The sequence below is a fragment of the Lentilactobacillus kisonensis DSM 19906 = JCM 15041 genome, assembly GCF_001434135.1.
GTDB classification, from domain to species: Bacteria; Bacillota; Bacilli; order Lactobacillales; family Lactobacillaceae; genus Lentilactobacillus; species Lentilactobacillus kisonensis.
The window spans coordinates 1-55,277 of the sequence record NZ_AZEB01000010.1 but is presented as its reverse complement, the minus strand read 5'-3'; the positions used below and the strand labels follow the sequence as shown (position 1 = coordinate 55,277).

At 41.6% G+C, this 55,277-nt stretch carries 65 protein-coding genes and 1 other annotated feature (1 of these 66 running past the window's edge); of the genes, 43 read left to right on the top strand and 22 right to left on the bottom strand.

Translation table 11 applies throughout. The features are described 5' to 3' along the window. Nucleotides 1-548: the 3' portion of a CPBP family intramembrane glutamic endopeptidase gene (locus FC98_RS06775; protein ID WP_008856487.1), read on the top strand. The gene continues 223 nt to the left of window position 1, outside the view; only the last 548 of its 771 coding nucleotides appear in the window; its start codon lies off the left edge, out of view; it ends in the stop codon at nucleotides 546-548. A 420-nt stretch (nucleotides 549-968) separates the two neighbouring features. On the opposite strand, the gene FC98_RS06770 is transcribed toward FC98_RS06775, so the two are convergent. The 3 genes from FC98_RS06770 to thrC are packed head-to-tail and all read right to left on the bottom strand — an operon-like array spanning nucleotide 969 to nucleotide 3,763. Then, on the bottom strand, nucleotides 969-1,403 hold the full coding sequence (locus FC98_RS06770) for an ACT domain-containing protein (RefSeq protein ID WP_008856488.1): 435 nt from the start codon (nucleotides 1,401-1,403) through the stop codon (nucleotides 969-971). Beyond that, a complete protein-coding gene (gene thrB / locus FC98_RS06765; RefSeq protein ID WP_008856489.1) occupies nucleotides 1,381-2,286 on the bottom strand; it encodes a homoserine kinase in 906 nt (301 codons plus the stop codon). Before thrB ends, FC98_RS06770 begins: the two co-directional genes overlap by 23 nt. Then, nucleotides 2,258-3,763, bottom strand: coding sequence for a threonine synthase (thrC, locus tag FC98_RS06760; RefSeq protein ID WP_008856490.1), 1,506 nt, complete (start codon nucleotides 3,761-3,763; stop codon nucleotides 2,258-2,260). Before thrC ends, thrB begins: the two co-directional genes overlap by 29 nt. A gap of 106 nt (nucleotides 3,764-3,869) precedes the next feature. On the opposite strand from thrC, the gene FC98_RS06755 reads away from it, so the two are divergent. Both FC98_RS06755 and FC98_RS06750 read left to right on the top strand, forming a co-directional pair. Next, nucleotides 3,870-5,051 carry a homoserine dehydrogenase gene (locus tag FC98_RS06755; RefSeq protein WP_008856491.1) on the top strand — a complete coding sequence of 394 codons (1,182 nt, stop codon included), beginning with the start codon at nucleotides 3,870-3,872 and terminating at the stop codon, nucleotides 5,049-5,051. Continuing rightward, nucleotides 5,048-6,373: an aspartate kinase gene (locus FC98_RS06750; protein WP_008856492.1), complete on the top strand. Its 1,326-nt coding sequence runs from the start codon at nucleotides 5,048-5,050 to the stop codon at nucleotides 6,371-6,373. Before FC98_RS06755 ends, FC98_RS06750 begins: the two co-directional genes overlap by 4 nt. A gap of 284 nt (nucleotides 6,374-6,657) precedes the next feature. On the opposite strand, the gene FC98_RS06745 is transcribed toward FC98_RS06750, so the two are convergent. Then, nucleotides 6,658-7,488 (bottom strand): LysR family transcriptional regulator, encoded by an 831-nt coding sequence (locus FC98_RS06745; protein WP_008856494.1) that lies wholly within the window; start codon nucleotides 7,486-7,488, stop codon nucleotides 6,658-6,660. A 234-nt stretch (nucleotides 7,489-7,722) separates the two neighbouring features. Here FC98_RS06745 and FC98_RS06740 point away from each other — a divergent pair, with 234 nt between their 5' ends. Then, the gene (locus FC98_RS06740) at nucleotides 7,723-8,706 is read left to right on the top strand and encodes a TDT family transporter (protein WP_008856496.1); all 984 of its coding nucleotides are present in this window, start codon (nucleotides 7,723-7,725) and stop codon (nucleotides 8,704-8,706) included. Between the two features lie 72 nt (nucleotides 8,707-8,778). Here the strand turns inward: FC98_RS06740 and FC98_RS06735 are convergent, their stop codons facing one another. Further along, complete coding sequence (locus FC98_RS06735) at nucleotides 8,779-9,303, bottom strand: GNAT family N-acetyltransferase (RefSeq protein WP_040471366.1); 525 nt, start codon at nucleotides 9,301-9,303, stop codon at nucleotides 8,779-8,781. Nucleotides 9,304-9,427: 124 nt separating this feature from the next. Beyond that, nucleotides 9,428-9,598, bottom strand: a complete 171-nt coding sequence (locus FC98_RS14660) for a hypothetical protein (RefSeq protein ID WP_008856498.1) — start codon at nucleotides 9,596-9,598, stop codon at nucleotides 9,428-9,430. Nucleotides 9,599-10,239: 641 nt separating this feature from the next. Between FC98_RS14660 and FC98_RS06730 the strand changes: the two genes are divergently transcribed. The 5 genes from FC98_RS06730 to brnQ all read left to right on the top strand — a co-directional run bounded on the left by FC98_RS06730 (nucleotide 10,240) and on the right by brnQ (nucleotide 17,030). Beyond that, nucleotides 10,240-11,247, top strand: a complete 1,008-nt coding sequence (locus tag FC98_RS06730) for a ketopantoate reductase family protein (RefSeq protein WP_056949345.1) — start codon at nucleotides 10,240-10,242, stop codon at nucleotides 11,245-11,247. Next, complete coding sequence (locus FC98_RS06725; RefSeq protein WP_008856501.1) at nucleotides 11,244-12,461, top strand: aminotransferase-like domain-containing protein; 1,218 nt, start codon at nucleotides 11,244-11,246, stop codon at nucleotides 12,459-12,461. Before FC98_RS06730 ends, FC98_RS06725 begins: the two co-directional genes overlap by 4 nt. 406 nt (nucleotides 12,462-12,867) lie before the next feature. Then, nucleotides 12,868-13,524 (top strand): helix-turn-helix domain-containing protein, encoded by a 657-nt coding sequence (locus FC98_RS06720; protein ID WP_008856502.1) that lies wholly within the window; start codon nucleotides 12,868-12,870, stop codon nucleotides 13,522-13,524. Nucleotides 13,525-13,767: 243 nt separating this feature from the next. Then, nucleotides 13,768-15,162, top strand: coding sequence for an MFS transporter (locus FC98_RS06715; protein ID WP_420805286.1), 1,395 nt, complete (start codon nucleotides 13,768-13,770; stop codon nucleotides 15,160-15,162). Nucleotides 15,163-15,296: 134 nt separating this feature from the next. After that, nucleotides 15,297-15,558 (top strand) — a binding site (T-box leader). An 83-nt stretch (nucleotides 15,559-15,641) separates the two neighbouring features. Further along, nucleotides 15,642-17,030, top strand: coding sequence for a branched-chain amino acid transport system II carrier protein (gene brnQ, locus FC98_RS06710; protein ID WP_008856504.1), 1,389 nt, complete (start codon nucleotides 15,642-15,644; stop codon nucleotides 17,028-17,030). Nucleotides 17,031-17,162: 132 nt separating this feature from the next. On the opposite strand, the gene FC98_RS06705 is transcribed toward brnQ, so the two are convergent. The 3 genes from FC98_RS06705 to FC98_RS06695 are packed head-to-tail and all read right to left on the bottom strand — an operon-like array spanning nucleotide 17,163 to nucleotide 19,180. After that, nucleotides 17,163-18,371, bottom strand: coding sequence for a CPBP family intramembrane glutamic endopeptidase (locus FC98_RS06705; protein ID WP_155805106.1), 1,209 nt, complete (start codon nucleotides 18,369-18,371; stop codon nucleotides 17,163-17,165). Nucleotides 18,372-18,392: 21 nt separating this feature from the next. Further along, nucleotides 18,393-18,629: a helix-turn-helix domain-containing protein gene (locus FC98_RS06700; RefSeq protein WP_172633917.1), complete on the bottom strand. Its 237-nt coding sequence runs from the start codon at nucleotides 18,627-18,629 to the stop codon at nucleotides 18,393-18,395. An 8-nt stretch (nucleotides 18,630-18,637) separates the two neighbouring features. Next, entirely contained in the window at nucleotides 18,638-19,180 is a 543-nt protein-coding gene (locus tag FC98_RS06695) for a hypothetical protein (protein WP_156637242.1), read from the bottom strand. Nucleotides 19,181-19,551: 371 nt separating this feature from the next. Between FC98_RS06695 and FC98_RS14655 the strand changes: the two genes are divergently transcribed. Beyond that, nucleotides 19,552-19,731, top strand: coding sequence for a hypothetical protein (locus FC98_RS14655; protein ID WP_008856508.1), 180 nt, complete (start codon nucleotides 19,552-19,554; stop codon nucleotides 19,729-19,731). A gap of 145 nt (nucleotides 19,732-19,876) precedes the next feature. On the opposite strand, the gene FC98_RS06690 is transcribed toward FC98_RS14655, so the two are convergent. Further along, entirely contained in the window at nucleotides 19,877-20,440 is a 564-nt protein-coding gene (locus FC98_RS06690; protein ID WP_054654879.1) for a nucleotidyltransferase family protein, read from the bottom strand. Nucleotides 20,441-20,469: 29 nt separating this feature from the next. Further along, nucleotides 20,470-21,318, bottom strand: coding sequence for an Rgg/GadR/MutR family transcriptional regulator (locus tag FC98_RS14225; protein WP_082602802.1), 849 nt, complete (start codon nucleotides 21,316-21,318; stop codon nucleotides 20,470-20,472). 83 nt (nucleotides 21,319-21,401) lie between these two features. Between FC98_RS14225 and FC98_RS06680 the strand changes: the two genes are divergently transcribed. The 3 genes from FC98_RS06680 (at nucleotide 21,402) to FC98_RS06670 (ending at nucleotide 23,995) form a co-directional block, all read left to right on the top strand. Then, entirely contained in the window at nucleotides 21,402-21,980 is a 579-nt protein-coding gene (locus tag FC98_RS06680; protein ID WP_050806264.1) for a flavodoxin family protein, read from the top strand. After that, a complete protein-coding gene (locus FC98_RS06675; protein WP_054654875.1) occupies nucleotides 21,961-22,917 on the top strand; it encodes a zinc-binding dehydrogenase in 957 nt (318 codons plus the stop codon). The genes FC98_RS06680 and FC98_RS06675 overlap by 20 nt, the downstream gene beginning before the upstream one ends. Before the next feature lie 250 nt (nucleotides 22,918-23,167). Then, a complete protein-coding gene (locus tag FC98_RS06670) occupies nucleotides 23,168-23,995 on the top strand; it encodes a C40 family peptidase (RefSeq protein ID WP_008856515.1) in 828 nt (275 codons plus the stop codon). A 159-nt stretch (nucleotides 23,996-24,154) separates the two neighbouring features. On the opposite strand, the gene FC98_RS06665 is transcribed toward FC98_RS06670, so the two are convergent. Further along, nucleotides 24,155-25,051, bottom strand: a complete 897-nt coding sequence (locus FC98_RS06665; RefSeq protein ID WP_056949343.1) for a 3-hydroxyacyl-CoA dehydrogenase — start codon at nucleotides 25,049-25,051, stop codon at nucleotides 24,155-24,157. A 257-nt stretch (nucleotides 25,052-25,308) separates the two neighbouring features. Between FC98_RS06665 and FC98_RS06660 the strand changes: the two genes are divergently transcribed. The 19 genes from FC98_RS06660 (at nucleotide 25,309) to FC98_RS06570 (ending at nucleotide 41,164) form a co-directional block, all read left to right on the top strand. Beyond that, nucleotides 25,309-25,932, top strand: a complete 624-nt coding sequence (locus tag FC98_RS06660; protein WP_008856519.1) for a hypothetical protein — start codon at nucleotides 25,309-25,311, stop codon at nucleotides 25,930-25,932. 482 nt (nucleotides 25,933-26,414) lie between these two features. Further along, nucleotides 26,415-26,801 (top strand): GntR family transcriptional regulator, encoded by a 387-nt coding sequence (locus FC98_RS06655; RefSeq protein WP_008856521.1) that lies wholly within the window; start codon nucleotides 26,415-26,417, stop codon nucleotides 26,799-26,801. Beyond that, entirely contained in the window at nucleotides 26,785-27,498 is a 714-nt protein-coding gene (locus tag FC98_RS06650; protein WP_056949342.1) for an ATP-binding cassette domain-containing protein, read from the top strand. The genes FC98_RS06655 and FC98_RS06650 overlap by 17 nt, the downstream gene beginning before the upstream one ends. Before the next feature lie 4 nt (nucleotides 27,499-27,502). Continuing rightward, the gene (locus FC98_RS06645; RefSeq protein WP_235803597.1) at nucleotides 27,503-28,291 is read left to right on the top strand and encodes an ABC transporter permease; all 789 of its coding nucleotides are present in this window, start codon (nucleotides 27,503-27,505) and stop codon (nucleotides 28,289-28,291) included. A gap of 70 nt (nucleotides 28,292-28,361) precedes the next feature. Next, a complete protein-coding gene (locus FC98_RS06640; RefSeq protein ID WP_054654871.1) occupies nucleotides 28,362-29,249 on the top strand; it encodes an ABC transporter ATP-binding protein in 888 nt (295 codons plus the stop codon). Next, a complete protein-coding gene (locus FC98_RS06635) occupies nucleotides 29,239-30,000 on the top strand; it encodes an ABC transporter permease (RefSeq protein ID WP_008856525.1) in 762 nt (253 codons plus the stop codon). Before FC98_RS06640 ends, FC98_RS06635 begins: the two co-directional genes overlap by 11 nt. A 29-nt stretch (nucleotides 30,001-30,029) precedes the next feature. Further along, nucleotides 30,030-30,794 carry an ABC transporter permease gene (locus FC98_RS06630; RefSeq protein WP_040471352.1) on the top strand — a complete coding sequence of 255 codons (765 nt, stop codon included), beginning with the start codon at nucleotides 30,030-30,032 and terminating at the stop codon, nucleotides 30,792-30,794. A 260-nt stretch (nucleotides 30,795-31,054) separates the two neighbouring features. Beyond that, on the top strand, nucleotides 31,055-31,807 hold the full coding sequence (locus FC98_RS06625) for an ABC-2 family transporter permease (protein WP_235803596.1): 753 nt from the start codon (nucleotides 31,055-31,057) through the stop codon (nucleotides 31,805-31,807). A 308-nt stretch (nucleotides 31,808-32,115) separates the two neighbouring features. Beyond that, complete coding sequence (locus FC98_RS06620) at nucleotides 32,116-32,730, top strand: helix-turn-helix domain-containing protein (protein ID WP_155805110.1); 615 nt, start codon at nucleotides 32,116-32,118, stop codon at nucleotides 32,728-32,730. Nucleotides 32,731-32,855: 125 nt separating this feature from the next. Continuing rightward, a complete protein-coding gene (locus tag FC98_RS06615) occupies nucleotides 32,856-33,743 on the top strand; it encodes an ABC transporter ATP-binding protein (RefSeq protein WP_054654865.1) in 888 nt (295 codons plus the stop codon). Then, a complete protein-coding gene (locus FC98_RS06610) occupies nucleotides 33,733-34,491 on the top strand; it encodes an ABC transporter permease (RefSeq protein WP_054654863.1) in 759 nt (252 codons plus the stop codon). The genes FC98_RS06615 and FC98_RS06610 overlap by 11 nt, the downstream gene beginning before the upstream one ends. A gap of 27 nt (nucleotides 34,492-34,518) precedes the next feature. After that, nucleotides 34,519-35,271 (top strand): ABC transporter permease, encoded by a 753-nt coding sequence (locus tag FC98_RS06605; RefSeq protein ID WP_008856531.1) that lies wholly within the window; start codon nucleotides 34,519-34,521, stop codon nucleotides 35,269-35,271. Nucleotides 35,272-35,470: 199 nt separating this feature from the next. Next, entirely contained in the window at nucleotides 35,471-36,031 is a 561-nt protein-coding gene (locus tag FC98_RS06600; RefSeq protein WP_054654859.1) for a helix-turn-helix domain-containing protein, read from the top strand. Between the two features lie 25 nt (nucleotides 36,032-36,056). Continuing rightward, nucleotides 36,057-36,788 carry an ABC transporter ATP-binding protein gene (locus FC98_RS06595; RefSeq protein ID WP_054654857.1) on the top strand — a complete coding sequence of 244 codons (732 nt, stop codon included), beginning with the start codon at nucleotides 36,057-36,059 and terminating at the stop codon, nucleotides 36,786-36,788. Between the two features lie 5 nt (nucleotides 36,789-36,793). Next, the gene (locus FC98_RS06590) at nucleotides 36,794-38,206 is read left to right on the top strand and encodes an ABC transporter permease family protein (protein WP_056949340.1); all 1,413 of its coding nucleotides are present in this window, start codon (nucleotides 36,794-36,796) and stop codon (nucleotides 38,204-38,206) included. 141 nt (nucleotides 38,207-38,347) lie between these two features. Beyond that, a complete protein-coding gene (locus FC98_RS06585; RefSeq protein ID WP_056949355.1) occupies nucleotides 38,348-39,079 on the top strand; it encodes an ABC transporter ATP-binding protein in 732 nt (243 codons plus the stop codon). A 5-nt stretch (nucleotides 39,080-39,084) separates the two neighbouring features. After that, nucleotides 39,085-40,473: a hypothetical protein gene (locus FC98_RS06580; RefSeq protein WP_235803595.1), complete on the top strand. Its 1,389-nt coding sequence runs from the start codon at nucleotides 39,085-39,087 to the stop codon at nucleotides 40,471-40,473. Nucleotides 40,474-40,545: 72 nt separating this feature from the next. Continuing rightward, nucleotides 40,546-40,749 (top strand): type II toxin-antitoxin system HicA family toxin, encoded by a 204-nt coding sequence (locus tag FC98_RS06575; RefSeq protein WP_054654853.1) that lies wholly within the window; start codon nucleotides 40,546-40,548, stop codon nucleotides 40,747-40,749. A gap of 28 nt (nucleotides 40,750-40,777) precedes the next feature. Continuing rightward, the gene (locus FC98_RS06570; protein ID WP_008856537.1) at nucleotides 40,778-41,164 is read left to right on the top strand and encodes a type II toxin-antitoxin system HicB family antitoxin; all 387 of its coding nucleotides are present in this window, start codon (nucleotides 40,778-40,780) and stop codon (nucleotides 41,162-41,164) included. 185 nt (nucleotides 41,165-41,349) lie between these two features. Here FC98_RS06570 and FC98_RS06565 read toward each other — a convergent pair whose 3' ends face one another. Continuing rightward, nucleotides 41,350-41,901: a GNAT family N-acetyltransferase gene (locus FC98_RS06565; protein ID WP_040471357.1), complete on the bottom strand. Its 552-nt coding sequence runs from the start codon at nucleotides 41,899-41,901 to the stop codon at nucleotides 41,350-41,352. Between the two features lie 187 nt (nucleotides 41,902-42,088). Between FC98_RS06565 and FC98_RS06560 the strand changes: the two genes are divergently transcribed. The 5 genes from FC98_RS06560 (at nucleotide 42,089) to FC98_RS06545 (ending at nucleotide 44,468) form a co-directional block, all read left to right on the top strand. Then, nucleotides 42,089-42,694, top strand: a complete 606-nt coding sequence (locus FC98_RS06560; RefSeq protein ID WP_050806265.1) for a helix-turn-helix domain-containing protein — start codon at nucleotides 42,089-42,091, stop codon at nucleotides 42,692-42,694. Between the two features lie 521 nt (nucleotides 42,695-43,215). Continuing rightward, nucleotides 43,216-43,485 (top strand): 30S ribosomal protein S14, encoded by a 270-nt coding sequence (gene rpsN / locus FC98_RS06555; RefSeq protein WP_008856541.1) that lies wholly within the window; start codon nucleotides 43,216-43,218, stop codon nucleotides 43,483-43,485. Between the two features lie 28 nt (nucleotides 43,486-43,513). Continuing rightward, nucleotides 43,514-43,633 (top strand): putative metal homeostasis protein, encoded by a 120-nt coding sequence (locus FC98_RS14650; protein WP_156637238.1) that lies wholly within the window; start codon nucleotides 43,514-43,516, stop codon nucleotides 43,631-43,633. Between the two features lie 251 nt (nucleotides 43,634-43,884). Beyond that, nucleotides 43,885-44,076 carry a hypothetical protein gene (locus tag FC98_RS06550; protein WP_008856543.1) on the top strand — a complete coding sequence of 64 codons (192 nt, stop codon included), beginning with the start codon at nucleotides 43,885-43,887 and terminating at the stop codon, nucleotides 44,074-44,076. A 29-nt stretch (nucleotides 44,077-44,105) separates the two neighbouring features. After that, nucleotides 44,106-44,468, top strand: a complete 363-nt coding sequence (locus FC98_RS06545) for a DUF5626 family protein (protein WP_008856544.1) — start codon at nucleotides 44,106-44,108, stop codon at nucleotides 44,466-44,468. Here FC98_RS06545 and FC98_RS06540 read toward each other — a convergent pair. Together FC98_RS06540 and FC98_RS06535 are read right to left on the bottom strand one after the other, a co-directional pair. After that, nucleotides 44,461-44,982 carry a helix-turn-helix domain-containing protein gene (locus FC98_RS06540; RefSeq protein WP_008856545.1) on the bottom strand — a complete coding sequence of 174 codons (522 nt, stop codon included), beginning with the start codon at nucleotides 44,980-44,982 and terminating at the stop codon, nucleotides 44,461-44,463. The two genes, FC98_RS06545 and FC98_RS06540, sit on opposite strands and share 8 nt — an antisense overlap. Before the next feature lie 134 nt (nucleotides 44,983-45,116). Further along, the gene (locus FC98_RS06535) at nucleotides 45,117-45,689 is read right to left on the bottom strand and encodes a helix-turn-helix transcriptional regulator (RefSeq protein ID WP_008856546.1); all 573 of its coding nucleotides are present in this window, start codon (nucleotides 45,687-45,689) and stop codon (nucleotides 45,117-45,119) included. Nucleotides 45,690-45,977: 288 nt separating this feature from the next. On the opposite strand from FC98_RS06535, the gene FC98_RS06530 reads away from it, so the two are divergent. Continuing rightward, nucleotides 45,978-46,334, top strand: a complete 357-nt coding sequence (locus tag FC98_RS06530; protein ID WP_008856548.1) for a DUF6483 family protein — start codon at nucleotides 45,978-45,980, stop codon at nucleotides 46,332-46,334. A 12-nt stretch (nucleotides 46,335-46,346) separates the two neighbouring features. Here FC98_RS06530 and FC98_RS06525 read toward each other — a convergent pair whose 3' ends face one another. From FC98_RS06525 to FC98_RS06505, 4 genes are all read right to left on the bottom strand, one after another. After that, on the bottom strand, nucleotides 46,347-46,694 hold the full coding sequence (locus FC98_RS06525) for a hypothetical protein (RefSeq protein WP_054654845.1): 348 nt from the start codon (nucleotides 46,692-46,694) through the stop codon (nucleotides 46,347-46,349). Beyond that, the gene (locus FC98_RS14645; RefSeq protein ID WP_054654843.1) at nucleotides 46,684-47,007 is read right to left on the bottom strand and encodes a hypothetical protein; all 324 of its coding nucleotides are present in this window, start codon (nucleotides 47,005-47,007) and stop codon (nucleotides 46,684-46,686) included. The genes FC98_RS06525 and FC98_RS14645 overlap by 11 nt, the downstream gene beginning before the upstream one ends. A 131-nt stretch (nucleotides 47,008-47,138) precedes the next feature. Beyond that, nucleotides 47,139-47,426, bottom strand: a complete 288-nt coding sequence (locus FC98_RS06510) for a hypothetical protein (protein ID WP_008856551.1) — start codon at nucleotides 47,424-47,426, stop codon at nucleotides 47,139-47,141. A gap of 267 nt (nucleotides 47,427-47,693) precedes the next feature. Next, nucleotides 47,694-47,876 (bottom strand): hypothetical protein, encoded by a 183-nt coding sequence (locus tag FC98_RS06505; protein WP_008856553.1) that lies wholly within the window; start codon nucleotides 47,874-47,876, stop codon nucleotides 47,694-47,696. A gap of 200 nt (nucleotides 47,877-48,076) precedes the next feature. On the opposite strand from FC98_RS06505, the gene FC98_RS06500 reads away from it, so the two are divergent. Beyond that, nucleotides 48,077-48,703 (top strand): SAP domain-containing protein, encoded by a 627-nt coding sequence (locus tag FC98_RS06500; protein WP_008856554.1) that lies wholly within the window; start codon nucleotides 48,077-48,079, stop codon nucleotides 48,701-48,703. Nucleotides 48,704-48,834: 131 nt separating this feature from the next. Here the strand turns inward: FC98_RS06500 and FC98_RS06495 are convergent, their stop codons facing one another. From FC98_RS06495 to FC98_RS06485, 3 genes are all read right to left on the bottom strand, one after another. Beyond that, nucleotides 48,835-49,221, bottom strand: coding sequence for a DUF805 domain-containing protein (locus FC98_RS06495; protein WP_008856555.1), 387 nt, complete (start codon nucleotides 49,219-49,221; stop codon nucleotides 48,835-48,837). Between the two features lie 288 nt (nucleotides 49,222-49,509). Further along, entirely contained in the window at nucleotides 49,510-51,084 is a 1,575-nt protein-coding gene (locus tag FC98_RS06490) for a hypothetical protein (protein WP_056949337.1), read from the bottom strand. Next, complete coding sequence (locus FC98_RS06485; RefSeq protein WP_056949336.1) at nucleotides 51,077-51,844, bottom strand: ABC transporter ATP-binding protein; 768 nt, start codon at nucleotides 51,842-51,844, stop codon at nucleotides 51,077-51,079. The genes FC98_RS06490 and FC98_RS06485 overlap by 8 nt, the downstream gene beginning before the upstream one ends. Before the next feature lie 589 nt (nucleotides 51,845-52,433). On the opposite strand from FC98_RS06485, the gene FC98_RS06480 reads away from it, so the two are divergent. The 4 genes from FC98_RS06480 (at nucleotide 52,434) to FC98_RS06465 (ending at nucleotide 55,199) form a co-directional block, all read left to right on the top strand. Continuing rightward, on the top strand, nucleotides 52,434-53,018 hold the full coding sequence (locus FC98_RS06480; RefSeq protein WP_040471364.1) for a helix-turn-helix domain-containing protein: 585 nt from the start codon (nucleotides 52,434-52,436) through the stop codon (nucleotides 53,016-53,018). Nucleotides 53,019-53,069: 51 nt separating this feature from the next. Continuing rightward, a complete protein-coding gene (locus tag FC98_RS06475; protein ID WP_008856561.1) occupies nucleotides 53,070-53,975 on the top strand; it encodes an ABC transporter ATP-binding protein in 906 nt (301 codons plus the stop codon). After that, complete coding sequence (locus FC98_RS06470; RefSeq protein ID WP_054654835.1) at nucleotides 53,975-54,742, top strand: ABC transporter permease; 768 nt, start codon at nucleotides 53,975-53,977, stop codon at nucleotides 54,740-54,742. Before FC98_RS06475 ends, FC98_RS06470 begins: the two co-directional genes overlap by 1 nt. A gap of 142 nt (nucleotides 54,743-54,884) precedes the next feature. Beyond that, a complete protein-coding gene (locus FC98_RS06465; RefSeq protein WP_008856564.1) occupies nucleotides 54,885-55,199 on the top strand; it encodes a rhodanese-like domain-containing protein in 315 nt (104 codons plus the stop codon). Nucleotides 55,200-55,277: the final 78 nt, after the last annotated feature.

The following is a 55,277-nucleotide window of genomic DNA, read 5'->3' as shown; positions in this document are numbered from 1 at the left end:
TATGGTTAGTGATATTTGGCCTTACCGTTATCGCAATATTATGGCTGGAGGACTGGCCTTCAACTGTGATGGCAACTTTAACGAGTCAGCATTTGGTTCAAAACACCTTGGTTGCGCTGGCAACGGGGATCGTTGAAGAGTGTCTCACGCGGGGACTGCTTGTATCAGCTTTGTTACAAAATCTGCGACGTCATAATCAATCGCTGAAAATAACGAAGGCAGCGGTTTATTCATCACTTATATTTGGGTCACTTCATATGATGAATATTTTTTCCGGCAGTTTCGAGGGCGTCGCGCAGCAAGTCCTGTATTCCTTTGTATTTGGGATGTTATTGATGGTTATTCGGGTAACTACCAATACACTCATTTGGAGTATTGGCCTCCATTTTTTGATCGATTGGCAGCCTGATATTGCTAATGCGACCTCTGGGACATCCAACTGGTTTTCGATCATTGTTGTGTTTGGGTTTATCCTGGTCGTCAGTCTGATTTGCTTAATTAAGTTTGATCGAAACCTTGAACATCAATCGGGTTTGAATTCTGATTAAAGCAAATTTAGGCCCCCGCCGCAAAGGTAAATTGCGGCAGGGGCCTTTTTGAATGCCATTATTGAATTGTTGTGATTCCAAGCAGCTACTGGCTTGAATTACCGTGCGGAATGGGTGGATGGTGTTGGGAGCGGGATTTTCTTTCCTATATAGATTAGGAATTACTCTGCCAGGCAGGAGCTTTCCCGTAAGTACCTCAAACAAAATTCCAAACTTTTCCATTACATAGCCGAATGGTGTTCTGCAAAGTAAAAAGCTGCACCTAAGTCAGCCCCAAGCACATGATTCTTAGCAACATAGTGGAAACGTGCTACACCAAGCAGAAAGCTGCACCTAAGTCACTCCGTTCAAAAATCCAAGCCCAGGATTTCTGAACGGAGTAACTTAGGCTCCGCTTTCTAACCGCTTGGTTCCGCACTCTTACTCAATCGAAACCAACTGCACATTACTAGCACCATCAACTTTTTTGATGCCATTAAGCAAATTATCAACGGTGCCGCTAAAATGGCTGAGATCCAGTGAAATGACAATGCTGGCAATATTATGGATTGGGATATTTTGGTTGATCGTTAAGACGCTGGCACTGGAATCCGAGATGGTTCTGAGGACCTCCGACAGGATGCCCCGCTTATTTTCTAGCATGAGCGAGATGACTGCTTTTCGGTCCATCATATTTTCTTCTGGCAGAAACACCAGATCTTTATATTTATAATAAGTTCCGCGACTGATGCCAACGATCTTAACCGCTTCGCTAACCTGGCGGACCTTACCGCTTTCTAGTAATTGTCTAGCTTGAATGACCTTGTCAAAGGATTCAGGGAGTATTGAACTATCAACGATGTAGTACTTTTCCACGTTCACTTACCTCACTTGTTACGCCGGTCGAATCGACTGTCAGTTTGCGAATTTGCCAAGCTGGAAATGCTGCTTTGGCATTAACAACGATCTCATCAGCAGCTTGTTGGCTGGCAGTAATGGCCATCATGGTTGAACCGCTGCCACTGATATACATTGTACCGCCAGCTTGCTCACAAATGGCCTTGACGTCGCCATAATCTGGAATTAATTTGGCTCGGTACGGTTCGTGCATTCGATCATCGCAAGCTTCGTGAATCATGTGCATATCACCGAGTTCCAAGGCCTTGGTCATCGCGGCACAATGACTGACTTGATGAATCGCATCAGCGTAACTCATGGTTGTTGGTAACACCTTGCGGGCTTCATGAGTGCTGACTTCATAATCTGGAATCAGTGCAACAAAGTGCAACTGTTGGTTGACCTGATATTTAACAATCTGGGGGTCATCGTGATCATCCATAAAGGAGACACACAAGCCACCGAGAATGGCTGGGGTAACGTTGTCTGGATGGCCTTCCATTTGGGTTGCCAAGCGTAACAATTGTTCTTCAGAAATACCGCCACCATACCACTCGCTGGCTGCTTTTAGACCAGCAACCACACAAACGGATGAGCTGCCAAGCCCGCGGGCAACCGGAATATCACTCTCAACGGCAATCTTAACGTTGGGGATCGCCTGATTGAGAAAGGTACAGCCCTTAACAAATGCCTGATAAACCAGATTATGCTCGTTTTGAAATTCTTTAGGCGAGCCACTAATTTCTAAGTGATGAGAACTCGGTTCAAAGGTAATTGTTGAGTAGTATGAAACCGCCAGGCCAAGGCAGTCGAACCCGACCCCAACATTGGCGCTAGTTGCTGGAACTTTGATGGTTATCATAGAATACCTCCTCAACCTTCGCCTTCACGTAATCACTCATTTGATTCTTTTCAATGACACTTTGATGTCGAACTGGCAAGTCCCAGACCTGACGTAAATTGTCGGAAATTGGGACATGGGTTGCCGTTGAGAGGTCCTTCATGACTTGAAGAACATCATCGGCAGTCTTTGGCAATACCGCGTTAGCGACGGCATTAACAAATTTATATGGGCTGGCAGTGCTCAACAGGATCATTGGCGTTTCGCTATCAAGCTTTTGGTAGTCACGCATCACCTTATAGCCAGCGGCAGTATGGGGATCCATTAGGTAGCCGTTGTGATTGTAAACATCTGAAATGGATTTTTCGATTTCATCGTCGGTACTGTAGCCGCAATAGAAATCTTCTTGGATACGAGCCAATACGTCCTTAGAAACCTTGTATTTGCCGCTATCTTCCAAGTCATCCATCAATTGCTTAACGTACGCAGCATCTTCGCCACTCTTGTAATACAAAAGCCGTTCAAAGTTGCTTGAAATTTGAATATCCATACTTGGCGCAACTGTTTGGAAGAATGGGCGGTTGCGATCGTAAACACCGTTTTGGAAGAAATTTGCCAGAACGTTGTTTTCGTTGCAGGCAACCACAAATTTATTAACCGGCAGGCCGAGTAGCTTAGCGTAATACCCAGCCAAGACGTCACCAAAATTCCCAGTTGGCACAGTGAAGTTAACTTTGTCGCCAGCTTTGATTGTCCCATTATTAACGAGCTGTTTATAAGAATCGAAGTAGTAAACAACTTGGGGGATGAGCCGGCCGATGTTAATTGAGTTAGCACTTGAGAGGCTAACCTCGTCACCGAGGGCTTCTTTGAGCTTGGCATCGTTAAAAATTCGCTTAACGTTGGTCTGAGCATCGTCGAAGTTGCCTTTAATGGCCGCTACCTTTGTGTTATGCCCACCGGTTGTGACCATTTGTAATTTTTGAATGCTGCTAACGCCACCGTCTGGATAGAACACGATAATGCCCATATGGTGGAGGTCCTTGAATCCTTCAAGGGCTGCTTTGCCAGTATCACCACTCGTGGCAGTGAGAATCATTACCTTATTATTAGCAGTCAGCGCGTGTTTCATTAATTGAGGGAGTAGCTGGAGGCCAACATCTTTAAACGCGCTGGTAGGGCCATGAAATAGCTCCAACACGTGGAAGTTATCAACATCGACGACTGGCGTAATTTTATCAGAATCAAAGCTGTCGCGGTATGCATTATCGATACTTTCCTGGACTTCAGCTGATGAAAAGTCTGGTAATAGTTTTGTGAGGACGGCTTGCGCAATTTCTTGGTACTTTAATGTAATTAATTTTTTTAGGTTAACTTGGGTGTCACCAAGGTTTGGGTAAACAAACAGCCCCTTATCATCTGAGAAGCCCTTTTTAATTGCCTGCTTGGCGGATATTTTAACGGAATTGTCTCTGGTACTCGTATAATTTTTAGTCATTTGCTGTTAACTCCTTGCATTTCTGTGATTACTATGATAATCTGTTTTCATTAGAAAAACAAGTGTTTATTATCTGTGAACACAAATTGATGGGGAGGTTGTCACGTTGAATATCGCAATATTAGGGTTCGGAACAGTTGGTACCGGGGTTTATAAAATTATTAACCAGGCCAACCGGCAGACCCAAAACCTCCACGTTAAGCATATTTTAATTAGAAAAAATAAAAAGCCTGATTTGCCGGAAATGACGGATGATATTGATGCTATTTTAAATGATAAAGATGTTGACGTGGTCGTTGAAGTACTTGGCGGCATTGAACCAGCGCATCAATACATAATCGCGGCGCTCAAGCATAAGAAGCACGTGATTACCGCTAATAAGGCTGTCATTGCTCAGTACATGGCTGAATTTACCAAAGTTTCCAAGGAAAATGGCGTTAAGTTCTACTTTGAATCTAGTGTTGGCGGCGGCATTCCTTGGATCCAAGGGTTAGAGCGGGCATTGCGGATTGATGACGTTAATAAGATTCAGGGAATTTTTAACGGTACGTCTAATTTTATCCTTGACCAAATGCACCGCACCGGCGAACCGTTTAATGACGTATTAATGCAGGCGCAGCAGTTAGGGTACGCTGAAGCTGATCCCAGTGCTGATATTGACGGTATTGACGTTGCCAATAAGCTATGTATCAGCGTTGACATTGCCTATGATCTATTCATTAAGCCAGACGGCGAGCTGCCAATCTTTGGGATTAGAAACATCACTGAGGATGATATGGCTCATTTTGATCAACTGGGAATGACGGTCAAGTTGATGGGGATTAGTCATCAAGTTGGCAACGCCTTTGATTACGTTGTTGAGCCGACTTTGTACTATGGTGATGCACTGGAAGCCCACACAACGGATAATTACAACTTAATCTCACTTCATGGCAAAACGATCGGTGTTTTGAAATTTATGGGCCAGGGAGCTGGTCAACTACCGACCGCCAACGCCGTTATTCAAGACATTTTAGATATTTTTCAAAACAAGGAACATCTCAAGCGGGAATTTAAGAGCACGTTCAAGTACCGTTCAGATTTAACCAAAAATAACTACATCGTTAGAACCGAAATTGATTGTTCGCAATTATTTAAACGATTTGAGCCAGTCGTCCGGGGCGACTACCTAGTGGTTCATAACGTTCCGGTTGGGGAAATGCACCGGTTGATGAAGCGGGTTTTACAAAAAGACGAAACGGCTTTTATGGCAAGTTTACCAGAGAAACGGGAAGGGGCAGCAAAATGAAAGTAGCAAAGTTTGGTGGCAGTTCAGTAGCTGATGCGGGTCAGTTCAAAAAGGTCCGAGAGATTGTTGAAGCAAATGCTGACCGGCGGGTTGTCGTTGTGAGTGCAGCTGGTAAAAGTGCAACTGAGTCAATTAAAGTAACTGACTTGTTAATTGAAGTTGAAAAGTTAAGGGATGCCGGTGAAGATTATCGCCCCGTTTTTAAACACATTGAGCGGCGTTTCGTGGGGATTCGGGATGCATTAGGCTTAAACGTTGCAATTGAAAATGATTTACAGAAAATCGAAAAGCGCATTGAAAATTGCAGTCATGATTATTTGGTATCGCGGGGTGAGTTTTTAACCGCTAAGCTGATGGCCGACTTCTTAGGATTTCAATTCATCGACGCTGCCCGCTTCCTAGTCTTTGATGGTCACAAGGTTAATTACGGTGAATCAATTAACCGGCTTCGGGATTTTCTAAGCGTTAATACCCAAATTGTTGTTCCCGGCTTTTATGGGGTCGACGAAACAGGTCAAATTCATATTATGGCTCGTGGTGGCGGCGACGTTTCCGGGGCTGTTCTGGCAAATTTGGTGGATGCTGACTTGTACGAAAACTGGACAGACGTTTCTGGTATCAAGATGGCGGATCCCCGGATTGTTGATCATTCCCGGCGAATTAATGAACTCACTTACGACGAATTGCAAGAATTATCGTACATGGGTGTCAGTGTGTTTCAAGAAGAGGCCATTAAGCCGGTTGAGCAACGCCAGATCCCAATCGCTATCTTGAATACAAATCATCCAGAAGAAGATGGCACGCTCGTCGAGAAGACGGTTCACCGCGATCAGGATCAATTGGTAACTGGGGTTGCTGGTAAGAAAGACTATGTCATTATTTCAATCAAAAAGTATCAATTAAATAAGCGATTTGATATTATGGCAAAGGTTTTTTCTGAAATTCAGCGATTTAATGTGCCATTTGAATATGTATCGTCAGGAACAGATTCGTTTAGTTTCCTAGTAAAGAAAGACCAATTAGCTGGTCAACTCAATGCCATCCTAACTGCCCTTAAGAAATGTGACCTGGACAGTGTGACGTTGGATCAAGACGTTGCGTTAGTGGCCGCCGTTTCACATGAACTCAGTGAACGGCCAGCCAATGCGGGGAAAATCTTAGACTTCTTGAACGATAGCCAAATTAAGGTCCACTTGGTGATTCAAGAGGGTAGTGATATCAAGGTGGTTTTTGGGGTTGCTAACAAAGATTACGAAAAAACGATCAAAAAGATTTATCGGAATATTAATTCGAAGACTAAAAAACTCAGAATGGCGATTTAATTTTGGCCGACCGTTTCTTCAAGCTAAATGGTTGACCGCCTCTTCCAATAACGATTAAGTTAATCATTGCCGTTTTCTGGTTAGTGCTGAATGTGCCCGCGTTCAGCACTATTTTTATCCTCAAAGAGAGATGTAACAGAAAAAGCTTGATTTAAGGGAATATCCAAAGGACGTAAGGAATAGCAGCCAACATTTTCCCCATTGGTGATATGTCCGTCCAGTTTGTTATCAAAAAAGGAGGCGACCGCATCGATTAAGATGTAACTGCCACCTTCTTTTGACGTTTAAATAGTCATTTTTTTAGAAACCTGGGTAATTAATTCAGTTACGGACGTTAAGAGTGGTACTTGCAGATCTTCATCACGGACTAATAAATAGAAATCGCGAATAAACGTATTGCCTAAAGTTTCTACCTGAACGTTTTCTGGAACGTCTCGAGAAGAAAGCAGTGCTTGGCCGACGCCGGTTGAGACAATCCGGCGAATTAAGCCACTGTTGTTCACGTGGATGAGCCGAATGGGTTGGATGTCGGCTTCCCTAAAGTATTGTTCCGTGTAGTAGCCAATTCCAGATCCCGCCTCACGAGTAATCCACGTACCAGTTGGGGTGCCAGCCTTAACCAGCTGGTCCTTGCCAATTGATATCCGTTTAACGTGTTCGGTTACCAAGGGTTTCTCAATGATCCCCAAGTCAATTTGGTAGTCTTCCAGCTGGGTTAAGACTCCTTCAGAATTTGAAACGGTCACGTCGTAGTTAATGTGGGGTTCGGTTAAATTCAATTGGTTAGCAATTTTCGCAAATAAGATGCGCGAAATGGTTTGGGAGATCCCAAAGCGCACGTGAGCTTTCTTGCTGGCTTGCAAGTCGACAATTTCTGTATGAATATCATGCCAATCATCTAGAATTTTGGCGCTGCGTTTATACAAAATATCTGCGGCCGGGGTTGGGACACTTTCTCGGCGGCTCTTGCGCTCGAATAGTTCTGTATGTAGTTGCGATTCCAACTGCTTGATTTGATTGGATACAGTCGGCTGGGTAATGAAAAGCTGCTGGGCCGCTAATGAGAAGCTGTGGGTTCGGTAAACCACCATGAAAGTTTCTAAAAATTTAAACATTTAATCATCACCTATAAAGTTCCCTTATAATAAATATTGATATTATTGATTTTATTTATTGTATCACAGTCGGTATAATGAAAATCATCAAATAGGACAGTTGCGCCAGGCAGAAACCTCCATATAAGCACCTTGGGCAAAAATCTCAAAACCAGAGATTTCTACCCAAGGAGACTTATATTCCGGTTTCTAAGCGCCTGACTCCGCTCACTTTATTAGGACAGGAGAAAAAATATGAAATTATTCTTAGAAAAATTACCATTACCATTATGTGGCTTAATCCTCGGGATTGCGTCATTAGGAAACTTGTTCAAAGCAATCGGATTCCCAGTCGCCGGAAATGGTTTAGGCATCTTGTCCTTATTCTTGATCCTATTAATAATTGCCAAAATTAGTGTTCATTTTAAAAATAGCTTGATGGATTTAAATGATCCAGTGATTGCGTCGGTTGCACCCACTTTTACGATGTCGTTGATGATTATCAGCACGTTTTTGAAGGCTTGGGGATTGCCAATTGTCGCAATGGTGGTCTGGCTAACAGCCATTGTTTTGCAGTTTGTGATTATGGGCTATTTCATTTATCGTCACTTGTTGCGGCCTTCTGTTCAATTGGATCACGTTTATCCAAGTTGGTTTGTGACTTTTGTCGGGATTGGGGTCATTCCGGTAACGGCCAGTGCGTTTATCCCCGCAATTGGTGGGCCGGTCTTATGGCTATCACTAGGTTTGTACGCAATCCTATTGCCGATCGTTTGTATCCGTCTGCTTAGACGGGAATTCATGTTTGAAGCAACTTTACCGCTATTGACCATTATGGCAGCTCCGGCTTCACTGTGTCTGACTGGTTATTTATCAATGGCACAATCACCTTCATGGGGATTTTCATTAGTCATGGTATTGTTAGCACAGGGATTATATTGGGGAACGTTGATCAAAATTTTGAAGTACGTCAAATTGTCATTCTATCCAAGCTTTGGGGCGTTCACATTCCCGCTGGTTATCTCAGCTACCGCGTTAAATTTATGGAATCACAGCTTCAACCTGGCAAATGGGCTAAATGCAGTCATTGGCACTGTCGTTGACGTGGAAATTACCTTGGCAACGGTTATGGTGGCATTTGTCGTTGTCCGCTATGGGAAATTTTTGTTAAAACTTGCAGTTGAAGGGTTTCAGAGTAAAAAGGTCATAACATCAGACGATGAGACGGTTGGTAAGTAGTAGAAATCCAATTTGATAAAAATAATCACAAAAAAGTCTGGCTGCCATTTTGGCAGACCAGATTTTTTGGCGTTATCGATTAAAGGCTTCTAGATATCTAACCGTTCCGTTGACGTTACTTAAGCCATTTGGAACAAGCTGTTTGACCATATAAGTTTCGTTTGGAACGGGGAATGGCGGCTTAATCCCATAATCACTAGCTTTATGATAACCAAACCTCGGGTAGTATTCTGGCCAACCAAGAACGCTGATAAACTTGTATCCCTGGTTAATTGCCCGGTTCTCAAGTTCATTGATGATAGCAGTTCCGATTCCAGACTTCTGAAAGTTTGGTTGAACAGCTAACGGAGCTAGGCAGAGACCTGTAAACGAGTTGGCAGCGTTAATCACCTTGATTTCGCTTAGTAAACCGTGACCGATGATTTGATTGTCATCATCGGCGACGACTTCTAGCTTTTTGTGATAGGAAGGATCTAAGCGAATGTTACCAACGAGTTCGGCCTCATTACGATAACCATTGGCCGTTTTAGAAAACGTCGTCCTAAGCAGATCAGCCACTGCTGAGTAATCTTCTTGGCGAATTGTTCTGATTAACATCATAAATTTCCCCACCTTTGTGACGTCTCCATTGTGAAACAAATCTTGGTTGATTGGCAACTAATTACAATTTAAATGGTTGTTAAAACGCAAACCACAATTCAAAAATCGAAAACCTTGATTGCTATCGAGGTTTGTTAATTCTTCTTGAGAAGAACATATTAATAATCATGATGACTAAGCCGATGATTAGAAAAGCAAAGGCAATCTGGTTTTTCCCCACTGCCAAAAACGCCATTGCCCCTAAACAAAGGATTAGTGAAACCACACTGGCAATGGTCACTAGGATTCTCACTTAACTCACCTCATTTTTTGAAATGTAATGCTGTATAAAGTATAACGGAAATTAGCGATACTGCCAAAGCACCTGCAATAGTAACTAAGTGATAAAAAATAATTGAACTTAAACCGTTGGTAAAATGGCATTTTGATGAGACTGCCCTAATGAAATTTTAAAAAAGGTGTTGACAGGATCATCTCTAAGGAGCTACACTTCATTCAACATTTAAATACGACTAAATGATTTGAGTCGATGGAGTCGCGTTACAGTTTTACAAAGAGAGTACCGATTTGGTGTGAAGGTATTAAAACTGTGAAGGCAAAAGATCGATCCAAGTAAGTTCACTTTTCGAGGTGAAATGGTGGCACCCATTAACATGCAGCCCCTAAGAATTCGTTTCTTGTGGGTTAAGAGGAATTACTTGTAAGGGTAATTCAAATTAAGGTGGTACCACGTTGAACTTAACGTCCTTTGGTTTTAATAACCAGAGGGCATTTTTTAGTTGGTTTTAAGTGAGCGTATCCAAGCGGTTAGAGATCGGAGTGTAAGTCTCCTCTGGAAGAAATTCCCGGGTTTGGAATTTTTCTCAAAGGTGCTTACACGCAGATTATTGCTTTGCGCAGCTGTCCTAATCAAAAATAAGAGGAGTGGTCATTATGAAGTACGGCATTATTGGCGCAGGCGCAATGGGAGTAAGGTATGGCGTAATGTTACAAGAAAAGGCCGGAGTCGACGTTGACTTCATCGAGACCTGGGAACCCAATATTAAGCAAATTCGTGAACAGGGTGGCGTCTCAGTTGCTCGTGACCACCAAAATAGACGGGTGATTCCCATCAATATTTATCGGCCAGAGGAATATCAGGGGCACCCAGATGTTTGGATTGTGTTTAAAAAGCAAATGCAGTTAGCTGATGAATTAGCGCGGGATAGTGCCGCTGGGATCTTCCACGATGACCAATATGTCTTTTCAGCCATGAACGGAATGGGACATTTTGAAAAAATTGCGACCTATTTCCCTAAAGCTAATATCATTTGTGGCACGGCGATGATTGCCACGCGAATGGATGGCCCAGCAGACATCGATTTTATGGGAGCTGAGGGTGATGAAGTGATGCACATGGCCCGCTATAATAATGAAAAGCCGGATGCAACCACTCAAGCAATCTTTGATGACTTTACGAAAGCTAAATTAGGGCCAGTTTTTGCCGATGAGTGGGAGGGCATGTGTATGTCAAAAGTGGTCTTCAATGCCGTGACAAACACTCTTTGTACCATGTTTGAAATGCAGATGGGCCAGTTTATCGAATACCCAGGGGTCCGGGAGATGTCCCGTCAGTTATTTGACGAAGCCTACGATGCTTGTGAACGGGCGGGTATTTACCTCATTTCAACCCGTCAAGAACAAGTTGATTCCGTTATCACCGTCAGTAAGGAATACAAGTATCATTACCCATCAATGTACCAAGGCTTTTCCAAGGGTCGGCCAACCGAAGTTGATTATATCAATGGTTATATCGCCAAGATTGGCCGCCAGCACGATTACGTCTGCCGCACGCACGAGTTTGTGGTTCACGAAGTTCATATGGCTGAAATGATGCGAAAGTACCATCAACCACAGGAAAATGTCGTCGATAGTAACAAGAAAGCAGGTGTTCGCGTATGAGTTTCCAGTTTTCAAATCGAGTTCCGAAAAGTGATAGCGATCCGGTGGGCGATATTTTAAAGGTTGCTGGTAGTCCTGATATTATCTCATTCGCGGGTGGGTTACCCGCACCCGAATTGTTCCCGGTTGAAGCATTAAAGCAAGCAGCTGATAAAGTTTTTGATAAAAACGGCCGCTCAGCTTTACAATACGCTTCGGCAATCGGCAACCCCGACTTAAGAAACCAAATCACCCAGCGAATGAATCGGCAGGGAATCAATTGTGATGTTGACAATATCATGATCACCACTGGTTCTCAGCAATCAATTGATCTAACAGCTAAGATGTTCGTTAACCCGGGTGATACCGTCATCGTGGAAAAGCCGACCTATCTATGTGCCCTAGATGTTTTTAAGAGCTATGGTGCCCATATCGTCGGGGTTGAAATGGATGATGACGGCATGAAGATGGCCGATTTACAACAAGCCGTCGCTGATAATCCAAATACCAAGTTTATTTACACCATTCCAAACTTCCAAAATCCAACCGGGCGGACGATGACCGCTGAACGGCGCCAACAAATGGTCGAAATTGCTAATAAAGCTGACATTATGATTATGGAAGACGATCCGTACGGGGCAATTCGGTTTGCTGGTGATGATATTGAACCGGTTAAATACTATGATACTGAGGATCGGGTAATTTATTTGAGCACCTTCTCGAAGATCTTAGCACCAGGGTTGCGGTTGGGCTGGATGGTCATGAACAAGGATTTGATGCCTAAATACAGCTTGATGAAGCAGTCTGCCGATGTTCATTCTGATAATTTAACACAGTATATCGTTGCTCAGTTTATGGCAGATAACGATATTGATGACCATATCAGTAAAATTCGTAACGTTTACCGCCAGCGAGAAAAGGTGATGATGGCTGCAATTGAAAAATCATTCCCAGCGGGGGTTCATTACAGTCATCCCCAAGGTGGCCTGTTCATCTGGGTCGAAGTGCCGGGTGATATTGATACCATTGAATTATTCAAGACGTGCGTCGGCCATAACGTTGCCTTCGTACCAGGAGAGCCGTTCTACCCAGACAAGGTGACCCCAGGAACCTTTAGATTGAATTTCTCAAACATGTCAGAAGACCAGATTAAGGTTGGTATTAAACGGTTAGGGGATGCGATTAAGGAAACGATTGGAGTAGGTCAACGAGCAAAAGTAACGGAACAGTCCTAATTATCAAATTCGGTTAAGGGGATGGTACTCGCATTCTTAATGAAGTAGTGTAACATTGTATGAATCTATATTCACATAAGCATCACTTCAGGCAGCAGCCTGACACATAATATAGCAGTGTAAATTATATGATAACTATCGTGAGTGGTTATTATATGTTTCATTAAATAATTGGAAATTAGATCTGGTTAGAAGTTGTCATGATTTCGCTTTTAACTGGGTCTAATTTTTAGATTGTTTTATTTTTGACGTAGGAGATACCCGCAATTGTTAACTGTCGGGTCTTTGTCGTGGCGCTGTCGTGTTACCGTTGCGTAAGATGTGCTATCTTTTAGGTGAATCATAAATGCACGAGTGATTTAAATTTACTTGAAAGGAGTATTCGAAGCGGTAATTAAGCTAGCTCATGAACCCCTTCGAAACCTTAATGATGACTAAAACAAGAATTGCAAGTTTACGAAAACAACGTGGTTGGACTCAAGAACATTTGTCCGAAGTGAGTCAAGTTAATACGCGGACAATTCAGAGATTGGAATCCGGAGAAGATGGTAGCTTGGAGACCTTGAATTTAATTGCAAAGGCACTAAACGTTCAAATAAATGATCTATTTGAGTCACTCCCAGACTCAGATAAAGGCCAAGAAATTATGACGTTTGATCATAATAAAGCAGAGCAAACTCGCAAATGGTCTGCGTTGCAAAAATTCTATCATACCTGTATCAACATCGGGTTCATTGTTTTAATGGTGTTGCTGGCAGCGCTACTTTCCTTGACATATAATGACATGATATTAGATGTTGGTGGTATTGTTTGGCTGATTTTGTGGCCAGTGGGATTTGGCGTTATTAAACTTGTTGAAGTCAATTGGCTGGATCCACAACTTTTTCGGAAATTCCCATTAGCGGAAAGCTTAAACTCAGCCTATACTCAGCAAGGAAGCGGTGGTCCTGAAATAGCATCTAAAAAGCACACCATATTATGGGTTATCGGTATCGTTATTTTGGGAGTCTTGATTATATGGGCAATTTTCAACTTTTATCTGATTAAAATCTTTGGAATTTGATTGGTGAGAGACATCTTTGTGTTGGTTGGGATGTACCAGCATGATTAATTAAAGTGAGAATTAGAAAAGGTATCATAACGGGTCCAGGTAGAAGCTGATGACATGTAGCTTCTGCCTGGACTTTGTACGGTTCATGTTGCTTTTGCTATTTTTACTAAAATTGCTATCCATTTTATGTTAGTAAATGGTACGATGTATAGGTATCAATTTATTTCAGTCATAGGGGGACAGCTCATGAATTCAATCGCAAACTCAAACGCAAACCAGAATGATACCAAACAACATCCATTCCTTGCAATCACCGTTGTTGCCCTAATGACCTTTATGGGGGTCTTAACGGAAACCTCAATGAACGTGACCTTCCCAACTCTCATGAAACACTTTCAAATTTCACTAGCAACGGTTCAGTGGGTGACGACAGGGTATTTGTTGACAGTGGCGTTACTGACCATCACCTCAGCATTTTTAAAACGGCGATTTACGAATAAGCAATTATTTATTTCCGCTGCCCTTCTTTTTATTGTCGGCGATATTATGTGTGGGCTTGCTACTTCTTATTGGCTGCTTCTAATTGGGCGAATTATCCAAGCTGGTTGTGTCGGCTTAACGGGTCCTTTGATGAATAACATTATCCTCGATGTCGTTCCACCGCATAAACTAGGCACATACATGGGAATGGCTAACCTAATCGTGTTGGTAGCCCCTGCGATCGGGCCAACTTTTGGTGGGGCTGTCGTGGCGTTTGCCAGTTGGCGAATGATCTTTTGGATTACTGTGCCGGTTACTTTGGTGCTGCTCATTTTAGGTGTGTTGATTATCAAACAATATTCACCAACCGAACACTATGAGTTTGACTGGTTGCGGTTTGGGCTACTTTCTATTGGCCTGATTAGTTTATTGATGGGGTTCAACATCCTTGGGCAGCCCCATGTCTTAATTAAATTTTCGGTCTATATCATCCTAAGCGTTGTGATGTTCGGCTTGTTTGGCTGGCGTTCTAAGTATAGTCAAAAGGCCCTTTTCAAACTATCAGTTTTTAAACGATCCGCTTTTTTGTTTAGCTTCTTACCCTACGTTTTACTGCAATATTCGAATATTGGGATTAATTTCATGTTGCCGAGTTATGTACAAATGGTCAATGGTGCCAGTTCCTTTATTGGTGGGTTGATTTTACTTCCCGGAAGTATTTTGAACGGGTTTGGTCAGCCATTGTATGGTTGGATGCTGGATCATTTGGGGGGTAAGTTACCGCTCTACTTGGGGAACACCCTTTTCTTTATTCCTTTGGTGATCTTTACAATTTTTGGTCAGCATATCAGTATCATGAATATTATTATCTTATATACGATTTTTGCGGCGGGAAGGTCAATGGCCTTTGGTAATAGTATGGCGTACGGGCTTGAAAAGTTGAATCGGGATGAACGAAATGATGCCAATGCACTATATGGCACCGGGAATATGGTCGCGGGTTCATTAGGAACAACGATCATTGCGACGTTGATGACCTCGGTTAATCTGGCGAACTTTTCTAACGCCGAAAATATTGCGGCCGGCAGTCAGGTCGCTTTTGGTATGTTGGCTTTTATTGGAATTATCAACTTTATCCTATTTCGCAAACTATTTCGGTCCGCAAAATAATTTGGTTACTGAGAAATTAGTGCTACCAATGGATTCACCCAAACTACAATAAGTTATTTTCACATTTTTTAAGAAAAGTGCTTGACATTCTCATAGTGAGTGGATAAAATTCTAAGCAATGACAACGAGATATGCAAAAAACGATGCGTAGAAGAGTAGTTTTCATAACGACTTGAAGAGAGCCTCGACTTGGTGCGATGGGGCAGTCGGATTGATAACGAAAGTAGTCTACAAGTTGTAACGATGATTTTCAATGTAGTCGTTACTGGGAATGCGCCCATTACCGCAATGGAGTATCACTTAGGCTAAGCCGGCTTGGCCTAGGTCGTACTTTTCGAGCTAATTATTGTGAGATAATTAGGAATAAAGGTGGTAACACGTGCAGACGTCCTTAGCTGTTTATAAAACAGCTAAGGACGTTTTTTTCGTTGTCAATCAAATTTAGTCAAATAACCGATTCACACAGGAGGAAATGCGATATGGACAAAAAGATTTATTTAACGCGTAAGCAATACATTATTACCGCATCATTATTATTTGGGATGTTCTTTGGTGCTGGTAACTTGATTTTTCCGATTCATTTAGGGCAAATGGCTGGTCAAAACTGGCTACCTGCCGCCATTGGTTTCTTAGTTTCTGCAATTTGTTTGCCATTGTTATCGATTTTATCTATTAGCATGACTGAAAGTAGCAGTATGTACGACTTGGCATTGCCCGCTGGGAGAATCTTTGCCCTGGCGTTCCTTATCTTAACCCATTCGTCATTAGGGCTATTGATTGCATCACCCCGGACAGCAACCGTAACGTTTTCAATGGGAATTCAACCATTTATTCCTAAGGCTTGGACGCAAATGAGCCTCCTCATTTTCTCACTGCTATTCTTTGGAGCAACACTGTTACTTGCCTATAATCAGAATAAGATCACTAGAAACGTTGGGAAGATTTTGAACCCAATTCTGGTATTGTTGCTAGCATTCCTATTCTTCGTTGCCTTTTTCTTAAAGGGTGGCGACATGCGCAGTATGTCACTCCTGCCAGCAGCTGGTAAGGGAACTGGTTCATTAATCAATGGTTTTCTACAAGGGTATAACACGATGGATGCCTTAGCCGGCTTAGGATTTGGGGTTACCATTGTTACTGCACTTAAGCTCTTTGGTCAAAAAGACAACCGGCAACGTTCCAAATCAGTTGCGTGGATTGGCGCGCTGACGATGGGATTTGAAGCCTTAATTTACATTTTCCTAATTGCTTTAGGTGCTTCTAGCTTGTCATACACTAAGTTGAGTGCTGACGGTGGTACCGCATTTACCACCATTATGCAGCACTACACTGGCATGGCTGGTGCTTCAATCTTAGCTGCCTTAACGCTGATTGCTTGTTTAACAACCTCAATTGGGCTTATCACGTCACTTTCCCAAGATTGGGGCCGCCGATTCCCTAAGATTGGTTACCACCGTTTCTTGATCTTTGCGACAATCGTTTCGTTCTCCATTGCCAACTTCGGATTGGATCAAATTATTTTGTACTCCTCACCAATCTTGAGTTTCCTTTACCCGCTGGCAATTGCGCTGATTATCCTGGGCATTATGCGGCCGTTGATTGGCAGACGCCAATTAATCTATAAGTCGACGATTGCTTTTACCATGATTCCCGCTATTCTGGATTTAATTCACAATTTACCACCAATCTTTGCCAACACAGCCTTCATCTCTGCAATTAACACCTGGGCCGGCAATCATATCCCGCTATATAGCGTTGGCTTGGACTTCTTCCCATTCATGCTAATTGCATTATTGGGCAGCTGGGCAATTTCAAAGTTTACTAAGGCCTCTTTACCAGAATCTGAGAGTTCTACTAATAACAATTAGAATGATAAGATTTTAATGGCATACCTGTTTGACATAGCGTTCTTTAATCTTGGCTGAATAGCCACACATAGAAAACAGACTAGCGAGGTTGATGCAAGAAATCATTTTGCACCAACCCCGCCAGTCTGTTTTTTACCCTTCTTTTAACATATCGTGATTGCGATTTGGTTTGCGGATTCGCCGCAGCGTTTGTGCGAAAGCTGCTTGGGCGTTCCTGTTTTTTAAAATGAGGAAGACAACGATCAATTCAATAACTCGGGTGATGATAATAAATTCAGTCAGGTAGATGGGCATCCCTGACCCCGCAAATGTACTGGAAGTGGTCATTGGGTAGCCAATCAGATCAATCATAAGATGAAGGATGACGGTAATCCAAATTGTCCCTGTATATAAGGTGATCACGCTGAATAACATGCCAACCCCAAAGGCGGCAAAAATTTGTAAACCAGTTTGGAGAAGTTGTTGTCCAGAGAATAAATGTTCAGCGTGAAACAACCCGAATACGCCAGAACTAATCAAAGTTGCCCACACGACCTTCTTTTGATCAGACTTTGCTTTAATTGATAATAGCGGCCATAAAAACAGGTACCTAAACATAAATTCTTCTCGAATGCCAACCCACAAAATCGTGAATGAAATGGCCGCTAGGGAATGGGTATCAATAATAAGTTGAAACCTTGTAAACAAGTGTGACCAACTACCAGCGGACATTCCTAAGTTCAGTAGGCCGGTCGCAATGGCTAAGCTTAACCACCAATAATTAACTTTCGAATTAATTCTAAACCGCGGAAAACGGTAACCCCACTGGTTCATAGCATAAATGGAAATACTAAATGACATTAAGAAGGATAACCACATGATTGGATTACCGATGTTAATTGAAAAGTTCAGGAATCGAAAACTAAACCACATTAAGGTAAACGTCATCATAAGCGTAATGCTACCAGCGATCTGCCATCCAATTGTTTGAAATGACAGCAGCGTGACCTTTAGGAATGGCAATGAAAGTAATCCAAAGCAAGTTAAAACAATAATGGCGACAAACCAGTTTGCAATCGCTAATTTTGCAACAAGTGGTGCGCCTAGCAGACAGATTGCAAGACTAAGTGAGGAAGGAAAAACACCAATTAATAATAGTTTAAAAAAGTTATTAGCAATTATCAGCGCCCGCCTTGGCTGACTCATCAGCGGAAGTGCAGCCATTAAATTGACGATAACGAGGATCAACGAGCTATTTGGAACTGGTAGGAAGCTGATCTTCAGTAAAGATATCGTGATCACTACGAGTGCAATTAATAGGCACTCAATTTTCAATAATAAAAAGCCTGATTTTCGATTCAAGACAATTTCCTCCGTTAACTTTTATGCCAGTTGATCGTCATCGGTGGCATCATCGGCTACATACGTCAGAATGTCACCAGGCTGGCAATCTAGTACTTTACAAATTCGCGCTAAGGTCGCAAACCGAATTCCTTTGGCCTTACCGGTTTTCAGTATTGATAGGTTGGCAGGGGTGATGCCAATCTCCGCTGCCAGCATCTTAGAGGTGATTTGACGGTCTAAAAGAACTTTATCGATGGTCACTTTAATCAATGGCAAGCCACCCCCTAAACGATTTTATTGGAGTCATCTTGAAGCTGAATACCATATTTGAAAATAATGTAAATGGCATAAAGCGCAAACCACATTAATAGACTGATGCCGCTACTGGATTGATCTGAACCGATTGTCCCAATGTCTAACCCAAAACTACCAGCAATAACTGAGCCTAAGTAGTCCCAAATAATAATGGCACCATATCCCCAGAGGACGCCTTTGATATAGCGAAGCGTGCTTGTTTCGAAGAAAATCTTGTGCTGGACGTTTTGAATTAACTTGAAGACGGACCAAGCAATTAAGATTGACATTGCGATGATGAATAGTAAAAATAAAATCGCAAACAGGATTGCCCATGGGCTGTTAACGTTGCCGATACCACTCAGGATATCGTGCAGAATCCCCAGTCTCGCTGATGGATTAACTAAAGCGACGACTCCTAAAATCAAAAAGATTAACGTAAGTGTGCCAAATCCGATAATTAATGAAGCTAAAATAATAACGCTGATCACATACATCATTGTTAACAATGAACTTGAATATTTATTGGTCATATCAATCACTTTCCCTTCGTCATTATTGTATAACAGAAATAAATTATTGCAAGACAATAATTTATTATTCTTTTACAGAAATTATCAAAAAAAGAAGAACGGTAATTAAAGCGATTAGTTTCCAGAATATAAGTAAAGGATCCGAATATCTGAACTTCAGATATTCGGATCCTTTACTTATATGGCCTTAAGCTGATTTATTTTCGACGTTTTCGTAGTGTCACATTCTAAAATAGAACGTAAATGACATTTTTTGTCCTACTTTTTTTCTGGGGCTTGAAGATTAACTGACGTCAACTGATAGTTTCTTGATGTAAACATTACAGGAATGGTACGATAAACAAAATGTTTAATAATAAATGTAGGAGAAAATGATGGCCTTAAAATATTCGGTTGTAGCTTTAATCTTGTTATCAGTTCTGTTGCAAATCACGATTCAGTTTAACTGGCTTGAGGAGTTAAACATGGTCATGATGGCTTGTTCTATCGTTGCAATTATCGTTGCGCTTGTGCTAGTTGTGACATTTGGGGATGTGAAGACTCATCGGTAATCAAAAAATGCGATGGATTATTTGGATTGTCATTGCGCTACTAGTTCTCGCTGGTCTTGACGCATACTTTGATCATTATCGGAGTGCGCTTGGTGATATTATTTTGGCACTTATATTACCAGTTATAATTTGGAGACGGAAATGATTAATGCCAGTCAATTGTGAGCCTTGGCCACTTCCTTTGCCATTGCTTTTTCAAAATTCGGTTGCGATAAATCTTGAGGTGGGCTTCGTCTTTCCTAAATAGGGGGATTGGCTGACACCTCATATTAATCAGGTCATCCGTGCCATACGGAGCAATGAGTTTCAAACCGCCGTCAAGAAGGTAAGCGCCGATACAAGTTGGGGTTTCAACGAAGTGGGCGATTGCATCTTCAACTGAGGTAAACATCGGGCTGTTGGGAAAGTCATAGTCATTCATGTAAACTTCATTTTTGACCTGCCAGTTAAATTCTGAAGCGCAGTCGTTCAAATCTTGTTGAATTAACCTATCAGTGCTTTTGGGCATTGTTGGGTCGAAAAAGACAACATCAATATCGTTAATAAGGGTAATTGGTTGCTCGCTTAATGTTTGCCAAACGGTGTTACGAATACTACCAGCGGCAAGGGCGGCTTGCTTTAAATGAAGGTCGTGGATAATCTTAAGGATTTTCATTAAGTTGGCATTGTCGCGGATAATGGATTTAATCTGTTTATCAGATCTTAGCATTGAGATCCTCCCAATTGTTAGCATGTCAGTTAGTTCAGTGCGTTTCGTTTCAAAAATAACCGCCAATACTGTTGGTACAGTTTGACCAACGCAGGTGCTGACAATGTATCGAACACCTGTAAGGTTTCCGTTACTGCTTTTTTTCCTTTGACATTATCACCCGCTAAATACAATCGCAAACCTTCCAAAAAGTGCAGTTCGCTTTTCTCATATAAATACTGTTGATTATGAATGCTTTTGTGAGCCAAGCTAATTAGCGTTGAAAGGGCCTTTTCGTTTCCAGCAAAGGCCATTATTAACGCAGCCTTTAAAATAATGTACAGAAAATCTGCTTGATGATTCCAATTGACGTCAATCGTTTCTGAGCCATTTTTAACCATTTGTTTGGTCAAAATAAATACCTGATCAGTTGAAAAAAGTGTCAGGGTTGCCATGAAAAGGCGGCCTTCGAAGTGGGTCCAGGTTTCGGTTCCAAACAGGTAATCGTAGACGAACTGCCGCTGGCTGGCGGATAATGGTTGACGGGCTTGAGACTTAGCCTTTAAATAGTTGAGGTAATCGTGATCACTACCAGTTTGGTAATATTGCCGGCGGTAGGAATCGGGGTGAGTGAGCTGCTGGTTATCTACGTAATCGGTGGTTTCCTCGTAGTGAAAAGCTGGTAGTTGACCGTTTCGAACCGCGTCCAGATAAATAAATTCGGTCACGGAAACGTTGATGTTGACTAATAAATCGACCATTTTGGCAAAGGAAATATTTGAAAGGCCCCGCTCAAACCGAGATAGAAACGATTTGGAAACGACACCGGCTGCTGCTGAGGCAATGCTGATGCCCTTTTCTTTTCTTAGGTGTTTAAAAGTCTTCCCATAGTGTGTCATTAACCCCTCCTGTGAACTATATGCAACTTTTGATTTCAATTATAGCCACAATGCTATACTGATGCCATATTTGGAGGAAAATAATGCGATTATTAGCGATTAACGGTAGTTCCCGAAAGCCCAGCAATTCAGGGTTAATGATTCAAAGATTGTTAACTGGCGTGGCACATACCGGCATTGATTTAGCTGATTATCAAATCAACGAAATTGTTGATCAACGGCACACGGGTAGAAAATGGCAGGTCGATCATGATGATTATCAGTCATTGGTTAGCAAACTAGTTGCTGCTGACCTGGTTGTTTTTGCAACTCCAATATACTGGTATGGGGTCTCTGGTTTACTCAAGAATTTCATTGATCGATGGTCTGAAAGCCTGGCGACTGATAAAGATTTTAAGGTCAAGATGATGGGTAAACGAATCATCATATTGCTGGTTGGAAGTGACGATCCGCGGGTAAAGGGCCAACCAATCATCGCCGAATTCCATTACATTTGTGATTTTTTGGGTTGGAAATTCACCGCATCAGTAATTGCCAACGGTCACCGGCCGTTGGATGTTGTGGAAGATGGTCGGGCAATGGCAACACTTGGGCGATTAAATCAGCGGCTGCAAACAATCAACCAGGAAATGGGGGAGTTAGATGAAAGCACTCTATTTTAATGAATTTGGGAATTCCTCAGTTTTGAAGTATGGGCAAGTTGCTGATCCCAAATCGACGAATCACGATTTGTTAGTTCAAACGGCCTTCATTGGTTTGAACTTCGCTGATATTTACCGGCGCCGAGGTGATTACCAGATTAAAAAGCATGCCCCATATATTAATGGATACGAAGCGGCGGGGACAGTTGTTAAGGTTGGTAATGCCGTTGAAAATTGGACGGTTGGTGAGCGGGTTCTGTTCGTTGACGTCCCTTTGGCGAACGCTGAGTTAGTCGCAATCCCAGTTGAAAAAGCGATTAAAATTCCTAGCGACTTAACCACTAAAATGGCTGCCACAATTGGCCTGCAAGGATTAACCGCTGATTTCTTGGCCCACGATCTTGTTCGCAGTCATCCTGGAGATAACGCCTTTATTCATGGGATTAGTGGTGGCGTCGGCCAACTATTGGCCCAAATTCTCATGGCAGATGGGGTGAATGTATTTGGTTCAGTATCTACCAAAGCCAAGCAGCAAGTCGCACTTAAGCATGGTGCCAGCAAGGTTTACTTAAGGGTGCCGGGATGGCATCAGAAACTAGAATCGGATTTTGACGCTGTGTTTGATGGGATTGGCAGCACGGTGCCGTTGAGTTTAAAGCTTGCAAAACGCAGAGGAACGGTGGTCTTCTTTGGCATAGCTGGTGGTAATCCACCTAAGATTGACTTGCTAGATGTGATGGGAAAGTCGCAAACTTTGGCTACTGGGGATTTGTGGGATTATCTAACTAGCGCCAAAGAGCGGCAAAGACGTAGTTCCCGCCTATTTGCATACGTTCAGCGGGGATTGGTCAAACCAGTTGAACCAACCATTTTTGACTTAGACCAAGGAAAGCAAGCCTATGATTATCTTGAATCTGGGAAAAGTGTGGGAAAGGTTTTACTGACACCTGAAGATTAACGTTAGTCGTTTTCTAAAAGGTGGTTAAAAATCCTAAGAACTTTATAAGAAGTTGTTAATTGATACCTCTAATTCATAACTATGCCCATAATGTAATTAGTTCATAACATTACAGGACAGCTACGCAGAGCAATAATCGGCGTGTAGGCACCTTCTACAAAAATTCTAGAACCAGGAATTTTCCTCGAAGGAAACTTACACTTTGATTATTAACCGCTCTGCTCCGCTCACTTTTTAGGGGAGAATTATAATGAAATCGCATCATAGGTTATTATTCGTTTTAGGAATTCTGGGGATAATTATTGTTGCTGGTGTCCTTATCAAGACAAGTCTAAGCTCGGATAGTACGCCAACGCCAATTGCGGCAGTTAAGCAGGGTGTGGCACCGAATAAAGTGTTTGAGTCGTATAAGTATCCTTACCGATTAAGGATTCTACGCCGAACTGCTCGGCTATATTCGAAGCCTGCGGGGACTGCAGGGGAAAAGTACTTAGGCACCGTTCGTACGAATCATCTTAAGGATAACGTGATGGGGGAGTCTCGCAAGGATCTTAATAACCATAAGTGGAAAGGGTACATTTCCTTCTCGCAAAATGGCAATCAATACTGGATCAGTGCGCAAAACGTTCGGTTTCGTGACCTGCAGCAGTTGAAGGAGGCTAATCTTAAAGTTGAAACCGCAATTTCGGCTGGGCTAAAGTTGGTCGGTAAGTCGAAATATGATTATGGTGGTGGCCGAACACTGAGCGATGTTCGCCATCACCAATTCGATTGCTCGTCATTTGTGAGGTATTGTTACTCAAAAGCAGGTGTCACACTTGGAAGCCTAGACAGTGTGACAACTTATAGCTTGGTAACAATGGGAACACCCGTTAAATTTCAAAACATGAAGCGCGGTGATATTTTCTTCTTCACTAATTCAAAGGGGCAAGTTAATTCGCACGTGGCAATTTATCTCGGGCAGAACCTCTTCTTACATGATCACGGCCAATCGGACACGGGCGGAGTTGGCATTTCAACCCTGAACGCCCCTGCCTGGCGCAAAGAAACGAATGGGATTGTGCGGCGCTTAGTATAAAATAGGGTGAAGCAGGCTTGTTGATAAAGGAACAAATATTAGTATCAACTACCTGTTTTGAATGACTTGAAGAAACTAAAAAGCGCAAACCAAGATATTGGTTTGCACTTTTTATTAAAGGATCAACTTTAATTTGGAACACTTATGCTAGTTAGCAAACTAAATACTCAAGAAATCCTTCTGCTTAAATTCAGGATTTGGATAGTGGTAGAAGCCTTCTCCAGACTCCATCCCCAGCTTGCCTTCATCAAGCAGCTTCTTTAGTGCATCTGCAAGGGGTTGGGTATTGGCTTCTGGATGAGCTTGGGCTTCTGCCAAAGTAATATTGTAAGCCGTTCGAATACCAACGACATCTAGAATGGCAAATGGTCCCATTGGTGCACCAGTGGCCGCCATCCAAGTTCGATCAATCATTTGTGGATCCGCAACGCCCTTTACCCAAAGGTCCTCACCAGCACTCAGTAGTGGAATTAATAAGGAGTTCAGGATATAACCAGGCTGCTCTTTTTTCAATTGAATTGGGATCATACCGATGTTACGGGCAAAATCAACAATTTCTTGATAAATGGCGGGGTCAGTTTTCGGCGATCCCATAATTTCAGCCGTATTGTTCAACCAAACTTGGTTGGCAAAGTGCATGTTCAAGAATTGGGCTGGCCGGCCAGTATCTTCCATGAACATACTTGGCACTAATGTCGATGAGTTACTTGTAAAGATGGCTTCTTTAGGTGCAAATTTAGCAATTTTTTCGTAGAAGTCCTTTTTAATGTCTGGTCGTTCCGGAATGGCTTCAATAACTAAGTCAGCGTCAGAGACAGCCTGCTGTAAGTCCCAGCTGTAACCGATATTGGCGAGCCCCTTTTCAAACTCGGCATCGGTGGCGGCAATATCGGTTTTATACGCATGTCGCAGGCCCCTGATTCGATCTTTAGCCTTGTTAATTGCGTCCTCATTAATATCATAAACAGTGACGTTAAATCCCTTAAAAGCAGCTTGAAAGGCAATTTGACTACCCAACACACCACTACCGGCAACCGTTACGTTTTTAATTGTCATAATGAAATCCCCCTTAGAATAAATGAAAGCGGTTACGTATACACCATTATTATAAATTAGCAGGAGGTAAAAGCAAACATTGTGAATGACAATTATTCCGATTCACTTAATGAAAAGAAAACCAAATACAAACAAGGTGCACAACTGAGGGTCAATTGGACTACTGTTGTCCCGAAAGCGGCACGTGGATTTGAGCGGTCTAATTGGTTGCTTTTACCCCCGATTCGGCTTATATTGACCGCAAATAAGGGGTGATAATGATGTTTAATTGGGAAACATTTGAGCCAGAAGAATATGGCCGCATTGAGGAACCGCGATTTGTTGATTTAACGGAACGCAGCTACCTGACAGCTGAAGGAGACGCCGCTGAGCATACGGATGACGCTAACTTTTTGAGGTTGGCAAGTGCTGCTGCCCAAGTTGCCAAGACGATTAGTGGTGGGCCAGACAATGACATTCCGGTTTCGGGATTTAAAGCCTACGTTCCCTATCCAGTTCAGGCAGTATGGACGGCTAAAGACGGTGGTGGTGAACACTTTAAAATTTGGATCAAGCAACCGTTATTTATTGATGAAAAGGCGTTTGCGGCCGCAATGACCAAAACCAATTTTGATAACTTCGACGAGGATGAACTTCACTTTGAACATCTAGCCGAGGGCATTGAAATCCAAACAATTAACCAAGGACCGGTAACACTAGATGCGCCAGCACTAAAAAGACTCACCGATGCAATTAAGGATAATGGCTATGAGCGGGTTCACGATAATCAACACCGGGAAGTCTATATTGATGGCTTGCCATTGGATAATGACAAAGTGGTATTGGTAAGATTGGAAATTAATTCGATGGGAAAATTGTTGCCGGGGGTGGTACACAATTAGAGTGCGAAACCAAGCGGTTAGAGACTGGAATCTAAGGAGCTTTCAGCTTAAACCCTGGGCTTGGGTTTGAGTTGGAAGTTCCTTAGATGCAAGTCTCTGCTTGGCTTCGCACGTTTCCACTATGCTGCCGAAAATCCTGGGCTTGGATTTTGGGCTAAGGTAGTCTAGGTGCAGGCTTTTGCTTTGCGGAGCGATCCCAATCTATGTAAAAAGAGAACAGAACACCGTCAATTCATTTCAAAATTTATAAAGCAAAATAATAGCAATCAACCCAGTAAAAAGACCCAGACGACCTATTTAACTATATGTCGTGTGGGTCTTTTTGTAGCGTCAACCAATTTTGAAATTGAACTATCACCAATTAATTGTTTGCGTAATTATTTCTGTCACGATTTTCTACAATTATCTTAGAATCATATTTGCAATTTCGTAAAACCGTGTTATTGTGTATTAGTAAGATATAACACTAGGGAGGTAGCACAATGAAGTTTGATGACAAAATTCCAATTTATTATCAAATCAAAAATTATATTTACGGGCGGATCATCACCGGTAAGCTTGTTCCGGGAGAAAAGATTCCGGCTGTCCGGCAGCTGGCGGTTGACTTAACGGTTAATGTCAACACCGTTCAGCGAGCGCTAAGTGAATTGATTTCAGAAGGAATTCTTGAGTCCAAGCGGGGATTGGGGAACTTTGTAACGGAGGATCAAGCAGCCATTAATCAAGTTCGCCACAAGATGATTATGGAACAATTGCACGCAATGTATGAAAACTTACACAATTTAAACGTGACTGATGATGAAATCGTGCAGTACTTAAGACAATATATAAAAGACAGGAGGACTAATAAAGATGACCAACACAATTGAGATTTCAAACCTTACTTATCATAAGAACTACAAAAGTATTTTAGAAGACATTAATTTAAACATTGAACAAGGTAAAACGGTCGGCTTGCTTGGTGAAAATGGGGCTGGGAAAACGACGTTGATGCGCCTAATTGCCGGGCTTGCTAAGGGGGCCCACGGAACAATTAAGATTGCTGGCCAAGATGCCGTTGCGGCTAAAAAAGCGGTGGTTAGCTTCAGTGAACAGCTTGATGGTTTTAACCCCAGCATCCGAATTGAAAAGATTATTAGCTTTTACGAAGACGTTTATCCTGACTTTTCGGTGGATCGATACAACCAGGTTGCCGGTTTTCTTCAAATCGATGAAGGGCTGCGGTTATCAGCTCTTTCAAAAGGGATGAAGGAGAAATTAGTAATTGGGTTGACCCTATCGAGAGATACAAAGGTTTATCTGTTAGACGAACCCTTTGGCGGAATTGATAGTATGAGCCGCAAGAAGATTATTCAAAGCATCATTAAATGGAAAGCACCGGATGCTGTGATTGTGGTTTCCGATCACTATGTTTCCGAAATTTCGAGTATTTTAGATGAAGTGGTCATTATTAAGGATCGTCGAATTTATACCCAAAAGAGCGCTGAGGAGATTCGTTCCCAGTACGCGGAAGGTATTGAACAGTATTACGAAAGTATTTATGAAGGGAATGATATGGATGACTAGTTTCATGAGTATAACTAAAGCGCTGTCGCGTCCCAAGATTTCGATCATTAACCGAATCTTAATTGTCGACGTGTTAGCAATTATTTTGACGATTCTCTTTGAAGTGTATAAGGGAACATTGAGCGGAATGGACCCGCTAGCAATTACGTTCTCGTATTCGGTAATCGCCAGCTTTGTGGCGTTTATCCTGTTGGCAAGAAACGTCGAACATACCTATGTCAACAGTTCTTACCGATTGATTCCAGCCAGTGATACAAAGTTATATTCTGCGGGGATGTTATCTGCCTTGGTAGGGATGGTTTATCTAGGATTATCCCAAATTGGGTTAGCACTCGTTACTTCGGCCCTGGATTTCCCGGAGATCAGTAGGCAAGTCCGGCGAATCTTTTCGGAAACCTATCAAAATTCCGATAAATCCAGCTTTGGGATGAATATTTTTGTCATCATTACGGGTTCAATTCTGCTTACCATTGCGCTGGCATTGTTTTTCTGGGCAACGATTAGCTTAATTCACCTGATTGGGAATTCACTCACTAACTTCCTGCCAGATGCCCGCCAAAAATTTTTCCGATTTATTTTATATGTCGTTGTCATCGTTGGGTTCCTGTATTTTTCTACTTATACGATAGAACTTGTGAATGGGTTCTTGCACCACTTCCATGACTTGGTTAATTACTCTTCTAATGTTTACTTTGAAGTTTACTTTGCGAGTGTTTACATTCTGGCACTAGCCATTGTTGAATCAGCTATTAGCATTTATTTGCTTAAAAACTGGGTGGAAACCGATAACTAGAAACTGAGCGGTTTTTAAAATTAAGTTATGTCATTTTAGTTTTCTGCAGAAATAATATGGAGATGATTTGATGCTTCAAGTTAATCATATTAATACCTTTATTGGCAGAAAGAAAATTGTTAAAGACGTTTCGTTTCGAGTTAACCCCGGCTCGATTGTTGGTCTGATTGGGCCTAATGGGGCTGGTAAAACCACAATCATGAAAACGATTTTAGGGTTGACCAAGTTTACTGGCAAGATTTCAGTTGAAAACAAGTCAGTTACCGAGAACGACCACGGTGCGTTAACCCGAGTCGGCGCACTGATTGAACATCCTGCTATTTATCCGTTTCTAACCGGTCTGGAAAATCTCAAATTATATTCGCTTGATGAGGCTGATATGAATCATGTGGTTTCGCTCCTAGGAATGACTTCTTATATCAATAATAAGTCAAAAGATTATTCAATGGGGATGAAGCAGAAACTGGGGATTGCGATTGCGTTATTGAATAAACCGCAACTGGTTATTCTGGATGAACCAATGAACGGCCTGGATATTGAAGCCACAATTTTGATTCGGAAGATTATCAAGCAGTATGCGGCTCAGGGATCGGCTTTTCTGATTTCTAGTCATGTACTAGGTGAATTGCAAAAAGTCATGACCAATGTGTTACTGATTACTGAGGGCAAGATTATTGTTGATCAACCGATTGATGAGTTCAACCGGGTTAGTCACCAGCAATTCCGGTTATTAACCGAAGATATGCCAGCTACTGAGAAACTTTTCAGGGATAATCGAATTCCGATTACCAAGACAGATAATTATCTACTGATTGCACGGGACCAGTCGTATCCAGTTCAAGATATCCTCTATTCTCATCACATCCGGTTATTGGAATTATCACCACAGGGCTTGAACTTCGAACAGACAATTGTCAGCTTGCTTGAACAGCAAAGAAGGCAGAATCATGAAAAATAGTTTAAAGCAGGAGTTTTTCAAATTCAGCCATCAACGAATTCCGCTGTATGGCGTGATTGCGTTGTTTGTTTTGATGTTATATTCAGCCGTCTCCAAATCAGGGGTTAGCCGTGGCATTGTCGCTCAGGGATTTGGTGCTGGGCAATGGGTCACCATTATCATGATCACCATTGCATCGACGTTTATGGCGATGGAGTATCAGAACCGGACCATTATGACGTTGTTTTATAAAAGCTCGCATAAAGCATATATTTACACTGCTAAAATGCTTGTCATTATTCTCTATGGACTTGCTTTGATGGTTTTGAGCTTTCTAATAACTGTTATTTTTAAAGCCTTATTTGTTGGTAACCGTTATCAGTGGACAACTTCATTCAAGCATTCAGATCTCATTAATGCGCTGTTAATGAGCTTAACAGGCAGTTTCATTTATATATTATTTATTGTTACCTTAGCGTTCTTCTTGATTTCTTGGATTAAGAACAATCCGGCAGTTGTGGGCATCGGATTGGCAATTATCTTCTTGGGAGCAGCGTTTTCAAGCGTCATTATGGGAAATTTTCCTAGTCTCATTCCGCTACTCAAATGGAATCCACTTAATATGATATATGTAATTAATCAACTGATGATTCCCGGTTACTTTAGTAAGATTTCCTATTTGAGCACTGATCAGATTATCATTGCCAACATCGCTTATATGATTATTTTTAGTGTGTTCGGGTACTTAATCTTTAAAAAACGACGAGTATAATTGTTTAGATGGATAGAAGGAAGATAATAATGAGGACTAATTTATATCGGGAGTTTTATAAATTTAGTCATAAAAAGGTTACTTGGTTTGCCCCGCTGCTGGTTTTGTTTTTGATGGTTGCGTTTGGATTTGCTACGGGAAAAGACCAACCACAGTTATTGGCAATGACTTGTTATGGCTCTAGTGAAGGAATTCTATTGACGTTGATTATTGTCGTTTCGAGTATCTTTTCGATGGAGTTTCAAAACCATGCGATTCTAACGGTTCTGTATAAATCACCTAGTAAGCATTACGTTTATTTAGCAAAATTAATTGTTGCGTTAGGATACAATCTCATTCTCCACTTGGGCGCGATACTCCTTACATTTGTTTTGACGTTGACCGGCATTGCGAAACCAATATCCTGGCTGGCAGTTTATCAGTATCACCAACCGTTGATAATCAATATGTTGACAACCAGTAGCGTAGACTTCATTACAGCAACGCTATTGATTAGCATCATTTTTCTGACATCTTGCTTAATTAATTCTAATGCCGTTGTTGTTACACTTAACATGGTGATTATTTTTGTGGGAAATGATATTTCGTATAACTTTTTGCTTCAAAATGCACATTTAGCCGATTTCGCTAGGTGGAATCCTTTCAATATGCTTGATCTTACCAAGCAGTATTATAATCAGGCGATGATTCAGGCGACTAGTTTAACGACCTTCCAATTAATAATTGGCGCTTCAACATATGTTTTGGCCTTTTTGATGACCGGCTATCTCGTTTTCAGAAAAAAGCGTTTCTAAAATGGTGAATCAAGGGCTAACTTGTGCAAACTGACGTAGCATTTTAAAAAGCTGTTCAGCTAGATACTAAGCAGCTTTTTAAGTATCTATCATTGTGATTAATCAATTATCTAATCCAATTCTTGCGAAGTATTCCAATCTTAGCACTGGTCAAATTATTATTGGTACCTAGTTTACGCGGTTATCTCTATGATTGCTGGTGACATTTTGTTCAAAAGTAGATGGGTATAGTGGTTATTGAACATAGGAAGGTGAGCGTTATGAGTAAGAGTTTATACCGAGAGTTTTATAAATTTCGCCATGAGAAGTTTACGTGGATTGCCCCTCTGTTATTATTAATTTTTATGATTGCAATTAGTGGTTACATATCCGCCCGGTTCTTGGCGGTAACGACTTGTGATTCAACTGACGCAATTACAATTTTATTAGTGATTATGGGTGCAACGATGTTTTCGATGGAGTTTCAAAACAATGCTATTTTGACGTTGCTTTATAAGTCTAGAAGAGCAATGGCTGTTTACTTAAATAAGTTTATAATAATTTTTGTTTACGATCTGATCCTACACGTTTTGGCGATTGTTTTTACCTTTACTTTAGCGGCGACAATGAGACCAGTTTCTTGGTTATCAATCTATCAGTATCATCAACCATTAGTGGTTAATATGTTTTTAACCACCGGGGTTGATATTATCACGTCGATGCTGATTATTAGTATTGTGTTTATGATATCAACCATTATCAATTCAAATGCAGTGGTGGTGACCCTTAGTATAGCGGTGGTATTCTTTGGTGAGTATATTTCAAGTAGTTTGTTAGCAAATCATTCATTGTTAACTGCCTGGGTTAAATGGAATCCATTAAATATGACTATGTTGACACATCAATATGTTTATTATGCAGGATATCATGAAACAACGTTATTGACGGATCCACAGATTACAATGGGGGCACTTACCTATATTTTAGTATTCTTTGCATTGGGTTACCTGATTTTTAGAAAAAAACGTTTCTAAAAATACAAACTCAATATTATTCAAAAACTGTTCAGCTAGCTACTGAACAGTTCTTTTAGTATCTACCATGTGAAAGGTGAAGGATAGTTGGGAGAATGGTAAAATTTACTTATTAGGTCTAATTCTGGCTAGGTTACTTGATTTTAAGTAATCTAAGCTAATACATAGTCACAAACCCAGGTTTCTGGTTTCCAAAATAGTTATTGTTGTAAAGACATTAAATCAGTTATAAACGTTGATATATCAGTAAAGCTCTAAAGGAAAGCTTGTCGGATCATATTTTCGGAATTATGTTTAGGGGGATCAAGATGAACGATATTCATTTTGCTCAAAAGCTTAAGAAAACAAGAAGTGATTTGGCGATCACCCAGCAACAATTAGCTGACCAACTCCATGTTTCAAGGAAGACGGTTTCTGGTTGGGAGACTGGCCGTAATCGACCAGACATTGATATGCTTCGGCAAATGGCCAAGATTTACCACATCTCAATTGATGAGTTGGTATCTGATGCGAAGGCGTCTGAACATCAGCAAATATCAATAGCTAAACCAATTTCACCAGCGCTTCGAATAACCAGGACTTCACTGGATATTATTTTAGCGATGCTAATAACTGGAAGATTCACACAAAGCCCTACTTACTATCAGGGATTTATACCGGTTGATTGGTTATTTGTTTTTGCACTAGGATTGAGATTGTTCGTGAGTCGCTGGGGACTAAAAGTGATTCATTCCTTACGATCGCCGATATTTTTGAGTGTTTATTCTCTGTTCGTAGTTATTTCGCTGTATAGTGCCTTTACGAATTTGTTAGATATGGGTTTGAATCTTCAGTATATATCAACTGTTGTTGGGGTCATTGGTATAGTGAACATTATTACGATTCTAATACTACAAAAGATGGCAAGTAATCGAAAGCCATAACGAGTCACGAACGTTAATCGCAGATAAGTAAATCCTTCTTATAAGTTCATTCTTGTTTTCCGTAGCTAATATGACAATCTGAATTGAATTCAGGACTGACATTTACTAACTATGGGGATGATTTAATGCTTAAAATTAGTCATATTAATACCTTTATTGGCAGAAAGAAAATCATCAAAGACGTTTCGTTTCAAGCTAACCCCGGGTCCATTGTTGGCTTAATTGGTCCCAATGGCGCCGGTAAAACGACGATTATGAAAACGATTTTAGGGTTAACTAAGTTTACCGGTAATATTTCGGTTGAAGATAAATCGGTCACTGAAAATGACCACGCAGCGTTAACTCGGGTTGGCGCGTTAATTGAACACCCGGCAATTTACCCGTTCTTAACTGGACTGGAAAACTTAAAATTGTATTCGCTGGATGAAACTGATATGAACCACGTGTTTTCGCTCCTAAAGATGGATTCTTATATTAACACTAAATCAAAGGATTATTCGATGGGGATGAAACAAAAGTTAGGGATTGCAATTGCACTATTAAACAAGCCCCAACTGATCATCCTCGACGAGCCAATGAATGGTCTTGACATTGAAGCGACGATTTTAATTCGTCAGATCATTAAGCAATACGCCGCTCAAGGATCTGCCTTTTTGATTTCCAGCCATGTGTTGGGTGAATTACAAAAGGTCATGACCAACGTGTTATTAATTACTGAGGGCAAGATTATTGTCGATCAGCCAATTGATGAATTCAACCGGGTTAGTCACAAGCAGTACCGGGTATTAACTGAGGACATGCCAACGACCGAGAAATTGTTTGCCGCTAACCAGGTTCCAGTTACCAAATCAGATGAGTATCTATTGATACCGAGGGAGCTCTCATATCAAGTTCAAGATTTGCTTTATGATCATCATATTAGGTTGATCGAACTGTCACCGCAGGGATTGAATTTTGAGCAAACCATTGTCAGCTTGCTTGAACAGCAAAGAAGGCAGAATCATGAAAAATAGTTTAAAGCAGGAGTTTTTCAAATTCAGCCATCAACGAATTCCGCTGTATGGCGTGATTGCGTTGTTTGTTTTGATGTTATATTCAGCCGTCTCCAAGTCAGGGGTTAGCCGTGGCATTGTCGCGCAGGGATTTGGTGCCGGCCAATGGGTCACCATTATCATGATTACGATTGCTTCTACATTTATGGCGATGGAGTATCAGAACCGAACCATTATGACGTTGTTCTATAAAAGCTCAAATAAGTCATTTATCTATTTTGCCAAACTGATCGTGATCACCCTCTATGGCGTTTCGTTGCTACTGTTGGGAATTGTTTTAACGTTTATTCTAAAAATGGTGATGGTTGGCAATCGGTATAGCTGGCTGGCCAACTATAATCAGCATCCGTTATGGGCTGATTTGCTTCTGAACATTTTGGGTACCCTCGTTTATCTGATCTTCATCATTACATTAGCATTCTTTTTAATTGCGTTAATTAAAGTGAACGCTGCCGTTGTCGGCGTTGGCTTGGCAGTGATCTTCTTAGGTGCGGACCTGTCAGCACTTGTGATGAGTGGCTTGCCCGCCATTGCTTCGATCGTTAAATGGAATCCGTTAAATATGATTTTTGTGATTAATCAATTTACAAATGCAATCTATGTAAAGGTTTCTGGTTTAAGTGATTTCCAACTTGTAGCTGCGAACACCGTTTATGCCATCATCTTCATTGTTGTAGGTGATGTTTTATTTAAAAATAGGCGAGTTTAGCGGTTATCGGAAGGGAAGGTGAATAGGATGCAAAAAAGTTTATACCGAGAATTTTATAAGTTTACTCATAAGAAACTAACATGGTTTGCGCCATTGTTATTATTGGCCTTTATGGGCGCGTTTATTGCTTATCCCACGGCAAGGTTACTGGCAATGTTGACGTACGATTCTGGGGATGTCATTACGGTTATTTTAGTGATTGTGGGTTCAACGATGTTTTCGATGGAATTTCAAAACCATGCGATTCTGACATTGTTGTATCGATCACCGAGGAAGCTTGATGTCTACTTTGCGAAGTTAATTACCATCTTTGTCTATGATATTATCCTTCACGTGATTGCGATTATCTTTACCCTTATTGTGGCCTCAACAATTAAGCCAGTTTCTTGGTCTGCGGTATATCGATATCATCAGCCACTAATCGTGAACATGTTTTCGCTGGTGGGAGTAGACCTGGTAACCTCTATGTTAATCATTAGCTTAATTTTCCTGATTTCAACGATTATTAATTCAAACGCAATCGTCGTAACGCTTAGTTTGGCCATTGTGTTCTTTGGTGAAGGGATTTCAGCTGACTTGATGAATAACAACTCACCATTAGCTTCCCTTGCTAAGTGGAATCCGTTTAATATGTACATGGCAACTTTACAGTACGGTAATTACCCAGAATATCATGCAACGACATTACTAACGAACCCGCAAATTATCACCGGGGCCTTAGCTTACATCATGATATTCTTTGTAGCGGGTTACCTGGTCTTCAGAAAGAAACGTTTCTAAAACCGCAAACTAAAAACCAAGGTTAGCGAACAATCACAAACTCAACAATCAAAAAGGGTTCAGCCAACCGCTGGACTCTTTTTTAATCCCTCAAAACTACGGTATGATAGGTAAAAGAGTCCTTATCAAATAAATTGTTAGTGTTTCACTCAAAATGGTGGTTAAGTAAAATTGAAGCAGGACAGAGGAGTTGATGGCGATGGCTGAAACGATTGGGCAACGGATTAAACAGAAACGTGAAGTACTTGGATTGACCCAGAGCGAGGTGGCCGAGAAATTGTTTGTGACCCAGCAAACGGTTGCTCGCTGGGAAGGTGACAAGCACCTGCCGCCAATTACCGCGCTGGAAGATCTTGCCAAGCTCTTTGACGTTGAACCGGCTTACTTTTTCGGAGGTGACAAGGTCGTGATGCACAAATTTAATTTCTTTGCTTTCTTTGGCAGCATGGTATTTAACCTACTGTTCTTTTGGATGGTTGCCATTTCCATTGTGACCTTCTTATTGACAAATTGGGCAATGATCTTTGGTGGCCTCATTGCGCCGCTTGCGATTGGTTACCAAGCTGTTTACGGCATTCGCCAGTTTGAATGGTCGCGATTTGGCGTTGCCTGTCTGTTTACCATTATCGCCATTGTTGTCCTGCCAATTTGGTGGAAGTTTAACACCTATATTTGGCGCATGCTAAAAGCCTACTATCGCTATAACGTTAATTCGTTTTTCTATGAGGTAACGCCAGTCGATAAGCAGGCGAAGAAGTGATGCGTGATGGAAAAGAGTGAATGACATGAATGAACAAGTAATTGATGTGAATCATATCGTGAAACGAGTGGCGACTAATGGCAGTCAAAAGCCGTTAGAAATCTTACACGGCATTTCCTTGCAGGCTAATGCCGGTGAGTTCTTAAGTATCGTCGGGCCATCTGGGGCGGGGAAATCCACTTTACTTAGCGTGATGTCTGGTCTTTCCAAACCAACGAGTGGCGAGGTGCATTTGCTAGGAACCGATCCCTATCAATTACGTGCCAGCAAGGCTGCTGAGTTTCGCCGCAATCAGGTTGGCTTTATTTTCCAGAACTATAATTTAATTCCAGCGCTACCAGCGTTTGATAACATCGTCTTGCCATTGCGGCTGGCCCACAAAAAGGTAGACCCCCAGAAGGTTGAGACGTTGCTAAAGAAACTCAACTTTGCTGCCAACCCCAATAACTTTGTCTCAAGCCTCTCCGGGGGTGAGCAGCAGAAAGTCGCCATTGCCCGGGTGTTGGTGGCCAACAGCCGGATTATCTTCGCGGACGAACCAACCGGAGCGCTGGATAGCGTTTCCCGCCAGATTATTTTTGGCCTGTTGCGTCATTTAACGAAACAGGGGATCTGTATTGTCATGGTCACCCATGATATTGAAATGGCGGCTGCGACCGATAAGGCAATCACGTTGCGGGATGGGCGTTTGGAAAAGGTTCTTAACCAGCCAACTGCCAAAGCTCTTTTCCAAGTTCTGAATGAGGAAGGGAGATAATCAACATGCTTCGGATTACGTGGTTACAATTTAAGCATTCCCTAAAGAATTGGCTATTAACGCTGTTGCTTTTCGTGGTAACGGGCTTCTTAACCGGAACGTGTTTGAACGCAATTTTTACCATTAGAGACCACTTCCCTAATTTACCAAAAGAGCTAAACCCAAGCGCTGTGTTTGAGTACCCGCTGATTTTTGGTTTAGTAACGATCCTAATTGTTTCCAGTGGGGTCGTTAAGTTAATTATTAACGGGGCGAGGAGGGAATACACCCTATGGACGATCTTAGGGGCTAATCCCCAGCAGCTGTCTGGGTTGATTGGGGGGCAATTGGCCCTGATTGGGGCGCTTGGAAGCTTGATTGGGTTTGTGCTGGCGGTACCGGGGATGGTGCCACTGAATACGTGGCTAATCATTTCGTTTGGCCTTAAGTCGTTTTTTCAAAAGGTTGGGGTTTTTCCATTTGAATTTTCAGTTACGGCATGTTTGCTGACAGTGGGATTTATGGCAGTTACTTCTGGGGTAGCTGGGTATTTACACGCTCATAAATTGTTTGCTCACGGTCAAAATGAGATTCTAACAACGGCAAAGCCCCGGTCTCTACGCCAACTAATTAGCCACTGGCTGGTGGTGATTGTCAGTTCAGTTGGGCTAGTCTTCGTGTATGGGGACTCCCTGATCATCACACCCCAAGCTCGGCATTATCTTCGAGCGGGTAATTTTCACGAAGCCGGGAAGGCCTATATTCCTAATTTACTGTTAATTGTGTTGCTGTCGATCATTTTATTTACGGCAATTGCCCGGCTGATTTTGCCATGGTTAATTAAGCTATGGACGATTATGTTGCCGAAAAGAACCTCGTCAGCAGTCAATACCGCATTTTGGAGCACGACGTTTGATAAAGATTACCTGGCTTCACTAATCTCGCCGTTGGTGGCCGGTTCATTTATGTTAACCGGGATTACCTATATTGCCTCTGACATCACGAACTTTGGGACGAATCAAGAAGCGGCGGCCAACACCGCGGCGTCAATTATTAGTTTTGTGGGGACGCCCCTGCTCATTATCTTGGCAAATGTGTTGACCATTACCATTATGACGAATGCTCGCAAACGAGCGGATTTAACCCAACTTTCTGTGTTGGGATTTACGCCGCAAAATTTAATTAACGAAAAATGGCAGGAAGCGTTTATTTATGCAACGACCTTTCTAATCTGCGCCGTCATTAGCAATATCCCGCTGTACCTGGTTGTCACGCATTTGGTAATTGCGACGCATAATGCCGTTACGCTACCATGGACTGCTATCTTCATCTGGCCGGTTTGGCTATGGCCAGTGATCATGATTTTTATTGCGGTGGTGGGGGTCATTCAAGTACGGTATGTGGCAGTCAAAACTTATAATTATGAGACAAATTGTTAGGATTATTACTAATTTGGTAGTTAAATGAAGGTGAGTGAACTTAACAGATTTGTTATATCGGAAATAATGATCTGGGCTGGCGTTACGATAATTATTAACCGACACGGTAATGTGGTGGTTGATTGGAAAGTGGTGAGTGGCATGAGTAAACAAGTGATTGATATTCAAAACATCACCAAGAAAGTGGCAACTGGTGGCAGGCAAACCAACTTGGAAATCTTACACGGCGTTTCCTTAACGGCAAATGAGGGCGAATTTTTAAGTATCGTGGGGCCCTCTGGTTCGGGGAAATCGACCTTACTACATTGTATGTCTGGCTTGTCTAAGCCAACCTCTGGATTAGTTGAGGTGCTTGGGGTTGACCCTTACAAGTTACGGCCATCTAAAGCGGCAACGTTTCGCCGTACTCAAGTTGGGTTCATCTTTCAGTCGTACAACTTAGTTCCGGCATTGACGGCATTTGATAACATCGTGCTGCCATTGCGGTTAGCTCACAAAAAATTCGACAGGGATCAGATTGACCAGTTATTAAAAAAGATCAATTTCAACACGAATCCAAACAACTTTATTGCTAACCTATCTGGTGGTGAACAACAGAAGGTTGCCATCGCCCGGGTGCTTGTTTCTAATTGCCGGGTAATCTTCGCTGACGAACCAACTGGCGCCTTAGATTCAGTTTCTGGCAAAATTATCTTCGGCCTGCTACGTGATTTGACGAAGCAAGGGGTTTGCGTTGTGATGGTCACCCATGATATTGAAATGGCGGCTAGAACGGATCGGGCCATTACGCTACGGGATGGTCAGCTACGGAAAATTTTGACTAAGCCTAACGCGCAAGAGCTGTTCGATGCCTTGAACGATGAAAAGAAGTGATCGCCATGATTAAGATGATCTGGTTACAATTTAAATACTCGTGGAAATCTTGGCTGGGTGCTAGTGTCCTCTTTATCATTGCCAGTATTTTAATGGGGATGAGCTTTACCGGCCTCATTACCTTTGCAATGATGAATCAAGCAGCCCTTGGACCGCATAATCCAACCCCCGTCTTTATCTTCCCAGCTATTTTTGGCCTGGCAACGTTGTTTATGGTTCTAAGCGGAGTTGTGAGATTAATCGTTCAAAACTTAAGTCGGGAATACGTTCAGTGGGAGATTCTTGGGGCTAATCCGCGCCAGTTATCGGCCATCATTGGCGGTCAAGTTGGGTTAGTTGGTGCGATGAGTGCAGTGATTGGGTATTTAGTTTCAATCCCAGCAGTCAGTTCCCTTTATGCTTGGGCTCAGGGATTGGTAGGGAAATCCTGGTTTCCAAATGGTCACCTAACGTTTTCTTGGCTGGCGTTTCTAACAACCGTTTTATCAATGGCGATGATCAGCGGTGGTGCCGGGTTTGCCCATTCACACAGATTGTTTGCGAATGCTCGGAATGAAATGCTTAATTTTAAACGAAGTAGTAACCGGCCCTATTCGTTGGTACGCGTGTTGGTTGTTGCGGTTTCTGGTATCTTTTTGATACTGGGTTATCGAAGCGCATTAACGGTATCTCCGTTGATTAAGCGAACGGTTCAAAATGGCTATCACTTGGCGGCCATTGCTGAATACGTTGGGCCGTTGATGGAAATCCTGTTTTGGGGGATCGTTTTCTTTGCGGCGATTACGCCGATTGTTTTGCCGTTGGTAATCAAACTATGGACAGTAATTTTGCCAAGGAAGCGCAATGCAAACGCGAACCTGGCTTATCGAAACACGTTATTGAATCACAATTATGCCTCGTCTCTGATTGGTCCATTATTTGGCGGATCATTTCTGTTAACTGGGATGATGTATCTAACGACGACTTTTCCTGGAAATGGTAACAAGAATCAATTTATTGATGCCATTTTATCGTTTGTCTTTTATCTGGGCGCGCCACTTATTGTGATTTTAGCCAACGTACTCACCATCACAATGATTGTTAGCAAGCAACAAGCCGGCGAGTTGAACTTAATGTCTTTACTGGGATTTACGACCGCAGATTTATTCGCAGAGCGGGTGTGGGAATCTATCATTTACTCAGTTACTTTCTTAATTTGTGCAGTGCTGGGGAATCTGCCCCTTTATTTGACCGTCAAACAAATCGTCATTAATACGCATAATGTTCGCCAGTTATCGATTGCTTCCAGCTGGTACTGGCCGTTGTGGTTATTTGGAGTAATGCTGATCTTTATTGTGTTGGTGGATGCCTGGCAGGTTTGGCGATTCACGAGGAATCTTCAGGAGGAGGTATAAAAGTATGATTATTTGCCAAATACACACTAAATGTGTATGATAAGGTTATAATATACTAAGAGGGTGACCCTAATGCCTATGAAACCGCGTCAAATGATCAAGCTTCTTAAAGAAAACGGCTTTATTGAGAAATCGCAAAACGGATCATCCCATCTTAAAATGTTTAACCCACTAACGAGAAAAACAGTAATGATTCCCATACATGCTAAAGAATTAGGTAAGGGTTTAGAAAATGCAATATTGAAAGAGTCAGGACTGAAAAGCCATGATAATTAATACAATATCGCTTTTGTGAGGAGGCTACATGATGGAGAAGGACGTAGTTATTTATCCAGTTATTCTAAAAACTGATAACGATTATATTTTTGTCCGGGTTCCTGACTTGGAGGGTGGATATACTCAAGGCAATAATATCGTGGACGCAATTGAAATGGCAGAAGATTTAATCGGTAATTTGCTTGAAGATAAAAGAGATTATCCTAAACCGTCTGAACCAAATGCAGTTCATCTTACGAAAGATGAGAAGCTAGCTTATGTTTCTGTAGATCTTGCAGCCTTTCGGCGGAAGTACTCACCAACTATTAGAAAAAACGTGACGATTCCTGAGTACCTTAATAATATTGCCAAAGAACAAAAGACGAATGTGTCTCAAGTACTTACTGAAGCGCTGAAAACAAAGTTTGGTGTGTAGTAGTGGATTTGGAAACTTAGGATTATGTTAAATGATTTATTAATAGATATAGAAAAAGCAAGTAACTAGCATGTTATCTCTAAATGAATTGCTAAATATTTGCTTTTTTCTTAGTTATGAAAGTCTAAAATCATCATATGAAAAGGAATTTTATTTTGAATATTGGTCTAAAAGTGAGTAGTTGATTATTGTTTTACTAGTTTTTCCCATTCCGACCGTAAGATACCATATTTGACTGAATCATAATAGTGGCCTTGCCAGTACCTCACTTGTCGGATGCGGCCTTCGAGGGTCATGCCAACCTGATCGCCGAGGGCCATCATGCGTTTGTTGCCAGACCAAGTGGTGAAGCCGATGTGTGGCAGTTTAGTAACGTCACTGAATAGGTGGTTCAGCCACTGTTGTAAGGCCGTTTGCCCAATGTGGTTGCCCCAGAGATGATCGTTATAGATGGTGATGCCAATATCTAGCCAACGCTTTAAAGCGCCATCGTCAAAATAGGCAAAGAGCGCGCCGACTAGGTTACCGTTAAATGTAATCACCCACCGATAGTCGTTACCGAGCCAATCGTTAGGACCGATGATGGTCGTGAAGGCCCTTTTTGAAGGAAGCTTGTCGTGAAAGTAAGGGCCATTCCATTTTGTCCATTCAGCGTTAGGATTGCTAAAGGCTAGTTGCCAGAATGTTTCTAATTCGTCAGGACGTAATGGCCTAATTTTAATATGATTGGTTGTCATGAAGGCACCTCGAATTTCCTTTAAACATAGCATTGCCATAGTTAGAAGTCAAAACGCAAACTGGCTTAAATCTGGTTACCGATATTTAGCTAGGGCCTGGTGGATTAGCCTGCCTAGATTCTTTGCTAGGTAGTTGGTGCCATTGGGCGTTAAGCTAGCATTACATAAAAGAGAGGGGAACAACCAGATGAGATTTGGTGATCGACTGAAACAAGAACGTGTTAAACGTGAATTAACCCAAAAGGAAGTTGCTGGGCACCTAAATGTGTCGCGGCAAACGATCTCAAGTTGGGAAACCGAGAACAGTTATCCTGACATTGACAGCTTGATTGCAATCAGTGACTATTATCAAATCTCACTGGACGTTCTCTTGAAGGAGGATGTCGGTATGAAAGAGTATTTGAAGAAACAGGAAGTCTTGGATTGGATTAAACCGGTGCGAATTGGAGCAGTTACCATTGATTTTGTTTTCCTGGGTAGCTTGTTATTTGTTCATCACGCTGGGATTGCTGGGGCATTGCTATTGCTAGTAGCCCTGATTAACCTTTTAGTTCTAATGCGAATCAATCGATTGGTCGAGGAATTAACTGGCAAATCTAAATTAGAGCGGTGGCCGAATAATCGAAAATTAGTCTGGCCGTTGGTTATTATTTTAAGTGTTATTGCAATTATTAGCTGGTATTTTAACCGCCAAACGGCTGGAGAAATTATTCCGGTCACTATGGGGCTATGGTTAGGTGTGTTATTGATTGAGGCTGTTTATTGGAGTCGAAGGCGTAGGGGCACGTTGTGATTTGAGATAAGAATTGAATTTCCAATAAGAATGATGCTTGACAAAATTATTGACTTTGTACATAATAGTAATCGTTACTGTTTGAGAATATCGCAAATGAATTTTTAAAAGGTGTTTTTAGGAATTGTATTAGGACAGCTGCACAAAGCAGGGATCTGCGCGTAAGCACCTCTAACAAAAATCCCCAAACCCGGAATTTTCGTTAGAGGAAACTTACACTCCGATCCCTAACCGCTTTGCTCCGCTCACTTTATTTAGGATAGCTGCATCAGGCAGAAACCTACACGTAAGCACCTTGGAGAAAAATTCCAGACCCAGGAATTTCTCTCCAAGGAGACTTACGTTCCGGTTTCTAAGCGCCTGACTCCGCTCACTTTATTTTTAGGACAGCTGCGCAAAGCAGAACTCTGCACATAAGCACCACCAGCAAAAATTCCAAAACCGGGAATTCCTGCTGGTGGAGACTTATGCTCCGAGTTCTAAACGCTTTGCTCCGCTCACTTTATTTTTAGGAGGAAAACATGGCAAAAAAATCTAAGGTTGCAAAATATGAAAGACAAAAGGCAATGATCGCTAAGTATGCCGATATTCGCCGAGAATTAAAGAAAGAAGGGAACTATGCTGAATTAGCAAAGCTTCCCAAGGATTCGAACCCAATTCGTCTGCGGAATCGGGATGAATTGGATGGCCGGCCACGCGCTTATATGCGAAAGTTCGGCATGTCCCGATTGAACTTCCGAAAGTATGCTCACATGGGCCAAATTCCAGGCGTTCACAAGGCAAGCTGGTAGGTAAGTTGTCATTCTAAGGGGTGATAATATGGAAAAACAAGATTTAGCAAGTGCATATCGGTGGCTGCAGAGTCCAAGCATTAAGACTCGTAAACGTGCACTGAAGATTATCAAGGAAGCTAAGACTCAAAAGCGGCATGCTGGATAGCATCAAAAAGCGGGCACAAAGGTAAAATTTTGTGTCCGTTTTTTGATTATCTTTAACCATTTCAAAAAATGCGTAGATAAAAAATAAGCGCAAACCTAGTTTCCATTTAGGTAAACCAGAAGACCGAGGACGTAAACTAACAGCTTCTTGGCGGGACTATCTTGGGTGCTAAAATAAAAGTATATTTTGCAAAAAGGACCAATTAACGCCGTTGATTGGTTAAGCAGCATAGCCAGAGAAAGGTGACCACCATGAAGTTGAAACAAATTTTCTTTTCAATGATATTTGGAATCCTTAATATAGCAGCGCTTGGATTTTTAATTGATCCAATCATGGCGATTGTTAATCGTGAATTTCAAGTAAGTGATTTAGATCAAATCATTTTGGTGATAACCATCACTTTAATACTGGATGTGTGGACCTTTCAACAGATTCAGGACTAGCGAATTTGCGCAAACCCGGGAATTGGGGTATGTTTATAGCAATAATTCTCGAGGGGATGAACCAAATCAAAAAGTTGATGATGGCAATGACAATCGTTATTTTAACCTTGTGCGCAACTGTTCGAATTCACGCGGCTACCTATCGGGTTTCGCACGTTTCTGCGCTTTCTTGGGAAGCCCGATATGATGTCACAACCCGTGGTAATCAGATTACCGATGTGTCTCACGTCAAGGCCAAAGGGATTGTCGGTTCAATCGTGAAAAAGAGCCTTTCCCAGCCTACTCGAAATAAAGTAACGTTACATATGACACGAAAGGTTGGCAGCGTTATTTATCAAACTCAGTTAAAGACCAAAGTTACCAATCATCGAATCCACGTCACGACTAGTTAATCTTGTAAATTTTGGTGCCAGATGGATGAAGCCAATTGTCACTAATAATCACATAAACACTCACTAAACTAATTAGAATGACAACAGCTGAAACGACAATAATTGTCTTGTGAAGACTGTTGTATTTGTTGTTTCGCCAAAGAACGTACATTGGTAAGAATATTCCAACAATTGGTACCAACGCGGAAACCAGCGTTAAAATTAAGAGAATGATGCCTTCGTCGTTATTCTGGTAGAGCGCCATGGAAGCCTGTTTGGGCTTGTTTTGACCCATTGGAATCGTCTTGTGTTCCTGAACTTCCTGGGCGAGCTGGTCATTTTGTTTAAGTAGCTGGTCAGTGGAGGTTTGGTATAATTGGCTTAGTGAAATCAAATTATCAATATCCGGATAGCCGCGACCATTTTCCCACTTTGAGATCGATTGTCGGGAAACATGCAGGATGGTCGCGACTTCGTTTTGTGATAGCCCGCGGTTAATGCGGGCCTCTTTTAGTTGTTGAGCTAAATCCTCCATGGTAATCCCACCCTTCTTGTGTCTATGTTCAATATAGCATGTCTTAATTAGTTTGCGAAGTGAAACCTAAAGTACCGTTAAACCGACAGATAAGCTTCAAATTAATGACTAATTAACTTAAAATTTGGCTGAAGTTAAAAATGCCATCCCAAAATGAAGATGCCAATTAATAGCGTTAAGGTAAGCCCAATAGCAGCACCAAGCAAAGCCGAAGTGACAATGATCACGGTTCTTTGCTTAGTGCTTTTTTTGACGGGATTAGCTTCACCCGTCTTTAAATAGTGTAAAATTTGACGATATGTATTTAACTCAAGAAACTTGGTTTGGGTGATTAGGATAATGCTAAAGACAACCCCAAGTGTTGCAAATGTTGCTACTAGCATCATGGCAATACCGACCGGAACCCAACGCATTGTTAGCAGCGAAAGGTAGGTCAAAATAATGCAGCCGATGATTACCACCATTAAGCGGCCAATGCGTTGTCGTTTTAAGTTTCCCTTCATTACTGTGAGGTCGCCACTAACTAAATCAGTTAGCGAGACGTCATATAATTCGCAAAGTAACTGGAGACTTTGAATATCTGGGTAAGTTCGGCCGTTTTCCCAGTGGGAGACAGTTTGCCTTGAAACGTGAATCTTTTTCGCAACATCAGTCTGGGTAAAGCCGAATTGTTTGCGCAATCTGATTAATTGGTTCGTGACATACATGCAAACCACACCTCTTTAGTTTTCGATTGGTTATCGAGTGAAGCTTTTATGTAGGACAACTGTGCAAAGCAGGAATCTGCGTGTAAGCACCTATCGAAAAAATTCCAAACCCAGGAATTTCCTCGACAGGTGCTTACACTCCGATTTCTAAGCGCTTTGCTCCGCTCACTTAGGATGATTAAAGTTGTTTACATTAGTCGAATACCGTGCCCGTTTGCTATCAATGGTAATCCGATCATGATATGTTAGCAATGACCTTCAACAAATTCGCAAGATAGGGATGATCTGATGCAACAAGATGAAGATTTTTTAACTCGGCAAATTCGATCAATTGGCCAAGGATTAGGCGTGATGATTAGCGGTAAAAATGGTGGGCCAACTCAAATTGTGTTTCCTAAGAAGCAGGGAGAACAGCTGCCCCATCAGTTGGATTTACAGAAATTGATTGATAATCGGCAATACAACCTAGCAGCTGAAAAATTAGCACGATTGACGTTTGCGGTTCCTCACAGTGAATATTTCAACCTCAGCCGATGGTTCTTTACACAACTCAACCAGCTGAGCGATGACGAGCTAAGGAAAGGTGGCTACTCAAAAAATCTCATTTTAGATAGGTTGAAGCAATTGAAAGCTCAACTAAAATAGGCTGGGCGGTTACTAGAAATGGAAGAGAATAGCGGCTAAAAACAGCAGTAAGCCTCCAAAGATAAGCGTCAATAGGGTACTCAAGATGATGCTTGAAATTATTCCGAGTCCCCGGGCAATCAGGCTTGCGTTGACCACATCGATGAAGCCTAAAATGGCAATTCCAAAGAGGGTGAACCCTAAGCCACTGGTCTCAGAAATGGCGAGTAGGCTTAATGAAACAATGAGTAGCATCCAGCAAAGTGTCGATAGGTGAAAGACGCGTTTCCCAATTCGGAAGGTCTGTTGATTAATGACGGCTTGGCGATATTCCGTTGAATTAGTTTTAAAGTAATGGGTGATATACTTGTTAGCTTTCATTTTTACCCTGACCCTTTTTCTTAGTTTGAAATCTTGCCGTAATTTGCCAGCCCACGTAGCCACCAGAAAAAGTGGTGCAACCAACTTCAATGATGGTAAGGATCCAGAAAATTGGTGTTTGGTGGAAGTCTGATTTGTAGTAATCACAGAAGAAGGCGACGACCAAGAGGCTGATGATTAAGCCAACTTTGATCAATCGGCGGCCGTTGCCAGCGTTATTTTGATGATGAATTCGATGAGTTCTGATCTTTCTGACTCCTCCAAAATTCGAAAATAATGAATAACCAGTAGCCTGCTGGCAATGAAATGACAATCCATTCGAGAATGCTGTTTAAAGACAGTACCCAGCGGAAGAGGGCGATTGACATAATTAAAAGCAACGTCTCAAATGGATGTTCCTTAATTTGAATTGAAAACTGGCGGATTTTAGCCATTAGAATGACCTCACTTATGAAAATAATCTTTGTTAGCCATCGCCTGATTAAGCCAAACAAAAAAGTAAATGACTAAGAAGATGATGAGCCACCCAGCTGCGAGGCAACCAATAATTAAACCAATGCCAATCAAAGAATGATTTCTAATGAATTGAATGAGTAATTGGAATAGGTCAAGCAAGTTATTTTGTTTATGAAAGAGGAGGTCAATTGGAATGAAAATAATGCCGCCCAAAATGCCAATGCCAAACCACGCATTAGTTGCCCGGGCGGCTTTTTTGAGTAGTTGTTTAGTCATGATGGGGTCCTTCCTTCTTTGATAAGTCCTTTCGCTGTTGGAATAAGTTGAGAAGCTCAAAAGCCAGCGTTACCAAAGAACTTAGTCCAACTATAAAACCAGTGATAACTTGTAGCAGTGTCATGTGAAGAAACCAGGTAATCAAAAGGATAATGACGGATAAAAGCCACAGCCAATCAAGAGTCTTCGTGATCCTGGTGTATTTTGTTGCTTGTTTAGTGATTTGATTTCTGGTGTGATTGATACGAATTCCCCCGATGTTACCAGTTAGTTATTTTCTAGTGAATCAATTAGCTGAATTGCAATCAACGAAAAAATGATGATTGTGGTTGCGGTCAATAAGGCCGCTTCTTGTGGAAATAATTGAATCCAAACTTGGCTGAGCCCCCAACTCATAATTGCGAAGATAAACGAAATCGCAAGTATGACCCAAAATAGGTGCTTCTTCAAGATTTAGGCTACTCCTTTACTATCAATATATTGGCACCATATCATGATTAGTAGGCTGCTGACAAGAAACCATTAGTTTACATTAGGCATTGATCATCGCTAACGGGGCATATATTAATTTTGACCGTTCCAAATTTCATTTTCAAGCTTCATTTGAATAAAGCGTATAATTAATTTAAATTAGAATTTCTTGGAGGCTAATGATCATCACACCAGCTCAATTTAAGTCTAAATATTACTATAAAACCGATCTGATTGCGTTGTGTCGATCATATGGCTTGCCAACGTATGGTACCAAAGCTGAATTGAATCATTATATTCTGGCATATTTATCTGGGACGCCAAAGCAGATGATTCACCCCAATCGCAAGCGCCCAATCCATAAATTGTTGACTTCGGATGAAATCTCGCTTCAAACGCCACTAGTTGGTTCCGGATTTGCTTTTAATGATGCCGCCCGAAAATTCTTTGCTAACTATTTTGGGGTCACTAAGTTCTCGTTTAAAAAGAAAATGGCGGTTATCAAACGCAAAGCGGAAACCGATAACGATTTAGCGATTACAGTTGGTGATTTAATTAGAGAATATGAAGAGTCGGACCAGCTCGTTAGTCAGTCAAAAGAGGCGCAAACCTATCAATGGAATAACTTTGTGAAGGACTTTTGCGCAGATCCAACTAGTTTGCGGTTTAACCAGAAAATAAAAGTAGCGGTTATTCTCTGGCAGAAAGTTAAACGGTCGACGGGGCCTAAAAGTTATCAACATGATTTATTAATAAAGTATGGCGATGAAATTAAGCCATTTTTGAAGCAGGGATTTAATGATTGATTAGGATTAAGTTGTGCTTTTTGATGAAGTGCTATTGGAGAAATGACTTCTACATAAATAGAGCCCTAACAGCAATTTAGGTAGTTGTTGTTAAGGGCTTTACTTTGTGCATGATGATTATTGAGTTAAGGTTAGATATTCCGTTGATTTTTACCCCAACGGGAATCGGAAACACCTGGTAGTAAAGTTAAAATAAAGAACCAGATTGTCCCAATAAGCGGAATGATTTCAATCAAAATCCACCAGGCGCTGCGGTTAGTATCGTGCAATCGGCGAGCCTTAACGGTAAAGGTGCCAATCCAAACGACAAAGGCAACTGAGCGAACGGTTGAATCAACGTATAGGTCGCCTGGTGTGTAGATCGTGCTTAGTGGATGTCCCAGAATGTTTTCAATAATACCAACAGCAATCCCGCCAAGAATATAGTTAATAATGACTGGCCACCAATATTGTGACCGATTAGCTTTGGCGTTCATCGTAAAAATATGAGTCCAGAATTCTTTGTAACTGTTAATCATGAAATTCTCCTTTGGTGAAAATGAATACTTTCATTGTAGCACTTGTTTAGAATTGTCTGCAGAATTCGTCTAGGTAATGGGCTTTGTATCATTAGGGTTCAATGCTGGTGATTTGAGTTCACATTTGAAAATTGCCATGGTATATCTATGTTGCAAAGAAGTCATGTCAATATGAACACCAAAGCCCTCAACAATAACCGGCACAGTAACTGTTGAGGGCTTTTTAATTTTAATGAGCTGAAAAATTACTAATCTTATATCATACTGATTATAAGGCCAGTTAGTGTGTCATAATGCCAAGTTTGCCTTCAGCCAGTAGCGATAATAATGCCACAGTAGCCAAATGGATGGTGCTGCAATTAGGAGCATTGCCACGCTATTAATAAGTAATGGTGAGTAAGCACGAACTAGTAAGATATAGACTGTAATCAACGTGGCACCAATGATAATTGTGCCAAATGTAACGAGGCCGATTAATAGGTTGCCTCCACCACGGTTGAACAATTGAGTGGCATTTGTCCAAGTGAGATCTAATAACCGCCAGTCGCGGGTGAAGTTGTAGGCACTGGCAAGCAGATTTCCGAGGAGAACGCCTAGTGAGAGCGTTAAAATATTAAGCCATATTAATTTAGTTAGGACGCCGAGTGCGATTGCGAGGATCATTAAGATGATTCCTTGAAGCATGACAATGAGCTTAAACTTTAGCCAAAGGTAGCTTTTGAAGTCGATTGGTAAGGATTTGATAAACGACAAGTTTTGCCGATCTAGCGAAATGAATACACCGACCAGCGATCCCTGATTGATTGCCGTGACAGCAACGGCAATCCCAGCGAGGAAGGTTACGCCAGCATCTTGGGCAGGCAACAAAGCCAAGTTAAGGCCATCTTGAAAGACAAAAATAATGGTAAAAATACAAACGGGAAAGATTGTCATCGAAAGCGACTGCATTAACAGATTGGGATTTTTTAACAATCCTAAATTATAACGAATAAACTGACGGGTCATGCCACCATTGCTTTTATGTTTCCGCTTTGGTTTGCGAATCTGTTGAACATTGGTACCACTTAATACTTTAGGCAAGAGAATCTTCTGCATGATCGCCCCAAAGATAGCAATTCCGCCAAGCAAAATGGCAATAACGATGAAGCTCTCCATGCTGAACGGGTTAGCCACCGCTTGATGGAGCTGGGAGAATCCAGGAATAATAAATGAGTTAACGGATTGGCCGTCGTCGGTTGTGTTCATCACAAAAATTGCGGCAAACATTGCCACCATTGATAAGCCGGTCATCAAGAAAGTCATCAATTTTTGATGATGTTGATAGACTTTAGTTTGGGCAAAGCTAAAAATTGCAGTAGAACAGGCTAAAAATAAACAAGTGTAGAAAAGGACGAACATGATTGTGCCGATGGCAATGCTAATTCCAATAAACCGGCCAGCTTTTACACCAGCTAGTATAAAGATGAGCCAAGCTGGAATTTCCATTGGTAAGATTATTAAAACGATAACCGAAAACTTGGCAACGAAAACGGCCCATTGGTTCAATGGCAATGGCAGGTAATCTTTAAGGTCCTTACTTTCGAAAAAGACGTTATTAATGGCAGTGATCGTTTGCGTAAGGCCAATGATGGTAAAGAGGGCGATTAGATTGGTGAAGACACCAACGTTGTGATAGAGATCAGCAAATAACATGGTGCCACCAAAAATAACTGCAAAGACCACCCCAATCGCAAGGTATTGGCTGATTAAAGAGCGATAAAGAGCGGTGCCAGTTTTGCCCTTTTCCCGCTGTCGGCGTGTCAATTGTGGGTTGGCGTATAGCAGGTTAACTTTCATAAGTTGTAGTAGCTGACGATTAATCATTGCGATCACTTCTCTCAAGGTCGTTGACAGTCTGCTGGTCAGCCGTTCTGCCGGCCATTTTAAGATAAATGGTTTCTAACGTTGCGTCTGGCATGGTGCTGAGCAGCTGCTTAACGGAACCATTATAAATTAAGTCACCGTGACGTAAAATGGCTAAATCATCGCATAGTTCCTGGGCAGTGGCAAGAACGTGGGTCGAAAAGATGACTGTTTTCCCCTTAGCGGCGTGGTTTCTCATTAATTGTTTCAAATCATAGATTGCTTGGGGATCCAAGCCAGTCATTGGTTCATCAAGGACCCAGATATCTGGATCAGGGAGAAGGGCACCGATGACGATGGCTTTTTGCCGCATTCCGTGAGAGAAGTCGCCAATGGGTGAATCAGCGTGGGCAGTCATATCAAAAAGATCCATGAGCTCAGCTTGTCGCTTATGGCGATGGTCCTTTGGAATTTGATAGGCTGAAGCAATGAGATCCCAATAATCGTTGGCGGTGAGTTCGAGAAAAATATCAGGGGAATCCGGTACGTAGCCAATTCGTTTTTTGATGGCAAGCCGGTGGTCGGCTAAGTTGTCACCATCGACGGTGATGGTGCCTGAGGTAGGTTCAATGACGCTCACCAAACTTTTTAAAGTGGTTGATTTCCCAGCGCCGTTATGGCCGAGGAAACCAAAAATTTTACCATTGGGAATGCGAAGTGATAGGTCCTTCAAGGCAGCAGTTGAGTCATACACCTTTTGTAGATGGTTAAATTCGATCATGCAGGGAAGCTCCTTTTTCAAAAATTAGTTAGGTCACAAATAGGTTAGCGGCACACCTCTCAAAATGATTATTGTTGTGTGAGCCATAAAAAATCTAAAATTCCTGATAGCAATTGGTGATAATACTATCAGGAATCCATATAAGTTGTCGAATTAAATATTAAAATTAGTGTTCTTGACACACTGAATGTACGCTGAAAGTTTGTTCAAGGCAATGGATTGGGGAGCTGAGTTTCTAAGACGTGGCATTAGAGTGGTTATTTTTGATTAATACATGACAAAGTTGTCTCCAAATGGAATCATACTTCCATTTGGAGATAAAAATATAAAATATGGAAGTATGCTTCCACTTTATGATAAAAATCAGTAGGATTCTTCTAATTCCTGATATGACTTGCGGTAGAGGCTGATTTGGCGTATAAAATATTTAGGAAGTTTATATTAAAAACCATAAGTTTCCGGTTTTCAATTACTTAGCAACATACATAAAATTATTATTTTATCCCTTTAGAATAGCAGTCATTTCGCTAGTGCTAGAATGAATAGCTTGCTGGAATAGACGGTTGGCATTACTTTTAGGAGGATCATGATGATCGAAAATCATTTTGCCCAACAACTTAAATTAAAAAGGAGTGAGGCTGCGTTTACGCAACAAGAACTGGCAGATAAATTACATGTTTCACGGAAAACAATTTCAAGTTGGGAAACTGGTAGAAATCGACCGGACATTGATTCCTTAACGCAATTGGCAGCCATTTATCATATATCACTTGATGAACTGACGGGGAACCTGGATGAATCAGCTACAACAACCTTTGATAAAACGAAGTATGCGAAACACCCTGCTACGATCATTACGATTATGATCGTGGTCATATTCGTAGAACGGATCACGCAACTTTCTACCTCACGTGGGTTTTTATGGGTAGACTTTCTTTTCATGTTTGCGATTGGACTCCGATTACTGGTATCCCGCTATGGTCGGCGGCTAATTAACTCCCAAATTCCTTTTCTAACCGGAGAGGTTGCATTTGGTGTGTTAGCATTCATTAGTGGCTGGTTCAACCTTTCCGCTATGGGAGCTGGCCTCAACATTACATGTTATGTCATTGGTTTGATTGTATTAATTGATGCGGCAATTCAGATTAAACGGTTGGTAAGGGTACATCGTTAGTGTCACTCTGGGCGATTGAAGTTTCCGTGATGAAATAGGGAAGGGATATCAATGACTCAGATACTAAAAGTACACAATCTCAGTAAGAAATTTGGTAATAAGCAAGTCTTGGATCACGTGTCGTTTACGATCCTCCGTGGTAAAGTTGTCGGCCTGGTTGGCCCCAATGGCGCTGGTAAATCAACAATTATGAAGGCGATTTTAGGGCTTTACCCTAGCTTTAGCGGTCAAGTCGTTTTTGACGGCCGCTCAGTCAAAGCGCATGATCAATCAGTTTTTCGAAAAGTTGGTTTTTTAATTGAAAAACCGGCTATTTACCCATTTTTGACCGGGTTACAGCACTTTCAACTATATTCATCCAACAAAGCCGATATTCAAGAAGTGATCGATGAGCTTCATATGAACCATTATATTAATCGCAAAGCAACCCATTATTCACTGGGGATGAAACAAAAATTAGGCATTGCGCTGGCAATCATTAACCAACCAGAATTGGTTATTCTAGATGAACCAATGAACGGGCTGGATCCCCAATCTAATCGGGATCTCCGTCATTTGATTATGAAACGGGCAAAGAAAGGAACCACTTTTATTGTTTCCAGTCATATTTTAAGTGAATTAGCTAAAATTGTTGACGACGTTATTTTAATCAATGATGGTAAAGTGGTTTTGGCAACGGCCATTAGCGAGCTTCGTCAAGCTGACAATCATGACTATATTTTACAAACTCGTAATAATATCGAAGCCAAAGAGATCCTGGTCAATAATGGCTATCAAGCAGAAATTCGTAATGGGCAAATATCGGTTACCTTATCAGCATCTCAGGGAATCGTTGAATTATTGCCCTTTTTAATTAATCACGGAATTGCCATCACAAATATTTATCATTGCCAAACCGATATTGAGTCTATTTTGGTCAAGATGCTTGATGAAAGTAAAAGCGAGGTGCGTGCGTAATGGCTGATATATTGAGACAGGAATTTTATAAGGTGTGGCATAAGAGAAGTACGGTGTATACACCGCTAGTCATATTTGTTCTAATGGGAATCGTTGGTGCTATGACGATCCATTCCAGCGATGCTCGTTTTTATATTTCAGCCGGCTTTGCGGGATTTCAGTGGGCGATGATCATGTTGATCGTGATTGCTGCGAATACAATTTCCTCGGAGTTTGAGTACGGCACCATCAAGCATTTGATTGTTCAGGGTAACGGTCGCACACTTGTCTTTTTGGCAAAGTTTTTGGTCATTGGCGCTTATGATATCTATCTTCATGGGTTAGTTTTTGGCTTGACGTTGATTTTAAAGCCACTTATTTACGGTCGACGATTTGCTTTTAATCAAAACTACTTGTATGGCCAATCTCTGATGACTAATTTGGTAACGGAAACTTTAGTTGACCTTCTGGGATCGCTAATTATTATTGGGATGATTGTCATGTTGGCATGTGTCAGCAAGACTAGCGCGGTGGCAATTGCGACTGGCATTGTGGTTTGTTTTGTTGGCCAAGGCGTATCAGAGTTGCTCTTAAAAGCGGCTGGCAGCCTTTCAGTTATTTTGAAATGGAACCCATTTAATATGCTCTTTCTATCAAATGAATGGTCCAATCCATCATACGATCATAATACACTGTTAAGTTTGCCATCGTTGATTTGGGGGAACGTGATTTATGCGCTTGTGTTTCTAGTCCTTGGCTATGAAATGTTTAAACATAAGCCAATCTAGGGCCTTCATTAACGGTCAAACTAAAGCCTTCACGAATTTCCGATTCGCCAAATATTGGCAATGCCTTTAAAAGCTAGTCAGAAATGTTAGCCTGTAAGTAATCGTTCACCGGTTAGATACTGTTTTGAAAGAAGGAATCAGAATGTTATTCTTTAAATTCAAGCAAATTTCAACTGCTAAATTGCAAAAGCAACTGTCGATGAAACCGACGATTGTGGATGTTCGGGAGGAAAATGAATATCAGGACGGCCATATTCCAGGTGCTAAGAATTGGCCATTATCGCAAATAACCCGCGGCATTGATGAACCGAACTATCCACAACCATGGTACTTAATTTGCCGTTCAGGTCATCGAAGCAAAGAAGCAGCTACTATTTTGAGTGATGATGGCTATAAGGTGATTGCTGTCAAGGGTGGCATGAATGCTTGGCAGGGAGCTGTAACCAAGACAAACTAATGGCGCGGCTTACGATTCTGGCAGCAACCTAGATTGAAGTTAAGTGGTTTTTGATGGTGAGCAAGGAAACACGTTCTT

What these genes read in the sequence shown, in the direction of transcription:
- thrB (WP_008856489.1), bottom strand. Translation starts at nt 2,286, where the DNA reads ATGATAACCATCAAAGTTCCAGCAACTAGCGCCAATGTTGGGGTCGGG.
- thrC (WP_008856490.1), bottom strand. Translation starts at nt 3,763, where the DNA reads ATGACTAAAAATTATACGAGTACCAGAGACAATTCCGTTAAAATATCC.
- FC98_RS06750 (WP_008856492.1), top strand. Translation starts at nt 5,048, where the DNA reads ATGAAAGTAGCAAAGTTTGGTGGCAGTTCAGTAGCTGATGCGGGTCAG.
- FC98_RS06745 (WP_008856494.1), bottom strand. Translation starts at nt 7,488, where the DNA reads ATGTTTAAATTTTTAGAAACTTTCATGGTGGTTTACCGAACCCACAGC.
- FC98_RS06740 (WP_008856496.1), top strand. Translation starts at nt 7,723, where the DNA reads ATGAAATTATTCTTAGAAAAATTACCATTACCATTATGTGGCTTAATC.
- FC98_RS06735 (WP_040471366.1), bottom strand. Translation starts at nt 9,303, where the DNA reads ATGTTAATCAGAACAATTCGCCAAGAAGATTACTCAGCAGTGGCTGAT.
- FC98_RS06730 (WP_056949345.1), top strand. Translation starts at nt 10,240, where the DNA reads ATGAAGTACGGCATTATTGGCGCAGGCGCAATGGGAGTAAGGTATGGC.
- FC98_RS06725 (WP_008856501.1), top strand. Translation starts at nt 11,244, where the DNA reads ATGAGTTTCCAGTTTTCAAATCGAGTTCCGAAAAGTGATAGCGATCCG.
- FC98_RS06720 (WP_008856502.1), top strand. Translation starts at nt 12,868, where the DNA reads ATGAACCCCTTCGAAACCTTAATGATGACTAAAACAAGAATTGCAAGT.
- brnQ (WP_008856504.1), top strand. Translation starts at nt 15,642, where the DNA reads ATGGACAAAAAGATTTATTTAACGCGTAAGCAATACATTATTACCGCA.
- FC98_RS06695 (WP_156637242.1), bottom strand. Translation starts at nt 19,180, where the DNA reads ATGACCAATAAATATTCAAGTTCATTGTTAACAATGATGTATGTGATC.
- FC98_RS14655 (WP_008856508.1), top strand. Translation starts at nt 19,552, where the DNA reads ATGATGGCCTTAAAATATTCGGTTGTAGCTTTAATCTTGTTATCAGTT.
- FC98_RS06690 (WP_054654879.1), bottom strand. Translation starts at nt 20,440, where the DNA reads ATGCTAAGATCTGATAAACAGATTAAATCCATTATCCGCGACAATGCC.
- FC98_RS14225 (WP_082602802.1), bottom strand. Translation starts at nt 21,318, where the DNA reads ATGACACACTATGGGAAGACTTTTAAACACCTAAGAAAAGAAAAGGGC.
- FC98_RS06680 (WP_050806264.1), top strand. Translation starts at nt 21,402, where the DNA reads ATGCGATTATTAGCGATTAACGGTAGTTCCCGAAAGCCCAGCAATTCA.
- FC98_RS06675 (WP_054654875.1), top strand. Translation starts at nt 21,961, where the DNA reads ATGAAAGCACTCTATTTTAATGAATTTGGGAATTCCTCAGTTTTGAAG.
- FC98_RS06670 (WP_008856515.1), top strand. Translation starts at nt 23,168, where the DNA reads ATGAAATCGCATCATAGGTTATTATTCGTTTTAGGAATTCTGGGGATA.
- FC98_RS06665 (WP_056949343.1), bottom strand. Translation starts at nt 25,051, where the DNA reads ATGACAATTAAAAACGTAACGGTTGCCGGTAGTGGTGTGTTGGGTAGT.
- FC98_RS06660 (WP_008856519.1), top strand. Translation starts at nt 25,309, where the DNA reads ATGATGTTTAATTGGGAAACATTTGAGCCAGAAGAATATGGCCGCATT.
- FC98_RS06655 (WP_008856521.1), top strand. Translation starts at nt 26,415, where the DNA reads ATGAAGTTTGATGACAAAATTCCAATTTATTATCAAATCAAAAATTAT.
- FC98_RS06650 (WP_056949342.1), top strand. Translation starts at nt 26,785, where the DNA reads ATGACCAACACAATTGAGATTTCAAACCTTACTTATCATAAGAACTAC.
- FC98_RS06645 (WP_235803597.1), top strand. Translation starts at nt 27,503, where the DNA reads ATGAGTATAACTAAAGCGCTGTCGCGTCCCAAGATTTCGATCATTAAC.
- FC98_RS06640 (WP_054654871.1), top strand. Translation starts at nt 28,362, where the DNA reads ATGCTTCAAGTTAATCATATTAATACCTTTATTGGCAGAAAGAAAATT.
- FC98_RS06635 (WP_008856525.1), top strand. Translation starts at nt 29,239, where the DNA reads ATGAAAAATAGTTTAAAGCAGGAGTTTTTCAAATTCAGCCATCAACGA.
- FC98_RS06630 (WP_040471352.1), top strand. Translation starts at nt 30,030, where the DNA reads ATGAGGACTAATTTATATCGGGAGTTTTATAAATTTAGTCATAAAAAG.
- FC98_RS06625 (WP_235803596.1), top strand. Translation starts at nt 31,055, where the DNA reads ATGAGTAAGAGTTTATACCGAGAGTTTTATAAATTTCGCCATGAGAAG.
- FC98_RS06620 (WP_155805110.1), top strand. Translation starts at nt 32,116, where the DNA reads ATGAACGATATTCATTTTGCTCAAAAGCTTAAGAAAACAAGAAGTGAT.
- FC98_RS06615 (WP_054654865.1), top strand. Translation starts at nt 32,856, where the DNA reads ATGCTTAAAATTAGTCATATTAATACCTTTATTGGCAGAAAGAAAATC.
- FC98_RS06610 (WP_054654863.1), top strand. Translation starts at nt 33,733, where the DNA reads ATGAAAAATAGTTTAAAGCAGGAGTTTTTCAAATTCAGCCATCAACGA.
- FC98_RS06605 (WP_008856531.1), top strand. Translation starts at nt 34,519, where the DNA reads ATGCAAAAAAGTTTATACCGAGAATTTTATAAGTTTACTCATAAGAAA.
- FC98_RS06600 (WP_054654859.1), top strand. Translation starts at nt 35,471, where the DNA reads ATGGCTGAAACGATTGGGCAACGGATTAAACAGAAACGTGAAGTACTT.
- FC98_RS06595 (WP_054654857.1), top strand. Translation starts at nt 36,057, where the DNA reads ATGAATGAACAAGTAATTGATGTGAATCATATCGTGAAACGAGTGGCG.
- FC98_RS06590 (WP_056949340.1), top strand. Translation starts at nt 36,794, where the DNA reads ATGCTTCGGATTACGTGGTTACAATTTAAGCATTCCCTAAAGAATTGG.
- FC98_RS06585 (WP_056949355.1), top strand. Translation starts at nt 38,348, where the DNA reads ATGAGTAAACAAGTGATTGATATTCAAAACATCACCAAGAAAGTGGCA.
- FC98_RS06580 (WP_235803595.1), top strand. Translation starts at nt 39,085, where the DNA reads ATGATTAAGATGATCTGGTTACAATTTAAATACTCGTGGAAATCTTGG.
- FC98_RS06575 (WP_054654853.1), top strand. Translation starts at nt 40,546, where the DNA reads ATGCCTATGAAACCGCGTCAAATGATCAAGCTTCTTAAAGAAAACGGC.
- FC98_RS06570 (WP_008856537.1), top strand. Translation starts at nt 40,778, where the DNA reads ATGATGGAGAAGGACGTAGTTATTTATCCAGTTATTCTAAAAACTGAT.
- FC98_RS06565 (WP_040471357.1), bottom strand. Translation starts at nt 41,901, where the DNA reads ATGACAACCAATCATATTAAAATTAGGCCATTACGTCCTGACGAATTA.
- FC98_RS06560 (WP_050806265.1), top strand. Translation starts at nt 42,089, where the DNA reads ATGAGATTTGGTGATCGACTGAAACAAGAACGTGTTAAACGTGAATTA.
- rpsN (WP_008856541.1), top strand. Translation starts at nt 43,216, where the DNA reads ATGGCAAAAAAATCTAAGGTTGCAAAATATGAAAGACAAAAGGCAATG.
- FC98_RS14650 (WP_156637238.1), top strand. Translation starts at nt 43,514, where the DNA reads ATGGAAAAACAAGATTTAGCAAGTGCATATCGGTGGCTGCAGAGTCCA.
- FC98_RS06550 (WP_008856543.1), top strand. Translation starts at nt 43,885, where the DNA reads ATGAAGTTGAAACAAATTTTCTTTTCAATGATATTTGGAATCCTTAAT.
- FC98_RS06545 (WP_008856544.1), top strand. Translation starts at nt 44,106, where the DNA reads ATGTTTATAGCAATAATTCTCGAGGGGATGAACCAAATCAAAAAGTTG.
- FC98_RS06540 (WP_008856545.1), bottom strand. Translation starts at nt 44,982, where the DNA reads ATGGAGGATTTAGCTCAACAACTAAAAGAGGCCCGCATTAACCGCGGG.
- FC98_RS06535 (WP_008856546.1), bottom strand. Translation starts at nt 45,689, where the DNA reads ATGTATGTCACGAACCAATTAATCAGATTGCGCAAACAATTCGGCTTT.
- FC98_RS06530 (WP_008856548.1), top strand. Translation starts at nt 45,978, where the DNA reads ATGCAACAAGATGAAGATTTTTTAACTCGGCAAATTCGATCAATTGGC.
- FC98_RS06525 (WP_054654845.1), bottom strand. Translation starts at nt 46,694, where the DNA reads ATGAAAGCTAACAAGTATATCACCCATTACTTTAAAACTAATTCAACG.
- FC98_RS06510 (WP_008856551.1), bottom strand. Translation starts at nt 47,426, where the DNA reads ATGACTAAACAACTACTCAAAAAAGCCGCCCGGGCAACTAATGCGTGG.
- FC98_RS06500 (WP_008856554.1), top strand. Translation starts at nt 48,077, where the DNA reads ATGATCATCACACCAGCTCAATTTAAGTCTAAATATTACTATAAAACC.
- FC98_RS06495 (WP_008856555.1), bottom strand. Translation starts at nt 49,221, where the DNA reads ATGATTAACAGTTACAAAGAATTCTGGACTCATATTTTTACGATGAAC.
- FC98_RS06490 (WP_056949337.1), bottom strand. Translation starts at nt 51,084, where the DNA reads ATGATTAATCGTCAGCTACTACAACTTATGAAAGTTAACCTGCTATAC.
- FC98_RS06485 (WP_056949336.1), bottom strand. Translation starts at nt 51,844, where the DNA reads ATGATCGAATTTAACCATCTACAAAAGGTGTATGACTCAACTGCTGCC.
- FC98_RS06480 (WP_040471364.1), top strand. Translation starts at nt 52,434, where the DNA reads ATGATCGAAAATCATTTTGCCCAACAACTTAAATTAAAAAGGAGTGAG.
- FC98_RS06475 (WP_008856561.1), top strand. Translation starts at nt 53,070, where the DNA reads ATGACTCAGATACTAAAAGTACACAATCTCAGTAAGAAATTTGGTAAT.
- FC98_RS06470 (WP_054654835.1), top strand. Translation starts at nt 53,975, where the DNA reads ATGGCTGATATATTGAGACAGGAATTTTATAAGGTGTGGCATAAGAGA.
- FC98_RS06465 (WP_008856564.1), top strand. Translation starts at nt 54,885, where the DNA reads ATGTTATTCTTTAAATTCAAGCAAATTTCAACTGCTAAATTGCAAAAG.